General features: G+C 71.9%; 47 protein-coding genes (2 of these 47 cut by a window edge). 17 read left to right on the forward strand and 30 right to left on the reverse strand.

Translation table 11 applies throughout. From position 1 onward, the window contains the following. The 8 genes from ACIRJR_RS00450 to ACIRJR_RS00485 all read right to left on the reverse strand — a co-directional run. Positions 1 to 2255: the 5' portion of a hypothetical protein gene (locus ACIRJR_RS00450; RefSeq protein ID WP_403771538.1), read on the reverse strand. Its footprint begins 547 nt before the window's first position; the window shows 2255 of its 2802 coding nt (coding positions 1-2255); its start codon is at positions 2253 to 2255; its stop codon lies off the left edge, out of view. After that, positions 2252 to 3364, reverse strand: coding sequence for an AAA family ATPase (locus ACIRJR_RS00455; protein ID WP_403771541.1), 1113 nt, complete (start codon positions 3362 to 3364; stop codon positions 2252 to 2254). Before ACIRJR_RS00455 ends, ACIRJR_RS00450 begins: the two co-directional genes overlap by 4 nt. 88 nt (positions 3365 to 3452) lie before the next feature. Then, complete coding sequence (locus ACIRJR_RS00460) at positions 3453 to 4892, reverse strand: VWA domain-containing protein (protein ID WP_403771544.1); 1440 nt, start codon at positions 4890 to 4892, stop codon at positions 3453 to 3455. Beyond that, positions 4889 to 6280: a hypothetical protein gene (locus ACIRJR_RS00465; RefSeq protein ID WP_403771547.1), complete on the reverse strand. Its 1392-nt coding sequence runs from the start codon at positions 6278 to 6280 to the stop codon at positions 4889 to 4891. Before ACIRJR_RS00465 ends, ACIRJR_RS00460 begins: the two co-directional genes overlap by 4 nt. Beyond that, on the reverse strand, positions 6280 to 6783 hold the full coding sequence (locus ACIRJR_RS00470; RefSeq protein WP_403771550.1) for a hypothetical protein: 504 nt from the start codon (positions 6781 to 6783) through the stop codon (positions 6280 to 6282). The genes ACIRJR_RS00465 and ACIRJR_RS00470 overlap by 1 nt, the downstream gene beginning before the upstream one ends. 91 nt (positions 6784 to 6874) lie before the next feature. Next, complete coding sequence (locus tag ACIRJR_RS00475) at positions 6875 to 7555, reverse strand: alpha-ketoglutarate-dependent dioxygenase AlkB family protein (protein WP_403771553.1); 681 nt, start codon at positions 7553 to 7555, stop codon at positions 6875 to 6877. Between the two features lie 121 nt (positions 7556 to 7676). Next, positions 7677 to 8186 (reverse strand): methylated-DNA--[protein]-cysteine S-methyltransferase, encoded by a 510-nt coding sequence (locus ACIRJR_RS00480; RefSeq protein WP_403771556.1) that lies wholly within the window; start codon positions 8184 to 8186, stop codon positions 7677 to 7679. 79 nt (positions 8187 to 8265) lie between these two features. Continuing rightward, positions 8266 to 9756 (reverse strand): AlkA N-terminal domain-containing protein, encoded by a 1491-nt coding sequence (locus ACIRJR_RS00485; protein WP_403771559.1) that lies wholly within the window; start codon positions 9754 to 9756, stop codon positions 8266 to 8268. Positions 9757 to 10212: 456 nt separating this feature from the next. On the opposite strand from ACIRJR_RS00485, the gene ACIRJR_RS00490 reads away from it, so the two are divergent. Beyond that, positions 10213 to 11685, forward strand: coding sequence for a catalase (locus ACIRJR_RS00490; protein WP_403773727.1), 1473 nt, complete (start codon positions 10213 to 10215; stop codon positions 11683 to 11685). Positions 11686 to 11812: 127 nt separating this feature from the next. On the opposite strand, the gene ACIRJR_RS00495 is transcribed toward ACIRJR_RS00490, so the two are convergent. Next, a complete protein-coding gene (locus tag ACIRJR_RS00495; protein WP_403771562.1) occupies positions 11813 to 12190 on the reverse strand; it encodes an ankyrin repeat domain-containing protein in 378 nt (125 codons plus the stop codon). Between the two features lie 200 nt (positions 12191 to 12390). Here ACIRJR_RS00495 and ACIRJR_RS00500 point away from each other — a divergent pair, with 200 nt between their 5' ends. Continuing rightward, positions 12391 to 13941: a sugar transferase gene (locus ACIRJR_RS00500; RefSeq protein WP_403771566.1), complete on the forward strand. Its 1551-nt coding sequence runs from the start codon at positions 12391 to 12393 to the stop codon at positions 13939 to 13941. A 72-nt stretch (positions 13942 to 14013) separates the two neighbouring features. Here the strand turns inward: ACIRJR_RS00500 and ACIRJR_RS00505 are convergent, their stop codons facing one another. Continuing rightward, entirely contained in the window at positions 14014 to 14997 is a 984-nt protein-coding gene (locus ACIRJR_RS00505; protein WP_403771568.1) for a GDP-L-fucose synthase family protein, read from the reverse strand. A gap of 114 nt (positions 14998 to 15111) precedes the next feature. Here ACIRJR_RS00505 and gmd point away from each other — a divergent pair, with 114 nt between their 5' ends. The 5 genes from gmd to ACIRJR_RS00530 are packed head-to-tail and all read left to right on the forward strand — an operon-like array spanning position 15112 to position 22685. Further along, complete coding sequence (gmd, locus tag ACIRJR_RS00510; protein ID WP_403771571.1) at positions 15112 to 16125, forward strand: GDP-mannose 4,6-dehydratase; 1014 nt, start codon at positions 15112 to 15114, stop codon at positions 16123 to 16125. Continuing rightward, entirely contained in the window at positions 16122 to 18902 is a 2781-nt protein-coding gene (locus tag ACIRJR_RS00515) for a LamG-like jellyroll fold domain-containing protein (RefSeq protein ID WP_403771574.1), read from the forward strand. Before gmd ends, ACIRJR_RS00515 begins: the two co-directional genes overlap by 4 nt. Further along, on the forward strand, positions 18899 to 21154 hold the full coding sequence (locus ACIRJR_RS00520; protein WP_403771577.1) for a LamG-like jellyroll fold domain-containing protein: 2256 nt from the start codon (positions 18899 to 18901) through the stop codon (positions 21152 to 21154). The genes ACIRJR_RS00515 and ACIRJR_RS00520 overlap by 4 nt, the downstream gene beginning before the upstream one ends. After that, entirely contained in the window at positions 21151 to 21861 is a 711-nt protein-coding gene (locus ACIRJR_RS00525; RefSeq protein WP_403771579.1) for a hypothetical protein, read from the forward strand. Before ACIRJR_RS00520 ends, ACIRJR_RS00525 begins: the two co-directional genes overlap by 4 nt. Then, positions 21858 to 22685 (forward strand): glycosyltransferase family 2 protein, encoded by an 828-nt coding sequence (locus tag ACIRJR_RS00530; protein ID WP_403771582.1) that lies wholly within the window; start codon positions 21858 to 21860, stop codon positions 22683 to 22685. Before ACIRJR_RS00525 ends, ACIRJR_RS00530 begins: the two co-directional genes overlap by 4 nt. A 4-nt stretch (positions 22686 to 22689) precedes the next feature. Here ACIRJR_RS00530 and ACIRJR_RS00535 read toward each other — a convergent pair whose 3' ends face one another. Continuing rightward, positions 22690 to 23850, reverse strand: a complete 1161-nt coding sequence (locus ACIRJR_RS00535) for a glycosyltransferase (RefSeq protein WP_403771585.1) — start codon at positions 23848 to 23850, stop codon at positions 22690 to 22692. Between the two features lie 109 nt (positions 23851 to 23959). On the opposite strand from ACIRJR_RS00535, the gene ACIRJR_RS00540 reads away from it, so the two are divergent. Next, a complete protein-coding gene (locus ACIRJR_RS00540) occupies positions 23960 to 25501 on the forward strand; it encodes a hypothetical protein (RefSeq protein ID WP_403771588.1) in 1542 nt (513 codons plus the stop codon). Here ACIRJR_RS00540 and ACIRJR_RS00545 read toward each other — a convergent pair. The 3 genes from ACIRJR_RS00545 to ACIRJR_RS00555 are packed head-to-tail and all read right to left on the reverse strand — an operon-like array spanning position 25470 to position 29703. Then, a complete protein-coding gene (locus tag ACIRJR_RS00545; RefSeq protein ID WP_403771591.1) occupies positions 25470 to 26714 on the reverse strand; it encodes a hypothetical protein in 1245 nt (414 codons plus the stop codon). The two genes, ACIRJR_RS00540 and ACIRJR_RS00545, sit on opposite strands and share 32 nt — an antisense overlap. Further along, positions 26711 to 28399, reverse strand: coding sequence for a lipopolysaccharide biosynthesis protein (locus ACIRJR_RS00550; RefSeq protein WP_403771594.1), 1689 nt, complete (start codon positions 28397 to 28399; stop codon positions 26711 to 26713). Before ACIRJR_RS00550 ends, ACIRJR_RS00545 begins: the two co-directional genes overlap by 4 nt. Then, a complete protein-coding gene (locus ACIRJR_RS00555) occupies positions 28396 to 29703 on the reverse strand; it encodes a glycosyltransferase (RefSeq protein WP_403771597.1) in 1308 nt (435 codons plus the stop codon). The genes ACIRJR_RS00550 and ACIRJR_RS00555 overlap by 4 nt, the downstream gene beginning before the upstream one ends. Before the next feature lie 118 nt (positions 29704 to 29821). Here ACIRJR_RS00555 and ACIRJR_RS00560 point away from each other — a divergent pair, with 118 nt between their 5' ends. Next, entirely contained in the window at positions 29822 to 30271 is a 450-nt protein-coding gene (locus ACIRJR_RS00560; RefSeq protein ID WP_403771601.1) for an adenylyltransferase/cytidyltransferase family protein, read from the forward strand. On the opposite strand, the gene ACIRJR_RS00565 is transcribed toward ACIRJR_RS00560, so the two are convergent. From ACIRJR_RS00565 to ACIRJR_RS00595, 7 genes are all read right to left on the reverse strand, one after another. Further along, on the reverse strand, positions 30240 to 30971 hold the full coding sequence (locus ACIRJR_RS00565) for a CDP-alcohol phosphatidyltransferase family protein (protein ID WP_403771604.1): 732 nt from the start codon (positions 30969 to 30971) through the stop codon (positions 30240 to 30242). The two genes, ACIRJR_RS00560 and ACIRJR_RS00565, sit on opposite strands and share 32 nt — an antisense overlap. 76 nt (positions 30972 to 31047) lie before the next feature. After that, positions 31048 to 31470 carry a monovalent cation/H(+) antiporter subunit G gene (mnhG, locus tag ACIRJR_RS00570; RefSeq protein ID WP_403771607.1) on the reverse strand — a complete coding sequence of 141 codons (423 nt, stop codon included), beginning with the start codon at positions 31468 to 31470 and terminating at the stop codon, positions 31048 to 31050. Then, positions 31467 to 31790 carry a monovalent cation/H+ antiporter complex subunit F gene (locus ACIRJR_RS00575; RefSeq protein WP_403771610.1) on the reverse strand — a complete coding sequence of 108 codons (324 nt, stop codon included), beginning with the start codon at positions 31788 to 31790 and terminating at the stop codon, positions 31467 to 31469. Before ACIRJR_RS00575 ends, mnhG begins: the two co-directional genes overlap by 4 nt. Beyond that, entirely contained in the window at positions 31787 to 32413 is a 627-nt protein-coding gene (locus tag ACIRJR_RS00580; RefSeq protein WP_403771613.1) for a Na+/H+ antiporter subunit E, read from the reverse strand. Before ACIRJR_RS00580 ends, ACIRJR_RS00575 begins: the two co-directional genes overlap by 4 nt. Continuing rightward, on the reverse strand, positions 32410 to 34065 hold the full coding sequence (locus tag ACIRJR_RS00585) for a Na+/H+ antiporter subunit D (RefSeq protein ID WP_403771616.1): 1656 nt from the start codon (positions 34063 to 34065) through the stop codon (positions 32410 to 32412). Before ACIRJR_RS00585 ends, ACIRJR_RS00580 begins: the two co-directional genes overlap by 4 nt. Next, positions 34062 to 34745 (reverse strand): Na(+)/H(+) antiporter subunit C, encoded by a 684-nt coding sequence (locus tag ACIRJR_RS00590; RefSeq protein ID WP_403771619.1) that lies wholly within the window; start codon positions 34743 to 34745, stop codon positions 34062 to 34064. Before ACIRJR_RS00590 ends, ACIRJR_RS00585 begins: the two co-directional genes overlap by 4 nt. Beyond that, positions 34742 to 37645 carry a Na+/H+ antiporter subunit A gene (locus tag ACIRJR_RS00595; RefSeq protein ID WP_403771622.1) on the reverse strand — a complete coding sequence of 968 codons (2904 nt, stop codon included), beginning with the start codon at positions 37643 to 37645 and terminating at the stop codon, positions 34742 to 34744. Before ACIRJR_RS00595 ends, ACIRJR_RS00590 begins: the two co-directional genes overlap by 4 nt. A 752-nt stretch (positions 37646 to 38397) precedes the next feature. Between ACIRJR_RS00595 and ACIRJR_RS00600 the strand changes: the two genes are divergently transcribed. From ACIRJR_RS00600 to ACIRJR_RS00630, 7 genes are all read left to right on the forward strand, one after another. Then, complete coding sequence (locus ACIRJR_RS00600; protein WP_403771625.1) at positions 38398 to 41259, forward strand: nitrate- and nitrite sensing domain-containing protein; 2862 nt, start codon at positions 38398 to 38400, stop codon at positions 41257 to 41259. After that, positions 41256 to 41693, forward strand: a complete 438-nt coding sequence (locus ACIRJR_RS00605; protein ID WP_403771628.1) for a roadblock/LC7 domain-containing protein — start codon at positions 41256 to 41258, stop codon at positions 41691 to 41693. Before ACIRJR_RS00600 ends, ACIRJR_RS00605 begins: the two co-directional genes overlap by 4 nt. Continuing rightward, a complete protein-coding gene (locus ACIRJR_RS00610; RefSeq protein ID WP_403771631.1) occupies positions 41690 to 42094 on the forward strand; it encodes a DUF742 domain-containing protein in 405 nt (134 codons plus the stop codon). Before ACIRJR_RS00605 ends, ACIRJR_RS00610 begins: the two co-directional genes overlap by 4 nt. Before the next feature lie 6 nt (positions 42095 to 42100). Beyond that, complete coding sequence (locus ACIRJR_RS00615) at positions 42101 to 42670, forward strand: GTP-binding protein (RefSeq protein WP_403771633.1); 570 nt, start codon at positions 42101 to 42103, stop codon at positions 42668 to 42670. Positions 42671 to 42717: 47 nt separating this feature from the next. Beyond that, entirely contained in the window at positions 42718 to 43851 is a 1134-nt protein-coding gene (locus ACIRJR_RS00620) for an FAD-dependent monooxygenase (RefSeq protein ID WP_403771636.1), read from the forward strand. A gap of 144 nt (positions 43852 to 43995) precedes the next feature. Continuing rightward, positions 43996 to 44817 (forward strand): GNAT family N-acetyltransferase, encoded by an 822-nt coding sequence (locus ACIRJR_RS00625; protein WP_403771638.1) that lies wholly within the window; start codon positions 43996 to 43998, stop codon positions 44815 to 44817. Between the two features lie 421 nt (positions 44818 to 45238). Then, a complete protein-coding gene (locus ACIRJR_RS00630) occupies positions 45239 to 45697 on the forward strand; it encodes an ATP-binding protein (protein ID WP_403771641.1) in 459 nt (152 codons plus the stop codon). On the opposite strand, the gene ACIRJR_RS00635 is transcribed toward ACIRJR_RS00630, so the two are convergent. The 3 genes from ACIRJR_RS00635 to ACIRJR_RS00645 all read right to left on the reverse strand — a co-directional run bounded on the left by ACIRJR_RS00635 (position 45645) and on the right by ACIRJR_RS00645 (position 49686). After that, entirely contained in the window at positions 45645 to 47123 is a 1479-nt protein-coding gene (locus tag ACIRJR_RS00635; protein WP_403771644.1) for an amino acid permease, read from the reverse strand. The two genes, ACIRJR_RS00630 and ACIRJR_RS00635, sit on opposite strands and share 53 nt — an antisense overlap. A gap of 174 nt (positions 47124 to 47297) precedes the next feature. Further along, positions 47298 to 48314 (reverse strand): ornithine carbamoyltransferase, encoded by a 1017-nt coding sequence (argF, locus tag ACIRJR_RS00640; protein WP_403771647.1) that lies wholly within the window; start codon positions 48312 to 48314, stop codon positions 47298 to 47300. Between the two features lie 139 nt (positions 48315 to 48453). Beyond that, the gene (locus tag ACIRJR_RS00645; protein WP_403771650.1) at positions 48454 to 49686 is read right to left on the reverse strand and encodes an arginine deiminase; all 1233 of its coding nucleotides are present in this window, start codon (positions 49684 to 49686) and stop codon (positions 48454 to 48456) included. A gap of 312 nt (positions 49687 to 49998) precedes the next feature. Here ACIRJR_RS00645 and ACIRJR_RS00650 point away from each other — a divergent pair, with 312 nt between their 5' ends. After that, complete coding sequence (locus tag ACIRJR_RS00650) at positions 49999 to 50337, forward strand: nuclear transport factor 2 family protein (RefSeq protein WP_403771653.1); 339 nt, start codon at positions 49999 to 50001, stop codon at positions 50335 to 50337. 153 nt (positions 50338 to 50490) lie between these two features. On the opposite strand, the gene ACIRJR_RS00655 is transcribed toward ACIRJR_RS00650, so the two are convergent. The 6 genes from ACIRJR_RS00655 to ACIRJR_RS00680 all read right to left on the reverse strand — a co-directional run. After that, positions 50491 to 53034, reverse strand: a complete 2544-nt coding sequence (locus ACIRJR_RS00655) for a polynucleotide kinase-phosphatase (protein ID WP_403771656.1) — start codon at positions 53032 to 53034, stop codon at positions 50491 to 50493. Further along, positions 53031 to 54506, reverse strand: a complete 1476-nt coding sequence (locus ACIRJR_RS00660; protein ID WP_403771659.1) for a 3' terminal RNA ribose 2'-O-methyltransferase Hen1 — start codon at positions 54504 to 54506, stop codon at positions 53031 to 53033. The genes ACIRJR_RS00655 and ACIRJR_RS00660 overlap by 4 nt, the downstream gene beginning before the upstream one ends. A gap of 43 nt (positions 54507 to 54549) precedes the next feature. Beyond that, entirely contained in the window at positions 54550 to 55485 is a 936-nt protein-coding gene (gene mmuM / locus ACIRJR_RS00665) for a homocysteine S-methyltransferase (RefSeq protein WP_403771662.1), read from the reverse strand. 127 nt (positions 55486 to 55612) lie between these two features. Then, on the reverse strand, positions 55613 to 56536 hold the full coding sequence (locus ACIRJR_RS00670; RefSeq protein ID WP_403771665.1) for an LLM class F420-dependent oxidoreductase: 924 nt from the start codon (positions 56534 to 56536) through the stop codon (positions 55613 to 55615). Positions 56537 to 56629: 93 nt separating this feature from the next. After that, entirely contained in the window at positions 56630 to 57172 is a 543-nt protein-coding gene (locus ACIRJR_RS00675; RefSeq protein WP_403771668.1) for a DUF6099 family protein, read from the reverse strand. A 135-nt stretch (positions 57173 to 57307) separates the two neighbouring features. Then, positions 57308 to 57457: the final stretch of a nucleotide pyrophosphohydrolase gene (locus ACIRJR_RS00680; RefSeq protein WP_403771671.1), read on the reverse strand. It continues 210 nt past the right edge of the window; only the last 150 of its 360 coding nucleotides appear in the window; the start codon falls outside the window, past its right edge; its stop codon occupies positions 57308 to 57310.

A 57457-nucleotide genomic window follows, 5' to 3' on the forward strand; every position in this document is an offset into this window, starting at 1 on the left:
TGCACCCGGGCCGCCCACAGCAGCGCCGTCCTGGACGGCTCCTGCGGGTGCGACTGCGCGAGGGCCAGATCCATCTGGGCCCGGTCGCAGCCGAGCGAGAGGGCCAGGCTCTCCATGCTGAAGAGGAACCCCAGCATCGCCGCGACCTGACGGACGGTCGCGTCCTCGTCGGTGAACGCCGTCGGCAGGAGCGTGCAGTAGTGCGCGTACCCCGTCTTGGCGAAGGACTCGATCCACGTGGGGAGCACCGGCCGGCTGATCCGGTAGTACGCCAGGAGCCGGCGCACCCTGCGCAGCACCTCCGGCGCACCGTCGACGCTCCGCTCGGTGGCCAGCACCTCCAGCGCGCGGGTGCCGAGCTCGTCGGCGAGGCGGCCACCGCGCAGATGCAGCACGGCGTCCTCGACGGCGGCCAGGATCTGCGCCGTGGTCGCGTTCGGGGCGTAGGCCGCGCGGCGCAGGCGCTGCTCGAGCACCTGCTCGATGCTGACGCCCTCGTAGCCGAGCTCGATCAGCGCCCGCTGATGGGTGCCCAGCGCGAGGTCCCAGGACTCCTGGACCGACTGCTTGCCGAGCTCCCGTTCGCCCATGATCGGCCGCGCCGCCCCGTGGGGCATGAGGTGGCGCAGCATCCACAGCACGTCGGAGCACTGCCGCAGTTCGGGGTGGGAGGTCATGTCCAGCAGGGCGCGCTGCACCCCGCGCTGCTGGAGCTTGAGGCCCAGCGGGGCGAGGCGGTCGTGCACGTCGCGGGCCAGGGGCGGCAGCGCGTCGTAGCCGACCTGGCCGATCCGGTCGCCGCCCATCAGGATCTCCACCAGGCGGCGTACGTCGCGCCTCCCCGGCACGGTCTCCTTCTCGATGCAGGTGACCGCCGCGTCCTGGAAGTCGTACGGCGTGGGCCTGGCCCGGTCCCGCATGCCGGCCAGCAGGATCGACGTCTCGAAGACGGCGATGGCGTCGGCGGTGGAGGCGAGGTAGCCGTTGCGCCGGGCGGAGCGCACGATCTCCACCGACCAGCCGAGGAGTTCCGCCTCGTCCAGCCGGTCGAGGGCGGGCGGACTCTGCAGGAAGCCTGAGAGCTTGTCGGAGGCGGCTTCCGGTGCCACGGGGGCGGCGGGCGCGGCGGCCTTCCGGGGCTTCGCCGCCTTCTTGGCACCCGCCTGGCCCGCGAGCCGGTAGGGCTGCACCCGGGTGCGCCTGAGGTTCTTCGCCCACTGCGTGGCGGCGATCGACACGGACCCGGCCGCGAGGCCGAACTGCGCCTCGATCGACGTGTGGCTGGACGGGATCAGGCCGTGCTGCCAGGTGCTCTCGCTCGGCGGGCTGATCTCGAAGGTGTCGCTGCCGTGGACGCCGAACTCCTCGACCCGGCTGGCCGCGTGGAACGCGCCGCAGACGTAGAGGCAGTCCTCGGGATCCGTGCCCGTCGCGGCGAGGTGTTCGCGCATCCGGGTCCACATGTGGCGCTCGCGGTCCTCGTCCACCCGGACCCGGCCCGTGTCCCCGGGCGCCAGCCGGCGGAAGAGGCTGCCGATCAGGAGCATGACCTGGCGGTAGGTGTCGTGGTCGCTGTCGCCGAGCGGCAGCTCGACGTACTGGTGCCACCACTCCGACCAGTGCCGCACACGGCCGTGGTGCAGGAGGTGCTCCTCCAGCTCGGCGAACCGGGGCCGCAGATCACCGATCTCCACCCCTACGGCGTCGCCGTGCAGTGCCGCCTCCTCCTCCTCGGCGGGCGGTGCGTCCGGGCCCGCGGGCTCCGTCGCACCGGCCTGCCACTGGAACACGTGGTCCGAGGACCGGTCGACGAGGACGAGCTCGACGCCCGGGGTGTCGAGTGCGTAGGCGATGGCCTGGTACTCGGCGGACGCCTCGGTGATCGGAGCGACCACCGAGAGCGGCGCCCACTCCGCGGGGAAGCCCTTGACCTCGCTCGCGAACGCCTGGACGGCCACCGGAAGACGGCAGTTCCTCAGCTCGGACAGGAGAGGCGCCATGTCCTCGCACAGCTCCAGGTAGACGACCTTCGGCTGCTTCTCCCGCAGCCTGCGCGCCATGGCGACCGCCGATGCGGGCGAGTGGTGGCAGACGGGGAAGATCTCCAGCGGCTCGCGTACGGCGCGGTCGACGTCGTCGACGATGCCGAGGAGGATGCCCCGCAGCGCGTCCGGGCCGTCCGCGAACTCGGCTGCCGCTTCCTGCAGTTGTCCTCGGAGGGCCTTGAAGGGCGCCTCCTCGCTCAAGGTGCTCATGACAGGGTGGCGATCGCGTCGCGGCCGCCCTCCAGGAACTCCGGCCAGGAGCCGCCCTGTTCCTTGCTGCGCGGCTCGACGATGCCGTGCAGGTACTTGTTGAGGATGGCCAGGTCCTCGGGTTCACGCCGCGCGAGCGATCCGACGAGCGAGGAGGCGAGGGTTCGGGCTGTCAGCTCACGTTCTCCGAAGAAGTTGCTGTGCAGGATCGCGTCCTCCAGAACACCGATCTGTTCGGCGCTGGACAGCGCGGACTCCAGCTTCTCGTCGTCGCTGCCGGCCGCCGCGGAGGAGGCCCGCAGGTCGGCGAAGCTCTGCAGCAGGACGTCGAGGAGGGTGGGCGGCACGTCCAGCTCGATCTGGTGACGGCGCAGCAGCTCCTCGGTGCGGAAGCGGACGATCTCCGCCTCGCTCTTCTTGTTCGTCACCACCGGGATGCGGACGAAGTTGAAGCGGCGCTTGAGCGCGGAGGACAGGTCGTTGACGCCTCGGTCGCGGCTGTTGGCCGTGGCGATGACGGAGAAGCCCGGCTTGGCGAAGACGATGTTGTCGCTGTCCATCTCGGGTACGGAGATGTACTTCTCGGAGAGGATCGAGATCAGCGCGTCCTGGACGTCGCTGGTGGAGCGGGTGAGCTCCTCGAAGCGGCCGATCGCACCGGTCTCCATCGCGGTCATGATCGGTGAGGGGATCATCGACTCCCGCGACTGGCCCTTGGAGATCACCATGGACACGTTCCACGAGTACTTGATGTGGTCCTCGGTGGTGCCGGCCGTGCCCTGCACCACGAGCGTGGAGTTGCGGGAGACGGCGGCCGAGAGGAGCTCGGCCAGCCAGCTCTTGCCCGTGCCCGGGTCGCCGATGAGCAGCAGACCGCGGTCGGAGGCCAGGGTGACGATGGACCGCTCGACGAAGCTGCGGTCGCCGTACCACTTCTGGGAGATCTCCCGGTCGAGGCCGTCGGAGCGCTCGGACCCCAGGATGAACAGGCGGACCATCTTGGGCGAGAGCCGCCAGGAGAAGGGCTTGGGGCCGTCGTCGACCGACTCGAGCCAGTCGAGCTCCTCCGCGTACTTGATCTCGGCGGGGGCGCGCAGCAGGTCGGACATGGGGGTGCCTTTCGACGTGTGTGGGAGTGCTGTGGTGTGACGCGCGTGGCGGGCGCCGGTCCCGGGGACTCCGGCCGGCCCGCTCGCGTCACGTGAGGAAGGTCTTGAGCTCGTGGACGAGCTTGCGGATGTGGCCCGAGAGGACCGGTGTCCCCTGGTCCTTGAAGCGCTCCCTGAACCAGGGGTTGACGCTGGCGCGGCCCGAGCTGGTCACCGAACCGACGGGGATGAACTTCGCTCCGGAGCGGTGGATGGCGGCCATGCTTTCGAACAGCGGCTCGGCCTGCCACTCGTAGAAGTCGGAGATCCACACCACGACGGTGTCGCGGGGCGCGGCGATCTTCGGCTGGGCCAGTGCCATGGCGACCGTGCCGTCGGTGCCGCCGCCGAGATTCGTCCGCAGCAGGGTCTCGAAGGGGTCGTGCACCCAGGCGGTGAGGTCGAGCGCCTGGGTGTCGTACGCGATGAGGTGGACGTCCACCTTGGGCAGGCCGGCGAAGATCGAGGCCAGGATGGTGCAGTTGACCATGGAGTCCACCATCGAGCCCGACTGGTCGACGACCACGATCAGCCGCTGGGGCGTCGTCTTGCGCGCGGTGTGGCGGTAGAAGAGGCGGTCGACGTAGAGCCGCTCCTCCTCGGGGCTCCAGTTGGTGAGGTTCTTCCAGATCGTGCGGTCCAGGTCGAGGTTGCGGAACACCCGCTTGGGCGGGACCGAACGGTCCAGGGCACCGACGGTCGACTTCTCCACCTGCGTCCGCAGCACCTCGGCGACCTCGTCGACGAAGCGCCGGATCAGGGCCTTGGCGTTGGCCAGGGCGACACCGGAGAGGTTGTCCTTGTCGCGCAGCAGCTGCTCGATCAGGGACATGCTCGGCGTCAGCTGACCGGCGAGGTGCGGGTCGGCGAGGACTTCGCGCAGCCGCATCCGCTTGACGAGCCCGGCCTCGATGGAGCCCAGTGCCGGACCGATCTCCGGGATGAGCCGGCCGAGATCGGGGGTCCGGCCACCGCCGCCCGTGCCGGTCGGGGCGGCGCCGGTACCTCCGGCGCGCCCGCCGCGCAACTCGCCCGGCTTGCAGCCGAGGGCGCGCTCCAGCCAGCCCGCGTCGGACTGCCAGCGGGAGAGCTGGCCCGCGGAGACCGTGCCGGGGGGCGAGTGGAAGACGTTCAGCAGGACCTTCGACACGAGCGCGGCGCGCCGCACCTCGGCGGCCCGGTCGCGGACGTCGTCGGGGCCGTCCGTTTCCGTCTCCGTGTCCGCTCCCTCGTCCGCGCCCGGCACCATCAGACCGTCGAACTCGGCGGCCAGCCCGGGATGGCGCTGCACCACGGAGTCGACGGAGGTCCCCGGGTCCAGCAGCGCGGGCGGGAGCCCGATGTCCTCGACGACGGCGAGGCTCGCCGACTCCAGGGCCGCCTGCTCCTCGGGGTCGAAGAGCTGGGCGAGCAGGCGCCAGTACATGACCTGCCGGCGGTTGTCGTGCGCGCTCTCCCCGGTCACCCCGGGGTTCGGCTGTCCGGTCATTTCCGCAGCAGCCTTCCCGCGCGCTCGCCCAGCACCTTCGCGGCGTCGGTGGCGGCCTTCTCCGCCCTGACCCCGGCCTTGTCGGTCGTACCTCCGGCCCACGCCCCCGCGTGCACCGGAGTCACCTTCTTGCGCACCGTGGTCTCGACGGCGAGCGGCTGCACGGCGAACTCGCCGTCGTCCCAGCGGACCAGGGCGACGCAGGCACCGGACCTGGCGACGGCCTCGGGGGTGAGCGGACCGGCCGCCGGGATGCGGTCGGTGTCGACGGCCAGCTCGGCGCCGGCGACGGTGAAGCTCACGAGGCCCTCGTCGTCGGCCCGGGGGGTGTAGCCCTCCAGGAAGACGGGGACGGCGATGCGCGCGGGATGCCGGTCCAGGGGGGCCGTGACCGGGGCCGTCGCGGTGGGGAGGGCCACGCGGGCCGTGGCGAACGCCTCGGCCGGTTCTCCGGGCCGGGCATGGGCGTCGTCCCAGATCAAGTCGCCCTCCGCGGTGAGGGGCATTCCGGTCAGCACCATCGACCGGCCCTCACCGGCGGCGGCGAGGAGCGACATGTGCGGACGCAGCAGCTGCCAGATCCCGGCTCCGACGACGGTGTCGGGCTTCGGCGCCGAGACGCTGGCGCGCACGAGTCGGGACGCGGATCCGTCCGCGGGTTCGAAGACGGCGTGCACCTGCGCCTGAGCGGCGGTCGCGTGCTCCTGTACGTCGATGCCGAGGGGCAGCAGTCGCCCGTCGGCGGTCCCGACGACGGGTGCCGCGGCAGCGCCGGGCACCGTGAGCAGCATTCCGCGCGACCAGAGGTCGGCCCAGCGGCGTACCGGGAAGCGCTCCATGGACGAGCCGGGGCAGGACGCGGCGAGTTCGGCGGCGAAGCCGTCGAGGAGGGAGGCGAGACGGCGCAGGGAGGGGTCGGGCAGCATCGCCGAGACGACCTCGGCGGCCCCGGACACCACCTCGTGGTCGAGGCCCTGCCATCCGCAGCGCGCCAGGTCGGAGAGCCAGGCGCGGGCGGCCGTCAGCAGATTCTCCGCCGGCCGTGCGCCGGCCGCCGGCTCGGGCCGCTCGCCTCGCGGCCGGCCTGCGGCCTCCTCGACGCGCGTCAGCAGTGCGTCGTGGACGGAGCCGAGCAGCGCGGTCCGGGCGGCTGCGAGGGCCACGAAGTGGTCCTCGCCCGCTCCTCCAGCCGCCGCCTTCTCGGCCGCCTCGGCGACCCTGGCGGCCAGGGGCGTCCCCAGGACCGCGTCGGCGAGCCGCGCCGGGCCCGCGGCCTCGGAGGGCTGGGGGCGGAGGAGGCCGGGGACGAGGGACCGGTCGAAGGCGTCGACGGCCTCCAGGGCTTCCTCCAGACCCTCGACGGGTCCGGTGAGCAGGTCGGCACGCATCAGGCCACCGCCCTGGTCGGCGGGAAGAAATGCATCTCGGGCAACGGCACGGTGGCCGGGGCGTGTTCGAGATAGGCGAGGTGACGCAGGAACCGGCTGAAGACGGAGGCGGCGGCCTTCGTCGCGTCGGCCTGCGGGCGGGTGCTCCGCATGGCCGACGCGAGCACCGGCCCGTCGACGTCGCCGCCCGGGACCTCGATCTTCAGATAGCGGACGACGCGCTCGGCTCCGTACTGGAGGACCGCCTCGTTGACGAGGGCACCGATGTGGTTGCAGAACGACCCGCGCGCACCGCCACAGGGACGGTTGTTGTTGGTGCTGCAGGCGAACGCGAAGCTTGCCGTCGCGACGGATGAGACATAGACCCGCCCGATGTCCGAGCCGCTGGACACCACGCCTTGCAGGCGTCCGTCCGCCAGCTCGACGAACGGAACCTTGGCGAGCTTGCGCGGCCGCGCGGGTGGTATCACCCGCGCCGTGCTCGACCTCTCCCAATCCGACAACGCGCCATCTCCAATGCACAGCTGAGGGGGTGTATCCACCGGGCCGGCGGAACACGACTGAACCTACTGGGAGGCACTGACAACGCCTCCGTCACGGCCGGGAGGCGGCCGGGCCCCCGGTGAGCCCGGTGACCCGCATCGTGATGTTCAGCCGCCCTGAGTCCAGCCCGGTGGCCGGGTCTCCGGTGCCCTCGTGGACCCTGGGCACCCCGTGGTAGGCGAAGCGCGACGGACCGCCGAGGACGAACAGGTCGCCCGAGGCGAGCTCGATGTCGGTGTAGGGCCGGGTGCGGGTCTCGGTGTTGCCGACGCGGAAGAGGCAGGTGTCGCCGATGGACAGGGAGACGACCGGGGCGGAGGACCTCTCGTCCTTGTCCTGGTGCATGCCCATCCGGGCCTGCCCGTCGTAGAAGTTGATCAGCGCGGTGTCCGGGGTGTACTCCTCGGCGTCCGCCTCGTCCCCGTACGCCGCCAGGAGCGCCCGGCGGCCCAGCCGGACCATCCAGTCCGGGAATTCGGCGACGCGTCGGCCGTTCACGTCGTCCGCCGTGCGGGTGTACCGGTACGGCTGCCAGTGCCAGCCGATACAGACCGTCCGTACGGACATGACGCCGCCTCGCGGCAGCCGGGTGTGCCGGATCGGGACGGGCCCGGTGGCCCAGGCCCGGCACTCCGTGACCAGTTCGCGCTGCTGGGCGGGGGTGAGCCAGCCCGGTACGTGCCAGGCGCCGGGGGCGACCTCCATGACGGGGCGCGGGATCAGGGCGCTCATGCCCGTCCCGCCACAGGCCGGGCCGGGTGGGGGAAGTGGGTCATCGGTTCACCTTCCTCGGGACCGGGCGGCGTCGTGCCGCTGTTCCCGGAGGGCGTCCGCGCTCCTCGGGGCGCCGTCGTCAGGCCGCCCGGTGGTGGTTCTCCAGGTCCAGGAGCTGGCGCTTTCGGTCGAGGCCGCCCGCGTAGCCGGTGAGGGCACCGCTCGCGCCGATCACGCGGTGGCAGGGTCGTACGACCAGCAGCGGGTTGGCTCCGATGGCGGTGCCGACCGCGCGCACCGCGGCGCGCGGCGCGCCGATCCGCGCGGCGATCTCCCCGTAGCTCAGGGTCGTGCCGTACGGGATGTCTTCCAGGGCCCTCCACACGCGCCGCTGGAAGTCGGTGCCCCGCCCGGCGGCGTACTCGATGCCGAAACCGTCCCGGCCCCCCTCGAAGTACGCGCGCAGTTCGCCGGCGATGGCGGTGAACGCCTCCGCGTCCCGCGCCCAGCCGTCCTGGACCGTCGCGCCGCCCTTCTGGCCCGGCACCGAGAGGGAGGCGAGGGCGGTGCCGCCCGTGGCTGTGGCCGACTCCTCGCCCACCAGCAGCAGCTCGCCGAGCGGGCTGTCGATCGTGGTGTAGAGCGTCATGGTCGCGGTCCTTCCGGTTCTCTTGCCTGTACGTCAACTGTGCGGCGTCCGTCGCGACGCGGCCGGCGGGATTCGGACGTCATGCCGCGACGGCGCGGCGCCGCCGGTCCGCGGCCGCGTTCCAGAAGTGGTGCATGGCGTACGTGCGCCAGGGGCGCCAGGCCACGGCGTCCTCCGGGCCCACGCCCGTGTGCCGCATTCCGGCCCGGACGGCCACGTCGTCCTCCAGCAGCACGTCGGGGTCGCCGAGTGCCCGCATCCGGATGTAGCCGGCCGTCCAGGGCCCGACACCCCGCAGGCTCAGGAGCTCCTTCTCGGCCTGGTCCCGGTCGGCACCCGGGTCGAGCCCGATCCGCCCGTCGGCCAGGGCGGCGGCGACGGAGCGCAGGGTGTCGCGCCGCGCGGCGGGGACGCCCAGCTCCTCGAGGCCGGCCCCGGCCAGGTCACCGGGGTCGGGGAAGGTGCGGGTCAGGGTGGAGCTGGGCACCTGGAGGGGCGCGCCGTGGGCTTGCACCAGCGCGCTGCCCAGCCGGCGCCCCGCGGCCACGGAGACCTGCCGGCCGAGGACGGCCCGGACGGCCAGTTCGTGGACGTCGGCGGCTCCCGGGGCGCGCAGCCCCGGCGTCCGGGCGACGAGCCGGGTCAGCGCGGGTACGGCGCCGAGGCGCTCGGCGACGGCGTGGGGGTCGGCGTCCAGGTCGAAGAGGCGGCGCATCCGCTGGGTGGCGGTCGTCAGGTCGCGCAGATCGCCCAGGTGCAGCCGGCACTCCAGCCAGCCGTCGCCGGTCCGCTCGCGGACCTCGGCGATGCCGGTGCCGTGCGGCAGGCGCAGGGTGCGCCGGTAGGTGCGGTCGCCGTGCTCTCCGGTCATCTCCTCGATGCCGGTGAGGGCACGGGCCGCGAGGTGGTCGAAGATCCGGTCCGCGGCGTACGGTCCCCGGTGGGCGAGCCTCAGCGGCACTCCCCCGGTCCCGTCCGCCGTGCCGACGGAACCGAAGCGGGAGGACCGTCCGGGCGGTGCGCCACGCAGCTCGCCGGGGGTGAGGGCGTAGATCTCCCGGACCGTGTCGTTGAACTGCCGCACGCTGGCGAAGCCCGAGGCGAAGGCGATCTCGGCGGCCTGCAGGGTCGTGGTCTGCAGCAGGACGCGTGCGGTGTGGGCGCGCTGGGCCCGGGCGAGGGCGATGGGTCCGGCGCCGACCTCCGCGTTCAGCTGGCGCTGCACCTGACGGGCGCTGTAGCCGAGGCGTGCGGCGAGCCCGCCGACGCCTTCCCGGTCGACGACTCCGTCGCCGATCAGCCGCATCGCCCGGCCGACCAGGTCGGCGCGGGCGTTCCAGTCCGCGGAGCCGGGCACGGCGTCCGGGCGGCAGCGCCGGCAGGCGCGGAACCCCCGGCCCTGGGCGGCGGCCGCGGTGGGGAAGAACGTCACGTTCCGCCGCTTGGGCGTGGTGGCCGGACAGCTGGGGCGGCAGTAGATCCCGGTCGTGGACACGGCGAAGAAGAACTCGCCGTCGAACCGGGCGTCGCGGCTGCTCACCGCTTCGTATCTGCTGTCGTCGCTGGTCATGCCTCAAGGATGCGGCATCACGGGCACCCGAGCTGGCGGGAATCGGACATGAAGGTCGGTGGTGCGACAGGATTCAGCTCTTCCATAAGTCCATTATTGGAATCATTCCAGAAAGGTGGTTGACTGCGTGGATGATCGAAGCCGAGACCAGGACGCCGCTCCTCACCGGGGCGTCGTCACGGGTGCCCCGACGCCGGGTCACCGCGTTCCCGGCCGTCCACGGGCCCCGCACGCCGACGCCCGTACCCGCCTCATCCCGGGTACGCACACGCATCGGCGCGGTCTCGGCCCGAGCCGTCCACGACGTGCTCACGACGCTCGCCGGTGCCGGACCGGCACGGCGGATCGACCTGCCGAATTCACCGGCACGGCACGCGGGGCGGCCCCCGGCCGCCGGGCGCGCCCCTCAGGAGCCGCAGCCGGTGCACGGAATTCTTCACACGGAGGAGCAGGAAAATTTCTGACAACACGAAGCCGCTGACCACTGCCGCCGGCGCACCCGTCGCGAACAACGAGAACGCCGTCACCGCCGGTCCGCGCGGCCCGATGCTGCTCCAGGACGTCTGGTTCCTGGAGAAGCTGGCCCACTTCAGCCGCGAGGTCATCCCGGAGCGGCGTATGCACGCCAAGGGGTCGGGCGCCTTCGGCACCTTCAAGGTCACGCAGGACATCACCCGCTACTCCAGGGCCGCGCTCTTCTCCGAGGTCGGCAAGGAGACCGAGCTCTTCGCCCGGTTCTCGACCGTCGCCGGTGAGCGCGGGGCGGCGGACGCGGAGCGCGACATCCGCGGTTTCGCCCTCCGCTTCTACACGGAGGAGGGCAACTGGGACGTCGTCGGCAACAACACTCCCGTCTTCTTCCACCGCGACCCCCACCACTTCCCCGACCTGAACCGCGCCGTGAAGCGCGACCCGCGCACCAACCTGCGCTCGGCGGAGAACAACTGGGACTTCTGGACCAGCCTCCCCGAGGCCCTGCACCAGATCACCATCGTGATGTCGGACCGCGGCATCCCCGACGGCTACCGCCACATGCACGGGTTCGGGTCGCACACCTACTCGTTCATCAACGAGAGCAACGAGCGCTTCTGGGTGAAGTTCCACTTCCGTACCCGGCAGGGCATCAAGAACCTGACCGACGCCGAGGCCGCGGCGGTCGTCGCCGACGACCGCGAGTCCTCGCAGGCGGACCTGTTCGACGCCATCGAGCGCGGCGACCACCCGAAGTGGACCTTCTACATCCAGGTGATGCCGGAGGCGGACGCGGCGACGTACCGCTACCACCCCTTCGACCTGACGAAGGTCTGGTCGAAGAAGGACTACCCGCTCATCGAGGTCGGCGAGTTCGAGCTCAACCGCAACCCGGAGAACTACTTCGCCGACGTGGAGCAGGCCGCCTTCACCCCGGCGAACCTCGTCCCCGGCGTGGGCGCATCGCCCGACCGCATGCTGCAGGGCCGGCTCTTCTCGTACGGTGACGCCGCCCGCTACCGCGTCGGTGTCAACCACCACCAGATCCCGGTGAACCAGCCCCGCGGCGCGAAGAACGTCAACACCTACCACCGCGACGGCCAGCTGCGCGTGGACGGCAACCAGGGCGCGGTCCCCGGCTACACCCCGAACAGCTACGGCCGCTGGGCCGAGCAGCCTCAGTTCGCCGAGCCCGGACTGGCGCTCGACGGTGCCGCCGCCGACCGGTTCGACTACCGCGAGGACGACGACAACTACTTCGAGCAGCCGGGCAACCTGTTCCGGGCGATGACCCCGGACGAGCAGGACGCCCTGTTCGGCAACACCGCCCGGGCCATCGACGGCGCCTCGAAGGCCGTCGCCGAGCGTCACATAGGCCACTGCACACAGGCCGACCCGGCCTACGGCGAGGGTGTGCGCAAGGCCATCGAGGCACTGCAGGCGTCCAAGCAGAGCTGACCGGCCGCCGTACGCGAGGGGCCCCGGGCGACGCGCCGTCGCCCGGGGCCCCTCGTGCCGTCGCCACCAGGACCGTTCGTCCGGGACGGACCGGGCGTGCGAACCCGGCCCCGCGCGGCGACAGGATCTAGCCCAGCAGAGCCGTCCTCCCGAACATCTCGGCCGTGGCCCGCGCGCTGGGGGTCCCCGCGTCGAGGTCTGCGCCCGCCTCGACCAGCGCTCCCACGATCGCGTCCTCGCCCTTGAACAGGGCCCCCGCCACCGGCGACTGGTCCCGGGCGTTGCGCAGATCGACGTCGGCGCCGCGGCCGATGAGCGCGCGCACGGTCGCCGTGTGCCCGTGGTACGCGGCGAGCATGAGCGCCGTGTTGCCCCCGGCGTCCTGGACGTCGACCGGCAGGCCGTGCTCGAAGAACTCCAGGAGCTCTTCCGTGCGCCCCTGCCTGGCCAGATCCGTCACGATCACGACGAGCTGGTCGGTCTGTTCCTCGGAAAGCGGTTCCATACCCCTACCTTAGGCGCGTCCCCCGGAACCGCCCGGAGAGGGCGACCCGGATCACAGCATCCACGGTGTCTGAACTTCACGAGAACTCCAGCGAAATGGCACGTGTGTGGATATCGTGCACGAGCGAGGGCGCATCCGTCAGTCCATGGGATCGGCGGATGCGCCCCGTTTGTGGGGATGCGACTGTGGCTGGGGGGTTCATGGGGCATGTCGAAATACCTGAATCGGATATATCCGGGCCCGTCGGGCTCGCGGGGGCACTACGACCGCGTACCGCCGGGTCCGGGAACCGCACGGTGGCTCCGGAGCACGTCTGGAGAGCCCCGTCGACCGTCGAGCGCGACCACGTGGAGAGACCGCGGGCGAGGAAATCGCCCGTTCCGCGTGTGCCCTTCCTCGTCCTGACCGATCTGCTGGGCCTGGGAGTTCCCGCCTGGTTCGTGCTGCGGGCCGGTGAGCAGCCTGACCCGCTGACCGCCGCGGTGTCCGCGGCTCTGATGTGGGCCGGGGTGCGCGCGGCGCGCGGCCGGTACGCGTACCGGCTGCCGGGGGAGGCTGCCGGGGCGCCCCACGTGCCCTTCGGTGACTGGCTGGCGCTCATCGGGGTGCTGGCCGTGCTCCTGGCCCTGACGGGCGGGGGCCTCGACCCGGCGACCGCCGTCGCGGCACTGGTGCCCGGTCTGGCTCTGGCGGTAGTGGCCGGGGCCGCGTTCCGGTGGCGCTCGGCCGGGGGGCCGCGAGGAGGACGCCGGGTCCTGGTGGTCGGCTGCGCGGCCGGCCTGGACCGGGCGGTGAATCTGCTCAACTCCCGTAAGGACCACCCGTACACGGCGGTGGCGGTGGTCCCCGTGGGGCCGGCGGCGCCGGACTGCGGGACGCCGGTGCCTGGGCGGCTGGCGCCCGAACCCGCCGACGACGACGTGTCCACGGTGCTCGGCGGGGCGTTCGCCCATGACGCGGATCTCGTGCTCGTCGCACCCGGACCGCAGCTCGACGACGACCGGCTCCGCCGGCTGGCCTGGGGGCTGCACGACGGTGGACTGGCGCTCTGCGTGCTCTCCGACCTCTCGGGGGTCTCCGCCGCCCGGGTGCGGCCGGCCTCCGCGGCCGGGCTCACGCTGCTGCACGTCACACCGCCGTTGAGGCGCGGTCCGCAGGCCGCGCTCAAGACGGTGGTGGACCGGGCAGGCGCCGCACTCGGGCTCCTGGTGCTCGCGCCGCTGTTCTTCGGGGTGGCCCTGGCCGTACGGCTCTCGTCACCCGGCCCCGTGTTCCACCGCCAGACCCGCCACGGGCGGCACAACAGGCCGTTCACCATGTGGAAGTTCCGCACGATGGTGGCCGACGCGGAGGCGCGCAGGGAGCAGCTCTCGACGGCGAACGAGAGCGAGGGGCCGATGTTCAAGATGCGCCGCGACCCGCGGGTGACCCGGATCGGTCACGCCTTGCGCCGTACGTCCGTGGACGAGCTCCCGCAGCTCCTCAACGTACTACGGGGTGACATGTCCCTGGTGGGTCCGCGTCCACCGCTCCCGGAGGAGGTGTCGCACTACGACGAGCGGGAGCTGCGGCGGCTGGCCGTCCGGCCCGGCCTGACCGGCCTGTGGCAGGTCAGCGGGCGGTCGGACCTGTCCTGGCAGGAGACGGTGTCGCTGGACCTCTGGTACGTCGACAACTGGTCGGTGACCACGGACATGGGGCTTCTCGCCCGTACGGTGCGCGCCGTCACCGACGGCCGCGGGGCGTACTGAGACGTGGTGGGGGGACACGGGGGAGGTCGCGTGCACGGGTTCAGGGCGTGCCGCGGCCGCCCGGCCGGCCGGTCAGCCCAGGGGGGCCTGCCGGCCGAGCCACCAGGCGTAGGTGCGGGCGATCCCGTCCCGCAGGGGGATCTGCGGTTTGAAGCCGAGGGAGGAGAGCCGGGACACGTCCAGGAGCTTGCGCGGGGTGCCGTCCGGCTTCGACGTGTCCCAGACGATGCGTCCCTGATACTCCGTCACGCTCTTTACGGTCTCAGCGAGTTCGCGGATCGTGAGGTCCTCGCCGCAGCCGACGTTGACCGGCGCGTCGCCGTCGTAGCCCTCCAGCAGCCGCACACAGGCGGCGGCGAGGTCGTCGACGTGGAGGAACTCGCGGCGGGGGCTGCCCGAGCCCCACAGGGTCACCTCGTCCGCGCCGTCCCGCTTCGCCTCGTGGAAGCGGCGGATCAGGGCGGGGAGCACGTGCGAGGTCTCCAGGTCGAAGTTGTCCCCGGGGCCGTAGAGGTTGGTGGGCATGGCGCTGATGTACGAGGCGCCGTACTGCCGGCGGTAGGACTGGACCTGCACGATCCCGGCGATCTTGGCCAGCGCGTAGGCCTCGTTGGTCGGTTCGAGCGGGCCGGTGAGCAGCGCGTCCTCGGGGATGGGCTGGGGGGCGTGCTTGGGGTAGATGCAGGACGAGCCGAGGAAGAGCAGCCGCTGGATCCCTGCGGCGTGGGAACCCGCGATCACGGCGAGCTGGATGCGGAGGTTGTCCTCCAGGAACTGCACCGGGCTGGTGCTGTTCGCCATGATCCCGCCCACCTTGGCCGCGGCCAGCACGACCGCGTCCGGGCGGGTGTCACGCAGGAACGCCTCGGTCGGCGCGGCCTCGCGCAGATCGAGCTCGTCCCGGCCTCGGGTGATCACCTCGTGGCCGTCGGCCGTGAGGCGGCGCACCAGCGCCGAGCCGACGAGGCCGCGGTGGCCCGCGACGAATATGCGGGCGCCGGGGCGCAGCAGGGGGCGGACGGATTCCTGGGGTGGGCCGGGGAGATCAGTCGTCATGGCTCGGATTCTGCCAGCAGCACGGCCCCCGGGTGACCTTTCGCCGCATTCCGCTCAGATCAAGCTATTTCGATGAACCAATCGCCCCAAGGGCGACCACAGAAGGGGGGAGTCATGGCAAAAACCGCACTCATCACCGGCGTGACCGGACAGGACGGCTCGTACCTGTCGGAGCTGCTGCTCGAGAAGGGGTACACGGTCCACGGACTGATACGCCGCTCGTCGAGCTTCAACACCGAGCGCATCGACCACATCTACCAGGGGCCCGAGGAAGCGAATCGTTCCTTCGTGCTCCATCACGCCGACCTCTCGGACGGCGTCGCGCTGGTGAACCTGCTGCGCGACATCCAGCCCGACGAGGTCTACAACCTCGGCGCCCAGTCGCACGTCCGGGTGTCCTTCGACGCCCCGCTGTACACCGGTGACGTCACCGGGCTCGGAACCGTGCGGCTGCTGGAGGCGGTGCGGGCCAGCGGGATCGAGACCCGGGTCTACCAGGCGTCGTCGTCCGAGATGTTCGGCGCCAGCCCGCCCCCGCAGAACGAGAAGACCCCGTTCCACCCGCGCAGCCCCTACAGCGTGGCCAAGGTCTACGCCTACTGGGCGACGGTCAACTACCGTGAGGCGTACGGGATGTTCGCCACGAACGGCATCCTCTTCAACCACGAGTCCCCGCGCCGCGGCGAGACCTTCGTGACCCGCAAGATCACCCGCGGGGTGGCGAGGATCAAGGCGGGCCTTCAGGACCGGCTGCACCTGGGCAACCTCGACGCCGTACGCGACTGGGGGTACGCCCCCGAGTACGTGGAGGCGATGTGGCGGATGCTCCAGTGCGACACCCCCGACGACTACGTGGTGGCCACCGGCGAGGGGGTCAGTGTCCGCCAGTTCCTGGAGTACGCCTTCGAGCACGCGGGCCTCGACTGGGCGGAGCACGTCCGCTACGACCCGAAGTACGAGCGTCCCAGCGAGGTCGACGCGCTGATCGGTGACGCGTCCAAGGCGGAGACGCTCCTGGGCTGGAAGCCGGAGGTGAAGTCGCGCGAGCTGGCCCGGATCATGGTGGACGCGGACATCCGGCTGCTGAGCGACCAGCTCACGGGGTCCGCGGTCCGGGTGGACCGGTGAGCGGGCCCGGACGTCTCAGACGGACCCGGGCCGGAGCTCTCACGTCGGTGCTGGCACTCGCCGCGGGCCTGCTCGGTACCGCGTCGGCCACCGCTCCCCCGGCTGCCGCGCTCACCCCTCCGGTCGGCTTCACCGCCGACGCCCTGTCCACGTACCAGACCAACGGCATCGTCTGGGCCCTGGCCGAGGCGAACGGGGTGGTGTACGCGGGCGGCACCTTCTCGGGGATCAGGCCGGCCGGCTCCCCCGCCGGGAGCAACACCACGGCCGCTGTGAACTTCGCGGCGTTCGACGCGGCCACCGGTGCGCCGGCCGGCTGTTCGCTCTCCTTCACCCGCGGCAGCGGCACGGCGACGGTCCGGGCACTCGCCGTCTCGCCCGACAGGTCCACGCTGTACGTGGGTGGTTACTTCAGCGCGGTCAACGGCACGGCAGTCAGCGGCCTGGCCGCGATCGACACGGCCACCTGCCGGCCGCGCGCCGGCTTCGCGCCGCGGTTCGGGGCGACGGTACGCGCGCTCGACGTCGCCGCGAACGGCACCGTCTACGCCGGCGGCGACTTCCTGACGGTCAACGGTTCGTCCCGGCGCTTCTTCGGCGCGGTCACCGAATCCGGCGCGCTGACCGGCTGGAATCCGGACGCGGACGAGCCGGGACGCGCCCTGAAGGTCACACCGGACGGGGACAGCGTCCTGATCGGCGGTGACTTCTTCACCGTCGGCGGCGCCGCCTCGCACGCACTCGCGGTGACCAGCGCCTCCACCGGCGCCGTCACCCGCGCCTACGGGGCCGGCTTCATCCCGTCGTCCGCCGTCATCAAGGACATCGTCACCGACGCGGCGTCCGACGGCTGGTACGCGGCGGGCGAGGGGTCCGGCGGAGCCTCCTTCGACGGCCGGCTCGCCATGGAGCTCGACGGCTTCGAGCAGCGCTGGCGGGACACCTGCCAGGGTGCGACACAAGCACTCCGCGTCCACCGGGGGGTCCTCTACGCGGGCAGCCATGTGCACGACTGCTCGTCCATGGGCGGCTTCCCCAACCAGGCCCGCAAGCACCTGACCGCGCAGTCGGTCGACGACCCGGATCTGCTGGGCTGGCTCCCGGACACCAATGACGGCATCGGCGAGCCGGTCGGGCCGCGCGCGCTGACCGTGTCCTCGCGGGGCGGCCGGGACTTCCTCTGGGTGGGCGGCGAGTTCACCACGGTCAACGGGGTCGGCCAGCAGGCGCTGACCCGGTTCGCGAACACCCCGGACACCGGGGCGCCCGCCGCGCCCGCGGTGAGTGTGTCCTCGCCGCGCGCGGGTGAGGTCAGGGTCAGCTGGCGGAGCAGCCTGGACCTGGACGACAGCCTGCTGACGTACCGGGTCTACCGCGACGGCGGATCGGCACCGGTGTACACCACGACGGGCTCCTCGCTGTTCTTCAGCAGGCCCCAGCTGACCTTCACCGACCGGAACGTGGTGGCCGGCCGCTCGTACGGCTACCGGGTCACGGCGAGCGACGGCACCAACACCAGCGGGCTCTCCGCCACCGCGGCGGTGACCGCGGCGTCCTCCGCCTCCCCCTATCAGGAGGCGGTGCTGGCGGACGGGGCCGACCTGTACTGGCGCTACGACGAGGGATCGGGCGCCTTCGCCGCGGACGCCTCGGAGAGCGGCAACGGCGGGGTGTACATGAACGCCCCGGCCTACCGCGCCACACCGTCCGCGGTGGCCGGTTCCGCCGCGCTCTCCCTGAACGGCACGAACGAGTACGTCTACAGCGACCGGCTGCACCACTACTCGTCGCCGGCGCCGTACTCCGTCGAGACGTGGTTCCGCACCACGTCGACGAGCGGCGGGCGGATCGTCGGCCACGGCAACAACATCGGTACCGAGCGCGGCCACACGAGCGGCGTCTCCGACAAGATGATGTACCTGACGAACGACGGCCGGCTGGCCTTCGGGGTGCAGAGCGGCAGCACCCGGCCCACGATCACCTCGGCCGGCTCCTACAACGACGGCGACTGGCACCACGCCGTCGCCACCCAGGGACCGTCCGGCATGGTGCTGTACGTCGACGGGGTGGCGGTCGGCACGAACGCGGCGACCGGGAACCGCTCGTACAACGGGTTCTGGCGGGTGGGCGGCGACGCCATGAACAGCGCCTGGCCGAACCGACCCACGAGCGAGTACTTCGCCGGGCAGGTCGACGAGACCGCGGTCTACCCGTCGGCACTGACCGCCGCGCAGGTGGCCGGACACCACGAACTGGCCGGCACCCCGCCGGGGCCGGGCGGCAGCACCGTCACCGTCACCCCGGACGAGGACGCGTACGTCAACGGCGTGGCGGCGAACACGAACTACGACGACAACCAGCTCGCCTCGCGCGGAACCACGGCCTACATCGGCTATCTGCGTTTCACCCTGCCGTCCGCTCCGGCCGGCCAGGTGCTCAGGAGCGCGCGGCTCACCTTCCGTACCTCGTCGGACTCGACGGCGGGGTCGGCCGAGAGCCACGGCATCGTGCCGGTCACCGGCACATGGACCGAATCGGCGGTCACCTACAACACCCGGCCGACGCTCTCCACGTCCGTGCTGGGGACCATCAGCGGCGCGACCTCGGTCTCCACCGGCTATGCGGCGGAACTGAACGCGTCCGCACTGGGCGGGGCCCTCGGCTCCACCACCTCACTCGCCCTGACCGGCAGCGGGACGGACAGTCTCCGCATCTGGTCGAGCGAGGCAACGGCGGCCTACCGGCCGCAGCTCGTCCTCACGTTCGGAGATGAATGATGAACGCAAGCACGGGGCGGAGACCCGGGGGAAGCGGCCGCCTGCGGGCCGCCTCCGCCGCACTCTGCCTGTTCGCCGGCGCCCTGACCGCGACAGCGGCCGGGGCCTCCCCGGCGGCTGCGCTGACGCCTCCGGTGTCGCTCACGGCCGACGACCTCACCACCTGGCAGACCAACGGCATCGTCTGGTCGATGGCCGCGACGGACGGAGTCGTCTACGCCGGCGGGACCTTCTCCACCGTCCGGCCCCCGGACGCGGCGGCGGGGACCTCGGAGGAGCCCGCGGTCAACTTCGCGGCGTTCGACGCGGCGACGGGCGCGCCGACGGGGTGCAGCCTGTCGTTCACGCTCTCCTCGGGGACGGCGACCGTACGGGCGCTCGCACTCTCCCCGGACGGGGAGACCCTGTACGCGGGAGGCCAGTTCGGCGCGGTCAACGGGGTAGGTGTCAGCAACATCGTGGCCGTCGACACCGCCACCTGCACACCGCGCCAGGACTTCAAGATCTCCGTGTCGGCGACGGTGCGGGCCCTGGACGTGACCGCGGACACCGTCTACCTCGGCGGTGACTTCACCAGTGTGGGCGGACAGACGAGGAACAGCTTCGCCGCCGTCACCACGGGTGCGGACCTGCTGCCGTGGACGGCGAACGCCGACGAGGTGGCGCGGGCCGTCCAGGTGACCCCCGACGGTCAGCACGTGGCGCTCGGCGGTGACTTCTTCACCGTCAACGGCACCACCTCGCACGCCCTGGCCGTGGTGGACGCCACCTCGGGCGCGCTCACCACCAGCTACCCGGGCTTCATCCCGAACACGTCGACGGTGCAGGACCTGACCACGGACGCCACCGGGCTCTACACCGCCAACGAGGGCACCGGCGGCGGGGTGTTCGACGGTCGCATCGCCATCGATCTCGACGACTACCAGCAGCGCTGGCGGGACACCTGTCTGGGAGCCACCCAGGCCGTCCTGGTGCACTCGGGCGTGCTGTACAGCGGCAGTCACGCCCATGACTGCGCCAGCATGGGCGGTTTCGCTGACCAGCCGCGCAGGCACCTGCTCGCGCAGTCCGTCGACGATCCGACGCTGCTGCCCTGGTTCCCGGACACGAACGACGGCATCGGTGAGCCGGTCGGGCCCAGGGTGATGGCACAGACGGACAAGGGCGGGCGCCACTACCTCTGGGTCGGCGGGGAGTTCACCACCGTCAACGGCGGCGGACAGCAGGGCCTGACCCGCTTCGCCGACGGGCCCGACACCGGGGCCCCCTGGGTTCCCAACGTGAGCCTGTCCACGGTCACCCCGGGGCAGATCGAGGTCGACCTGCAGACCAGTTTCGACACCGACGACGGTGAGCTGACCTACCGGATCTACAAGGACGGTGCGACCACACCCGTCCACACCACCACCGGCTACTCGCTGTTCTGGGACCGTCCGCAGCTGAAGTGGACGGACACCGACGTGGCGGCGGGCGAGACGCATTCGTACCGCGTCACGGCGAGCGACGGCACCAACACCAGCGCCAAGTCCCCCGCGCAGTCCGCGACCGTGGCCGCGTCCACGCAGGCCTACCCGGCGCGGGTGCTGGCCGACGGCGCCTCGCTGTACTGGCGTTACGACGAAGGCACCTCGACCTTCGCGGCGGACACCACGGACGGGCTGAACAGCGGCTTCCTGCGCAACGCGCCCGCCTACCGGCAGACGCCGGCGGCGATCGCGGGCGACTCGACCGCCATCGGCTTCGACGGAGCGAGCGAATACGCCTACAGCAACAAGCGCCACACGCAGCCCACCCGTTTCTCCGTGGAGACCTGGATCAAGACCACCACCACGAGAGGTGGCAAGGTCATCGGGTTCGGCAACCTGAGCATGCAGAACAGCACCCGCTACGACAAGCAGGTCTACATGGCCAACAACGGGCGGCTCGTCTTCGGCATCTACAGCGGCGGCTACCGCACCGTGACCACGACCGGGGCCTACAACGACGGGAACTGGCACCATGTCGTCGCCACCCAGGGCACCGGCGGCATGGCGCTGTACGTCGACGGGCAGCTGCGCGCGTCGAACTTCCTCTACACCGGCAACGAGAACTACCCCGGCTACTGGCGGGTCGGCGGCGACAACCTGGCCAGCTGGCCGAACCGTCCGACCAGCAACTTCTTCGCCGGTCAGATCGACGAGACCGCCGTGTACCCGACCGCGCTGAGCGCTTCCACGGTCAGCGCGCACTACGCCCTGAGGACGGCTGAATGAGATATCCGTTCCTGGCCGGTGCCGCCGTCGCCCTGGCGACGGCGGTGCTGGCCGGCTGCGGCTCGTCCGGCGGGTCCGGCGGGTCCGGAGACGGAGGCAAGGGAACCACCGCGGGCGGCAAGCCGTCCGCCGTCTCCTCCCCCACGCCCTCCGTGGCCGGCCCGGCGGCCCGCTCACGGACACCGCAGCCCCAGAAGTCCAGCGCCGCACCGAAGGCACCTGCCGGGGACATCACCCCGGCCACGGGCTCCTTCACGAAGAAGCAGAAGGAGTACCTGACCGACCGCGTGCCGAAGGGGATGGATCCGGCCGCGGTGCTCCAGACGGGGCAGGAGACCTGCGACAGGCTCCGCTACCTGGTCAAGGCGGACCGGGACATCGCCGTCGGCGCGATCGTCTCCGGTGAGATCGCGGACGCGGAGCCGGCCGTGGCCCACCTCTGTCCCCGGAACCAGGACCTCGTCGACGAGGCCGCGCTCGGCTACGCCGACGGCACGTACGAGTCCGCGAAGATCCGGCCGGGCAGGTACACGGCCGTCTCGCCCACCAAGGCCTGCAGCTGGCAGGTGACCGGGGCGAAGGGCAAGGGGCTGGTCTCCGGCTCCTCGGACACCGGCAAGCGGGTGGAGGTCACCCTCCCGGAATCCGCGCGCACCTTCACCTCCACAGGCTGCTACGCCTGGCTGCCCCAAGGAGACAACGGATGAGCAAGCTGCCGATCGCCGTGGCGATACCGACGAAGAACGAGGGCCTGAACATCGCCGAAGCGGTGAAGTCGGTCCTGGGCCACTTCGAGGCGGTCGTCGTGGTGGACTCCCACAGCACCGACGACACGGCGAAGATCGCCGAGGAGTGCGGGGCCGAAGTCGTCACGTACACCTGGGACGGCGGGCACCCGCGCAAGAAGCAGTGGTGCCTGGAGAACGTCCGCACGGATCTGGACTGGATCCTGCTGCTCGACGGTGACGAGCGGCTGAGCCCCGGGCTGCTGGCGGAGCTGCGCCGGATCTTCTCCGACCCCGGGCGCCCGAAGCCCGCGGCGTACGACATACCGCTGGGCTACTGGTTCTCGGGGAAGCGGCTGCGACACGGATACACCATCCGCAAGCGGTCGCTGACCGACCGGACCAGGTGCCACTACCCGGAGGTCGGCGATCTCGCGGCACCCGGCATCGGGGAGGTCGAGGGGCACTACCAGCCGGTCGCGGCGACGGCCGAGGCCCTGAGCAACCCCATCGAGCACCAGGACCTGGATCCGGTCACCGCCTGGTTCGAGCGGCACAACCGGTACTCGGACTGGGAGGCGTGGCTGGAGCACCACCCCGATGTCAAGGAGCAGGTGCGGAAGGTGAAGTCCCGTCAGGGGCAGCTCTTCCACAAGGCACCGTTCAAGCCCCTGGTCTCCTTCGCCTACATGTACGTCTACCGGCGGGGCTTCCTGGACGGGCGCGCCGGACTGGACTTCGCGCTGGCCATGAGCTTCTACCGTTGGCAGATCGCACTCAAGTCACGTGAGTCCCCCACTGGTTGATACCTCACGCCCTCCGGCGGACCACGTCCTCGTAGGTCTGCCGGAGGGTCCGGGTGACCGCCTCTATGGTGAACTGCTCGTTGACCAGGTTCCACGCGGCCTTCCCCGCGCGGTCGTTGGCCTCCGGCTCCAGCAGTTCCAGGACGGCGTCGGCGACCTTGCGGGCGTTGGCGGCGTCCTCGCCGACCCTGCTGTCGATCACCCGGCCCGAGCCCGCCTCCGCCACATCGGGAGCCTGCCCGCAGGTGCGGGTGATGACGACCGGGGTGCCGACCGACATCGCCTCCAGCACCGAGACCGGGAACGGCTCCTCGATCGCCGGCAGCACGTACACATCCGCCTCACGGTCGGCGGCCAGGACGTCGTCGTGCTCCAGCGGGCCCACATGGTCGAGGGAGTCGGCCACCCCCAGCTTCCGCGCCAGCGCGAGGGTGCCGGACAGTGCGCCGGTGTCCGGGCCGGCCAGCACGAAGCGGGCGTCCGGGTGGCGGGCGAGGACGTGCGGCATCGCCGAGACGAAGTCCTCCGGCCGCTTGCGCTCCTGGATCCGGGCGAGGAACAGCACGGTGGGCGGGCGGCCGGGCTCGCGGGCGGGCTTGCGCTCCTGCGGGCGGACACCGTTGACCAGCCGTACGGTGCGGGTGAGCGGCACGGGGGCGGCGACGGCGTTCACGTCGACCCGCTCCATCTCGGTGAGGTGAAGGACGGCGTCCGCCTCGCGCAGGACCTTGCGGACCCCGAGGACGTCGGTGAGCTGGGCGACCTTCTTCTCGGTGGGGTCGATCATGCCGTGGGTCTGGACGACCAGAGGTGTGCGGGTCGCGAGCGCGAGGAGCGCCGCGGGCAGGGTGACCAGGTCCCGCATCAGATGGACGTGCACGAGGTCGGCGCCGCGCATCATGCGGCGTGCGGTGCGCAGCAGCGCGGCGGAGGTGATGCCGCTGACCTCGAAAATCGGGAGCAGGTGCCGCGCCTGGAACAGGTGGACGGGAACGCCTCCCACATGGCTGGGCAGTTCACCGCCGGGGAAGCCGTCGCCGAGGGCCATGACGCGTGCGTCGTCGCCGTTCGCCCGCTGGACCTCGGAGAGGTTGAACGCCACCCGCGTCGGACCGCCGAAGGCATGGTCCGGAGTGTGGAGTGTGACGACATGCAGGATTTTCACCAGAGTTCCCCTCAACTGCGGCCAATACTTCACAGACTAGTCATCGCGCCCACCCAAGTGGGCTGATTCGTTAGAGTGTTCAGCGGTTCACTGATCCCGGGGGGGGCGCATGACGTCGGTGCACACATCGGCGCAGGAAGAGGCCGCCCGCTCGGTCGCGCCTCCCGGGTGGCCGCGGGGCCGGAGCGGAGTCCCGGAGCCTTCCGAGCAGCCGATCGCCTGGTCGATGCTGTCGCGGGCCCTGTCCGTGCCGCTCATCCTCGGCCTGGTGTGCTTCCTGCCCGCGGTGATCGCCGCCCAGCCCGGCAGCGGTGTCCGGGACACCGCGTACTGGCTCCAGTTGGTGCTGACCTGCTATGCGGGGGCCCGGCTGGCGACGATGATCCTCTCCACCCGGCGACGGCTGCTCCAGGGCGTCTTCTGGATGTTCGTGTACATCGCGATGGGCGTGGCGCCGTTCGCCCAGGTGGTGATCGGGCAGACGCCGACGCCGATGGTGGGGCCGCGCCAGGACCTGGTCACGGCCATCGCGATGGTCCTCGTGGGGTGTGCCGCCTTCGACCTGGGGGCACTGCTGGCCTCGCGGCGCCCGCTGCGGCGCCGTGCGCCCTCCACGCGGAGCCCGGGCGCAGGACCGGCCGTGGCGCATCCGCTGCGGCTGCGGCTGCTGGTGCTGCTGGCGTTCGCGGCGAGCGCGTACTACGTGCTGAAGCTGGGCGGGCCCTCGGTCTTCTTCTCCAGTCGGCAGGAGATCAACGAGACCGTCGCGGCGAGCGGGGTGGTCTCGGAGGGGTCCAACGTCGGATCGGCGTTCGTCAAGGGCTTCGGCCAGGTCCCGGCACTGCTGGCCCTGCTCTTCTACACCCGCCGTCTGGCAACCTCCTACCGGGCCCGGCGCACCCCGTCGACGGTGCTGGTGTGGGTGGCGCTGGTGGCGCTGAACCTCGTGGTGAACAACCCGATCTCCAACGCCCGTTACTGGTTCCTGACGGTGCTGATGGCCTTCGTGTTCACCGCCTTCCCGAGCAGTGCGGCGATCTACCGCGTCGTGCTGGCGACGGGGGTGGTGGGGGCACTGGTGGTGTTCCCGTACGCCGACAAGTTCCGGTACGACGACGCGGGGCAGCGGCCCGCGCAGTCCGCATCGGTCTTCGAGCCGCTGGTGACCAAGGACTACGACCAGATGGTGATGTTCGCCAACAGCATCTCGTGGGTCGACACCCGGGGCCACACCTACGGCCGTCAGCTGACGGGCTCCGCGCTGTTCTTCGTGCCGCGCGCGGTGTGGAGCGGGAAGCCGGAGGACACCGGGGTCCGGGTCGGGCAGTGGATGGGGCTGCGGATGACCAACCTCTCGGCCCCGCTGTGGACCGAGTTCTGGGTCGACTTCGGCGCGTCCGGGGTGATCGGCGGGCTCGCGCTGATCGGTTACGCGGTCGCGCGCACCGACCGCAGGTACGCGCTGGCCGTCACCCGGGCGGGACCCGGCCCCGGGAGTGTGCTGGCCATCGCCGCTCCGCTGATCGCCGGATACACCTTCATCCTGCTGCGCGGCCCGCTCCTGCAGGCGGCGGGGAAGCTGGCCATCGCCGCGCTGTGTCTGCTGCTGGTCAGTACGTTCAAGGAGCGGAGGGCAGCGCGTCGGCGGTGACGGCCTCGTCCGGCGCCGGCTTCCGGCGCCGGATCCGGGCCACCCGGATCCAGGTGGCGGCGGCCTTGCAGAGCGAGCCGAGGCACAGCCCCCAGGCGGCTCCCGGGACGCCTCCGAGGACGTAGCCCCCCGCCATGAACGCCACGGCGGTGAGCGAGAAGACCACCTGGATGCTCAGGGTCGTACGCGGGTCGAGCATGCGCAGGGCGAGCAGCCCGCAGGTGCCCACGGCCATCGCCGCGTACTGGCTGCCGGTCGCCGGGAGGAGGGCGGCGGCCGTCGGCCAGGTGTCGCCGAGGAGTTCGCGCCCCGCCCGCTCGGGGAGCAGGGCCAGCGCGGTGGCCCAGAGGGCGGCGGTGGCGGCGAGTACGGAGGCGAGTCCCGCGGTGGCGCGTACGCGTCGCCGTTCGTCACCGATGCGGCCGAGCAGCGGCGGGCCGAACGACGTGGCGGAGGTGAACAGCACGTTGAGCGGCCCGAACAGGGTCGTCGCCCCGCGCAGCGCGCCGACCAGCAGCGGGTTGCCCACGGCTCCGAGGCCGAGGACGGAGAGCTGGCCGGTGGCGTTGCCGACGCCGAACTCGACGACGAAGCGCTTCCCGAGGTGACCGCGCCCGAGCATCGGGCGCAGCCGCGTCGCGGTCCCGGCGGTCCGGCGGTGCAGCAGCACGGCGGACAGCAGGAGGGCCGGCAGGGCGGACAGCCCCCAGGCCGCGACCAGCCGGGCGGGGGTGGCCCCGTACTCCTGGGCGGAGAGGGCGCCGAGCACGCAGGCCAGCCTGACCAGGTCGGAGCTCAGGGCGAGGTGGGGGCTCTGGAGGGCGGAGAAGGCGTAGCGCAGGGCGTCCTGCCCCAGCACCACCGGCAGGACGAGGCCGAGCACCGTCAGAGCACGCGCGGTGTCCCCCGGGACGAGCAGGCAGACGGCGGCCAGCAGCGCGCCGAGCACCGCCGAGGCGGCCACGGTGAACACGACGGCCGCGCGACAGGCTTCCCGGGTCCCGTCGCCGTCGCCGCGCCGCAGGACCAGGGGCTGTCCGCCGTACGCGCCGGAGACGCCCAGCAGCACCGTGAAGACGAGGTAGACCGCCGAGAAGCGGGCGAAGTCGGCCACGGTGGAGAGCCTGGCGGCGGCCACGAGCACCAGGATGTTGGTGAGCGCGGCCACGCCCTGGTCCGCGACCGAGCAGAGGATCGCGGTGCGGGCTCTCACCTGCGGGCCGCCGGCAGGGTGAAGGAGCGGAGCCCCATGGTCTCGGCGGGGTCACCGGTGACCTCCGGCGCGTCCGCGTCGACGGCCGGTCCGCCCGGCCCTCCTCCGGTGTGGCGCCGGGCGGACCTGGGCCGGCGTTCCGCACGGCGGAGCCGGCTGCGGCCGGTGTGGAGCAGGGCTCCGAGCACCGCGCCCCCGGAGGCCCCGATGATCTCGCGGATGCGCTCCAGGTCGCTGCGGTGCACCTCGCGGGGGTCGCAGACGATCATGACGCCCTCGACCCGGTCGACGAGGGCGACGGCGTCGGCGTAGGAGAGCACCGGCGGTGCGAGGACGATGACCACGGCGCCGGGGCGGTCGGCCTCGGCGACGATCCGTCCGACGGACGCGGAGGTCAGGGCGCGGGGGACGTTGTCCGCAGGGGTTCCCGCCACCAGGGCGAATGCTCCGGAGCCGGGCACGTCCACGTTGGAGCGGCCGCCGGCCGGCCAGCTGCGGTCGCCCTCCTCGGCGGCCCAGCGGGGCGGCCGTACCTCGTGGGCGGCCGGTCCCAGGTCACGGGCGAGCGAGGGGGTGCGCAGGTCGGCCTCGACGAGCAGGACGTCGCGGCCCATCTCGGCGAAGGCGGCGGCCAGGTTGACCGCCGCGGCGGCCGCCGCGGCGTTGTCCCCGCGAGGCGCGGTGACCAGGAGCCGGCGCCGCTCCGCGAAGGACGGGTCGTAGGCGAGCCGGAAGGCGACCGCGCGGTACTCCTCGGCGAGCCGCGAGCCGCTCCGCCCGATCGCGAGGAGGGTTCCCACGGCGGCGCGTTCCCTGGGCAGGGTGCCGAGCAGCGGGGCCCCGAGGGAGCGCACGAGCTCGCGCGGGGAGCGTACGGCGGGGTCGAAGACGAGCCGCACCCAGGACAGCAGCAGTCCGAGGGCGAGACCCACGACGGCGCCGAGCCCCAGGAGCAGCGGCAGACCGGCCCCGGCGGGCTCGGTGGGGGCGACGGGCTTCTTGTTGAGGTAGCCGGGGGTGGTGTCGAGCGCCTTGAGTTCGGAGATCTTCCGGCTCAGCTCGGAGATGGAGACGATGATGTTGGCGCGGGCGCTGCTGACGTCGTCGGCGGCGTCGACCCCGGTCCGCTCCTCCAGCAGGTCGCGCTTCTCCTCCAGCGGTTCGAGCTGGGCGCGGTAGCCGTTCGCCATGTTGTCGATGCTCTCCTCCGTGCGCGCCTTGCGGTGCGCCAGGTAGGCGTTGGCAAGGGCTTCGGCCCGGGTGCGGGCCTGCTCGGGGGTGGCCCCGGTGTAGGAGAAGCGGAGGGTGAGCGTGTTGGGCGGGTTGGTGACCTGGAGGCCGGTGAGGAGCTTCCGGGCCGTCACGTCGTCGCCCTTCTTGAGCAGGGTGCCGGCGGCCAGTTCGCCCACGGTGTCGCTGACCGCGGTCTGCCGCTCCGAGCCGATGTTGATGCCCTTGTCGGCGGAGGCGCCGGTGGCGAAGGGATCGGCGGTCGCGGAGCGCACCTGCACCTCGCCGCTGGCGGTGTAGGTGTCGTCGCCGCTCAGGGCGAGGAACCCGCCGCCGAGCAGGCCCACCGCGACACCCGCGGCGAGCAGGGCCCGGTAGCGCAGGAGCTGGCGGAACTGGTCGCGCAGCAGCGCCGGTTCGTCGTGGTCGTCCACGGGCCGGATCGGATGTGTCATCGGCGTGCTCCCCCTTGTGTGTCCCCGGCCCGCGCGTCCCCGTCCCGCGCTGTTCCGGCTCGTGCGTCCCCGAGTACCTCGGCGAGCAGGGCGTCGAAGCGGGCGAGGCCCGCCTCCCTGCTCAGGTGCTGTGCCACGTACCGGGGGCCATGGGCCCCCAACGCCTGGGCAGCCACGGGATCGGCGGCCAGCGCGCGTACGGCGGTGGTGAGCGCGGCCGGATCCTCGGGGGCCACCAGGACTCCCGCGCCCGAGCGGCGTACCTCGTCGGCGGTGCCGCCCTCGCCGGCCACGGAGGCGACCACGGGACGTCCGGAGACGAAGTACGAGGTGAGCTTGGACGGCACGCTCATGTCGAGTACGGAGGCCCGCTGGGTGACCGCGAGCACGTCGGCGGCGGCGAGCACATCGGTGAAGTCGTCCGGGTCCGCGGGCGGGAGGAAGTCGAGGTTGGGCAGACCGGCGGCCAGGTCGCGCAGTCCGTCGCGCTGGTTGCCGTCGCCCATCAGGACGACCCTGATGTCCGGGGCCATCCGCGCCAGGTCCACCAGGACGTCGAGTCCCTGCTTGAGCCCCATGTTCCCGGAGTGGAGCAGCACGGTGGTGGACTCGGGCCAGCCGAGCCGCGCCCGGGTGGCGGCGCGCTCGGCTGAAGGGCCGTCCACATGGGTCCAGTTCGGGACCACGCGGATGCGGCCGGGATCCACGCCCAGGGCGGTGACGCCGTCCACGAAGGTCTCGTGGATGACACCGACGAGGGCCGCGCCGCGCAGTGCGTACCGCTCGGCCTTCGCGGCGACGGCCGCCGCTCTTCCTCCGCCGCGGATGCCGCTCTGCGCGGCGGCGGCGCCCATCAGGTCCTGGACGACGGGTATGTGCGGGACTCGGTGGCGGCGCGCCAGCCGGGCGGCGATCACACCGCCGGCGAGGCTCGGCATCTGGGAGATCACCGCGTCGGGGCGTCCGGGGGGCGGGGCGAGCATCCCGTGGATCAGCACGGACGCCTCGAAAGCGCCTCTGCGCAACGCGGTCTGACGGGGCGGCACATAGTGGCGCCGCCGGTGCACGCGTACCCCTTCGCGGCTCTCCAGTCTCCGCCAGGCCCCCCGGTACTGCTCGTCCACCCGCCAGGCGGGGTAGTGCGGCATGCCGGTCAGGACCTCGGTCCTGGCCCCCGACGCCGCCCAGTGCTCGGCGAGCTGTGTGGCGTACGGCCCTATGCCCGTCAGCTCGGGGGCGTAGTTGGTGGAGACCACGAGAAGTCTGCGGTTCTCGAACGGCTTCTGATGCTCAGCAGCGGACAACGGATGATCGCCTTCCCCCCGGAACAGCCTCTTTCCTGAGCTTATCCGTTCACGGGATGCACAAGTGTTCTTCACAGTAAGGTCGTTGAACCAGTTCCACCGTGGGGGGAGAGAACGGATGGTGCAGCACCGAGTCGGTTACGCGCCGGGGGTGTACGACCTGTTCCACGTCGGCCACCTGAACATCCTGCGGCACGCCCGCAGTCAGTGCGACTACCTGGTGGCCGGGGTCGTCTCCGACGAGATGGCCGCGCTGGCCAAGGGCCACAAGCCGGTGATCCCGCTGCCCGAGCGGCTGGAGATCGTGCGCAGCGTGCGCTATGTGGACGCGGCGTTCGTGGAGACCGTCCCGGACAAGGTCGAGACCTGGCAGCAGGTCCGCTTCGACGTCATCTTCAAGGGTGACGACTGGCGGGGCACGGAGAAGGGCGAGCGTCTGGAGCGGGACTTCGCCGAGGTCGGCGTGGAGGTCGTCTACTTCCCGTACACGGTGCACACGTCCAGCACCCAGTTGCGCCGGGCGCTGGACGTGCTCGTCACCCGGCCCGGAGCGCTCTCAGCTCCCTGAACCACTTGGCGAGGAACGCCACGAGGAACAGGGCGTGCACGGCGGCGAGGACGGCGTACCCGGCCCGGAAGGCTCCGGGTGCGCCGGACAGCAGGAAGACCAGACAGAAGACCCCGTAGTCCGCGGGCAGCAGCCCGACGGCGCGGACCCGGGACACCGGGGGCGCCGGACCCGCGGCCACCGGCGCGGCGCCTGCCGCCGCCTTGCCGAGCTGTTCCCGCAGCAGCCCCGCGCAGAAGGTGAGCACGGCGGCGAACAGGAAGCCCAGCGGCAGCAGGAGCCAGCCCTCCGCGGCCGGTCCGCCGAAGCGGTAGAAGGAGATCAGGACGGCGCTGTGGACGAGGACCAGCTTCGCGCAGTCCACGACATGGTCGAGCCACTCCCCGTCCGGCCCGCCCCGCCCGGTGAGCCGGGCGAGCTGCCCGTCGGCCGAGTCGAACGCGAATCCGACGGCCAGACCCGCGTACACGAGCACCCCCAGCGACCAGGACGGCTCCACGAGCGCCACGGCGGCGATGGACACGTAAGTGAACAGCGCGCTTGTCAGAGTGACTTGATTGGGTGACAGCCCGGCCCGGTACGCGCCCGCGGCCAGCAGGCGGCCGGCCGGCCGGTTCACGTACCTGGAGTAGAGCGACACACCCTTGGACGACTTCTGTGCACCGCGCAGTTCACGCAGCACCGTACCCGTGCCCGACATACGCCCCCCAGCGCCCGGTGGTTCCCGGCCGCATCATCGCAGACCGGGCGTGTCCACGGGACGGATACGCGGCACTTCACCGGCCGGCCCCGGGAGATCCGTCCTCCCCGGCGCCCGGATCCGGCCGCGGCCCCGTCCCCTCCCCCGGTTCCGGCTCGGTCAGCTGCGCGTCCAGGTCGTCGAAGAGCAGCTCGCCGCGCTCGATCTGCCCCGTGCGGTAGGCCGACCTCGCCACCAGGTGGGCGGCCACCGGTCCGGTCATCAGCTGGAAGAAGCCGATCAGGCCCAGCGTCGCCAGGTCCATGCCGCCGCGCAGCCTCAGCCCGACCCCCGCCAGCACCAGCAGCAGGCCGAGGGTCTGCGGCTTGGTCGCCGCGTGGCTGCGCGAGAGGACGTCGGGCAGCTTCAGCATGCCGACCACCCCGAGCAGGCAGATCGCCGCGCCGACGAACACGAGAACCGCCCCGGCCGTGTCCGTGACCTGCAGAAGGACGTTCACCGCTGCCCCTCCTTCCCTTCGGACCTCCGGCGCGGCAACGGCTTGTCGCGTACGGCGATGAAGCGGGCGATGCCGACCGACCCGGTGAATCCGAGGAAGGCGAGCACCAGCATGATCGGAAAGTAGAACGAGTCCCGGGCGAAGCCGGACTTGGCGCCCAGGCCCGCGATGATCACGGCGGCGCAGACGTCGAGGGCGATGGCCCGGTCCAGCATCGAGGGCCCCCGGCTGATCCGGACCAGCAGCAGCGCACCCGCGACGACGATCATCACGACGGCGGCGGTCATCAGCACCCGGTCGACGGTCTCGGGGCCGCTCATGACGCCTCCTCCCCGCCGGCGGGCGCGTCCGGCGGCGGCTCGGCCACCCGCGCGATCTCGTCCCGTGTGCCGAACGCCCGTACCGTCAGCTCCTCCAGCTTCCACACCGAGTTCCGGGCCGCCTCCAGTTCCTCCGGGCGGTCCGCGTCCAGGACGTGCAGGAAGAGCGTGGCCGTGGCCCTGCGCACCTCCACGACGGAGCCACCCGGCACGTTGGACACGGTGACCGCGGTCGCGGCGAGCATCAGGTCGCCGCGGCAGCGCAGGGGGACGCCGATGACTGCGGCCCGGTGCGGACGGTCGGCGAAGATCTGCCGGGTGACCTTCACCCCCGAGGTGTACATGTCGTAGAGCAGGTAGCCGGCGAGCCGGATGATGCCCCAGGGGTGCAGCCGCAGCCCCAGATCGACCTGCGGCAACGGGAACGCCAGGCAGACGGCGACCGCGACGGCGACGCCGGTGACGACGTTGGCCCAGCTCAGGGTGGACCACAGCAGGACCCAGATCAGGGTGAGCCAGGCGATCAGCGGCAGGTCGAGCACCCGGCGCCGGCGGCCGGCGAACTCGACGCTGAACGGGGGCAGGTCGGGATTGCGGTGCGACAGCGTGATCAGGCGCCTCACGGGCCGAGCACCTCCTCCACATAGGGCCGGCGCGCGATGAGCTCGGCCGCCGAACGGTCGGTGAAGGCCGTCAGAGGCCCGGCGAGGACCGTGAAGGCCAGCCCGAGCACGACGGCGGCCGCGGTGGCGGCGGTCATGGCCGGGGGCGGGCGGACCGAGGTGATGACGGTCCGCCCCTGCAGGGTGGCGGCCACGGTCTGTCCGGCGGGCCGGCCGGCCCGAACCACTCCTTCGTCGCCCGTTCCCGGGACGTTGTCGGGTCCGGCGTCGGCGTCGTCGTCGTCACTGTCGTCGGCGGACTCCAGGACCGTGCCGTAGGCCGCCTGGCCCGGTGGCGCGGTACGCCAGAAGGCCAGGTTCCAGACCTTGGCCATCACGTACAGGGTGAGCAGGCTCGTCACGGTCGCCCCGGCGACGAGGACCCAGGCCCACGCGCTGCCGTCCGCGACGCCGGCCCGCATGAGGCCGAGCTTGCCGATGAAACCGGAGAGCGGCGGGATCCCGGCGAAGTTCATCGCGGGGACGAAGAACAGCACCGCGAGCAGCGGAGCGGATCTGGCCAGTCCGCCGAGCCGGGTGAGCTCGTTGGTGCCGCCCCGGCGTTCGATGAGTCCCGCGACGAGGAAGAGCGTCGTCTGGACGGTGATGTGGTGGGCGACGTAGAAGATCGCGCCGCCGTACGCGTCACGTGTGGCCAGGCCGATCCCGAAGACCATGTAGCCGATGTGGCTGATGAGAGTGAACGAGAACAGCCGCTTCAGGTCCGTCTGGGCGACCGCTCCGAGGATGCCGACGATCATCGAGGCGAGGGCGAGGGCCATCAGCAGGTCGCCGAGCCGGTTCCCGGGGAAGAGGAGGGTCTCCACCCGCAGCATGCAGTAGATGCCGACCTTGGTCAGCAGGCCGGCGAAGACGGCGGTGACGGGGGCGGGTGCGGTCGGGTAGGAGTCGGGCAGCCAGGCCGCGAGGGGGAAGACGGCGGCCTTGACGGCGAAGACGGTGAGCAGCAACCCCTGGATCAGGGTCTGTACGCCGAGGGGGAGTTCGGGCAGGCGCAGGGCGAGCTGGGCGAAGTTGGCCGTTCCGGCCGCGGCGTAGGTCATGGCGATCGCGGTCAGGAACAGCATCGAGGAGAACAGCGAGATGATCACGTACGTGGAACCGGCGCGGATCCGGGGGCCGGTCCCGCCGAGCGTGAGCAGGACGAAGCTGGCGACCAGCATGATCTCGAAGCCGACGTAGAGGTTGACGAGGTCGCCCGCGATGAAGGTGAGGGAGACCCCGGCGACGAGGATGAGGTAGGCGGGGTGGAAGACGGCGACGGGCGTCTCCTTGTCCCGGTCGGCCATGCCCTGGCCGAGCGAGTAGACCAGGACGCAGAGGGTGACGGCCGAGGAGACGGTCAGCATCAGCCCGGAGAGCCGGTCGGCGACCAGCGTGATACCGAGCGGCGGTGCGAAGTCCCCGAGGTGGACGGAGAGGGGGCCCTGCCGGTCGGCGGCGATCATCAGCGTCACCGAGAGACCGAGGACGGCCGTGAGGACGGCGACGCTGATGAAGCGCTGGAAGCGTGCGAGCCGGGTACCGAAGGCGAGGCTCAGCCCGGTGGCGCAGAGCGGCAGCAGGACGGGCAGCGGGACGAGTGCGTTCATCCGGCGGCTCCACGGTCGGGGCCCGGAGCCCGGGGGCCTTCCGGAGCGGCGGGGCCGGACGGCGCGCTGCCTTCCGGAGTGGCGCCCGAAGGCCCCTGGCCGGTGCTGTCGGGGGGATGGTTCACGTAGTCCTCCGGATCGGCGCCCAGCACGTCGTGCCACAGGTCACCACTGGCGTCCCGCCCCCGCGCCTGCAGGGCGCGGTCGGCGCGCAGACGGCCGCGCAGCCGGCGGTGCTCCTGGCGGTAGCGCGCGCGCTCCTTCCGCGAACGTCCGGACTCCGCCCGGTACTCCTCGCGGAGTTCGGCCCGCTGCCCCAGCACCTCGGCGCGCAGGAAGATGCGGCGGTCCTCCAGGTCGTCGTGGACCTCGTCCGTGCCGGTCAGCTGGTAGCTGCGGTAGGCCATGGCGAGCAGGAACGCGGTGGTGGCGAGGGTGATGACGATGGCGGTGAGGGCGATGGCCTGGGGCAGCGGGTCGGTGATGCGGCGCAGCGGGGCGCCGTAGAGCAGGGGCGCGGCGCCTGCCGAGCCCGTTGACGAGAGGACCAGCAGATTGATCCCGTTGCCCGCGATCACAGCGCCGAGCAGGATGCGGGTGAGCGGCCGCGTGAGCATGAGCATGCCGCCGACCGCGCAGAGGACCACCGCCGTGGCGAGGAGCGAGACGCTCATGATCATCGGTTCGGCCCCCCGGTCCCGGTGTCCGCCGCGGGGGCCAGGGCGCCCGCCGCCCTCTCGATCTGCCGGTCGACCTTGGCGCCCAGTGCCCGGACGATGTCCAGGACCACGCCCAGGACCAGCAGGTAGACACCGAAGTCGAAGACGACCGAGGTGCTCAGGTGGTAGTCACCGAACACGGGCAGGTGTCCGTAATAGGTCCAGGCGTGCAGCACCGTGCCCTCCGCGAGCCCGCCCAGGGCGACGCCGGTGGACACGAACAGGCCGAGGCCCGTGAAGAGGCCGGGCTGCAGCGGCGCGGCCGCGGCGAGTTCGAACCGACCGCCCGCCAGGTACCGGGTGATGAGGGCGAGTCCCGCCACGAGTCCCGCCACGAAGCCGCCGCCCGGCATGTTCTCCGCGCAGAACAACAGGTACAGGGAGAGCACCAGGATGGGGTGGAAGAGCAGTCGGCCCACCACCTCGAACACGACGGACCGGTGTTCCGGCGCGAGGGTGGATCCGGCCGCCAGCCAGCTGCGTTCGGGGGCGGTGTCGTCACCCTGCGGAAGGCCGCTCAGCCGTCGGCCCGAGAGCGTCCACGCGGTCTCCCCCCGCAGCTCGTCCCTGTTCATGGCGGTCTCGCTGCGCCGGTGCAGGTAGATGAGGCTGGTCACCCCGACGGCGGCCGCCGCCAGGACGGCGGACTCACCCATCGTGTCCCAGGCGCGCAGGTCGACCAGGATGGTGGCCACCACGTCCTTGAGCCCGTGATGGGCGACCTCCTCGACCATCGCGGCACCGGCGGGCTCGGCGGTACGCGCGGCGCCGGCCACCCACACCGACACGCCGACCGTCGCGGCGGCGCCCAGGGCCACCGGGATGCGCATGGACCGCCGCCAGGTGCCGATCGACTCCTCGAACCGCACCGGCATGCGGCGCAGGACCAGCACGAACACGATCATCGACACGGTCTCGACGCAGAACTGGGTGAGCGCCAGGTCGGGAGCGCCCTGGACGACGAAGAGCAGGGCCGTCCCGTACCCGGTCATGCCCGCCAGGACGACGGCCTTCATGCGCCGGCTGACGGTCAGGCAGGAGAGGGCTGCCGCGCAGGTCAGCACGGCGACAGCGCCCTGGAGCGGGGCGTCCCACACCCGGGGGGCGACCGCTCCGTCCCAGGGCCGGTCGGTGAACAGGACCGCCAGCTGTCCTACCAGCATGACCAGCAGGGTGATGGCGAGGTAGACGCTGAGTGAGCCCCGCTGGACGAAGCCGGTGACCTGGAGGGCGACGCGTTCCAGGCCGAGCAACAGGTGCCCGAAGACGCTGTCCGCGGTCGGCCAGGCGACGCGCCGGGAGATCCGGGTGACCGTCGCACGTCCCGCGAAGAGCGCGGCACCGCCCGCCCAGGCGAGGGCGGAGAGCAGCAGGACCGTCCCGAAGCCGTGCCAGAGCGCGAGGTGATAGGGATGGGCCGGCATCGGGAACGCATCGGCGTAGGCGGCGAACAGGCGGTCCGTCCACCCGACGCCGGGGCCGAGCACCAGACCGGCGAGGGAGAGCACCGCGGGCGGGGCCAGCAGACCGGCGCCGACGCGGTGGACAGGGGTGTCCGGCTCACCGCGCTTGCGGGCGAACGCCCCCCACAGGAAGCGCAGTGTGTAGGCCACGGTCAGCACCGAGCCGACGACGAGGACGGCCAGTGCCCAGCGGTCCGCCGTATCGCCGCGCAGCAGCGCGTCGAAGGCCGCCTCCTTCGCCGCGAATCCGAGGAGCGGAGGCACGGCGGCCATCGACGCGGCGGAGAGCACCGCGACCGTGCAGAGGAGCGGCGCGGTGCGGCCGAGGCCGGAGAGCCTGCGCAGATCACGCGTGCCCGTCGCGTGGTCCACGATGCCGATGACCAGGAACAGCGCGGCCTTGAACAGCGCGTGCCCGAGGATCATCACGGCGGCGGCGAGTGCGGTGTCCCGGGTTCCCGCTCCGGCGAGCACGGTGAGGAAGCCGAGCTGGCTGACGGTGCCGTAGGCGAGCACGAGCTTCAGGTCGTTCAGCCGCAGAGCGCGCCAGCCCCCGAGAATCATGGTCGCTCCCCCCAGCACCAGGAGGACGGGCCGCCACACGGGAACGTCGGCGAAGGCGGGAGCGAGCCGGGCGACGAGGTAGACCCCGGCCTTCACCATGGCCGCGGCGTGCAGGTACGCGCTGACGGGAGTTGGCGCGGCCATGGCGTTCGGGAGCCAGAGGCTGAACGGCCAGATCGCCGACTTGGACAGTGCGCCGCACAGCACCAGGACGACGGCCACCGACACGGCGAGGGTGGTCTCCGGCGGGTCGGCGACGATCGCCGAGATCCGGTACGTTCCCGCCGCCTGACCGAGGATCAGGAAGCCGACCAGCATGGCGAGGCCGCCCAGGGTGGTGACCGTCAGGGCCTGGAGGGCGGAGCGGCGGTTCTGTTTGCGTTCGCTGGTGTGGCCGATCAGCAGATAGGAGAAGACCGTGGTCAGCTCCCAGAACACGTACAGGGTGATCAGGTCGTCCGCGAGGACGAGGGCCAGCATGGCGCCGGCGAAGGCCAGCAGATTCCCGGCGAAGGGCGCCAGTTGGGGTGACCTGTCGGTGAAGTAGGACGCGCAGTACAGCAGTACGAGCATGCCCACCCCGGCGGCGAGCAGCACCATCAGCTCGGCCAGTGCGTCCAGGCGCAGGGCGAACCACACGTCGTACGTGCCGATCCACTCCCAGGACCAGGTGACCGCCCTTCCGGAGGCCGCGCCCTCCCACCGGGTGGCCGCCCATGCCGTGGCGGCCGCCGGAGGCAGGGCGAGTACGACGAAGGCGAGCCTGCCGAGCCGCCGCACCAGCGGGCCCGCGCAGGCCGCGAGGACGAAATGGCTGACGATGAGCGCGATCACGAGGGAAGGTCCGGAACAAAGGCCACCGAATACAGATATATCCCCTGGCCCCGTTCACCCGCCCGGCGCGCCGCGCGGCACGCCTCCCACTGGTTCCGGTCCGCCTCGGCGAGGGCCGGCTCTCGTCCCGCTGTCGTCACAGAACGGCGCCTGCCCTGTTCACCGGTGATCACACGGCATGAGGTGCGGCCCTTCCCGGACGGCCGCCCCTGGCCCTCCCTCCCGCGGGAGCACCCGGTCCGCGTTCAGTGGCAGGTGGACCGGCTCGTCCGGGACCTCGCCGGGCATGCCCCGGGCGCCCTCGGCGGCGCGCGGCCGGGAGTGGGCCTCACCGGACACCGTGAGGCCGTCCCCCTCGGGCGACCTGTTCACGCCGTACCGCCCCGCGGCGCCCGGACCCTCGCACGCCGGGCTCGTGCCATGCCGCTTCCTGCCGCGTGGAGGAGATGTGCCGCTCACCGCTGTCGCCTCCCCGGCGCCGCGAGACGTAGCCGTACACCCTCAGGCTCGCTCCGGAGCGCGCACACCGCTACCTGGGCACGAGGGACATCACCGACACTTCGGCGGACATACGTGCGGGTTCCGTGGGCGCGCCGTGTTGCACATGTGAGGCCACTTTCTCTTCTTTTTTGCACTGTGACTAATATCCATGTGTCTAAGTTCTCAACGTATTTGACCAGTCACCGACTGGCATCGACGTCAAGGAGAATCCCCTGCGCACGCGCGCGTCACGGCGGACCGGCTCGGCACCCATGTCGTTGCGGACGGCCCTTCTCGTACTGGCGATCGTCCCCGGAGTCGCACTGGCAGCCCTGTGGGCCGTCACCAGTGGCCAGACACTCCTGGACTTCCAACGCCAGGCAGCCCAGGGACTCTTGGCCGAACAAGCGGGCCAACCGTCCAACATCGTGTACTACAACCTGCAGGAGGAGCGCCGGCTCAGTGCGGAGGCGCTGGCCCGCCCCGGCGGCTCCGGCAAGGCGCTGAAGCAGCAGCGCGCACTCACCGACGAGGCGATCACGACCTTCCAGTCCCTCTCGGACGTGAGCGCGGACGACGCGCCCGAAGAGGTACGGGACGCCGTCGGCCGGGCCCGGGAGGCCATCAGCCAACTGCCCGCCCAGCGGACCCTGGTCGACGAGGGCGACAGTGATCAGCAGGCGGTCGTCTACGGCTACTACACCGATCTGATCGCCGTGGACCTCGAGCTGTTCTCGGCTCTCAGCCATGTCGACAACGGTGAGGTGACCACACTGGGACAGCCTCTTGTGGACCTCTTCTGGGCCAAGGAGATGATCTCCCGCTCGGACGCGATCCTCGCCCGCGGCTGGCCCACGGGCAAGCTCAGCACGGAAGACCTCCAGGAGGTCAGGAACGCGGTCTCCGGACAGTCCTTCCAGGCCGGGACCAAGGTGGTCCCCTTCCTCCCCGAGGACGAGCAGGCCCAGTGGCAGGAACTGACCGAGAGTTCCGCCTGGGCGGCGAAGACGGAGATCGAGAAGCAGATCCTGCGTCCGGCTTCGGCCGACCGGTCCGGCTTCGTCGAGCTGAAGGCCGAGGAGAAGTCCTGGCGCAAGGCCATGGACGGTGTCACCCCGCAACTGGTCGATCTGCTGGAGAAGCGCACCGGCGCGGTCATGGTGACGGGCAAGGACACCGTCATGTCCCTGCTCCTCAAGATGATCCTCACCTCGGTGATCGGCCTGCTCGCCGTCGTCGCGGTCGTCTGGACCACCTGGCGCCTCACCAGGAACCTGCGCCGGCGCATCTCGGGACTCCAGGAACGCGCGGAGGAGCTCGAAAGGGCCCTGCCGGACGTGGTCGAACGGCTGGCGCAGGGGGAGAAGATCGACGTCGAGGCCGAGGCCCGCGCGATCGACACCCCGGCCGAGGGCGGCGACGAGCTCACCAGGCTCGGCGGCGCGCTCAACCAGGCACGCACCAGCGCGCTGCAGGCGGCGGTCAGGCAGGCCGACCAGCACCGCGGCTTCGAGCGCCTGCTGCAGCGCATCGCGCGCCGTACGCAGCAGCTGATCGGCCAGCAGCTCAAGAAGCTGGACGAGCTGGAGCGCAAGCACGAGGACCCCGAGGTGCTCGACGGCCTCTTCGACCTCGACCACCTGACGGCACGACTGCGCCGCTACGAGGAGAACCTGGTGATCCTCGCGGGCGGTTCGCCGCACCGGCGCTGGCGCAAGCCCGTACCGCTGCTGGACGTCATGCGTTCCGCGCAGGGCGAGGTCCAGGACTACCGCCGGGTGGTGCTGGACCTCGACGGTGCCCCGTGGCTGGCCGAGCGGGCCGTCGGCCCGGTCTCCCACGTGCTGGCGGAACTCATCGAGAACGCGCTGACCTTCTCCCGGCCGCCGAGCCCGGTCGAGGTCCGCGCGGCGCAGGTAAGCCGCGGCCTGGCCATCGAGGTCGAGGACCGCGGCCTGGGCATGGACGAGGAACAGCTCGCCGCGGCCAACGAACTGATGAGCCGTCCGCCCCGCATGGACGTACTGGCCCACTCCGACGACATCAGGCTCGGCCTCTACGTGATCTCCCGCCTCGCGGACCAGCACGGGCTGCGGGTCGAGTTCCGGCCCTCCGCCTTCGGCGGCACCCGCGTGGTCGTCCTGGTCCCGGACGGGCTGACCGTCCCCGAGCCCGGCACCGGACCGGTCGGCGTACCGCCGGCGGTCCCCGCACCGGCGGCGGACCACTCCCCGCCCGCACCCGGGGCGCTGCCGATCCGGGTGCAGGGGCGGGCGATGGCCGGGGTCACGGCCATCGCCGACCACGCCGCCAGGACGCGGCCCGCCGCCGAGGAGCAGCCGGACCACAAGCAGCCGTACGCCGATGACAGCTTCCCGGTGCCCGGACAGCCCTACCCGCCGGACGGACAGCCCTACCCGGGCGACACCCCGTACCCCGACGCGGACGTCCCGTACGCCGACGCGGACGCCCCGTACCCCGACGCGGACGCCCCGTACCCCGACGCGGAGCAGCCGTACGCCTCGGCCGGCGCCGCATACCCGGGACCCGGGCAGTCGTACGCCGACGGCCCGTATCCGGGACCGGGACAGCCGTACGCGGAGACCGGCGGCGCGTATCCCGCGGCCGGTGGCCCGTACGCCGGGGCCGATCAGCCCTACGCCGGCCAGGAGCAGCCGTACATGACGGCCGCGGGCCAGTACCCCGTGCCCGGTCACGCGTACGCGGAGCCGGCCGAGGACGCGTACACGGCGCCCGGGCCGGACCTTCAGCAGCCCTACCCGGCGGGTGGCGGCACGACCCGCACGCACGCCTACGGTCCGCCTGGACAGGGCGTCCTTCCCGCGGGCCCGGCGGAGCTGCCGGCCCCCGCACCGGCGGGCGGCGAACCCCCGCTGCCCCGCCGCGTACGCCAGGCCAGCCTGGTGGACGAGCTCCGGGTGGACCCAGCCGCCCGAACGGCTCCGCCCAAACCCCCGAGCTGGGACGAGAACCCGCTGCTGCGCCCCGCCCCCCGGCGGGCCGGTGCGGCGATCGGGGCATTCCAGCGGCGCTCACGCGCGGCACGGGCGGCGGAGGAGCCGCCGGGCCCCGCTCCCGCCGCACCCTCCCCTACGAGAGAAGAACGGTCATGACACGCACTACGGCCACCCTCCAGGACCTGGACTGGCTGCTCGACGGTCTGGTGGACTCGGTCGCCGAGACACTGAACGCCGTACTCCTGTCCGACGACGGACTGGTGGTGAGCCACTCGCGCACCCTCGACCGCGCCGACGCCGAACGGCTCGCCGCGATATGCACCGGCCAGCAGAGCCTCGCCCGCGGGGTCGGCCAGATGTTCGACGGTGGTTCGGTCCACCAGGTGATCGTCGAACTCGCCGACATCTGGCTCTTCATCATCGCCGCCGGCCAGGGCACCCACCTCGCCGTCGTCGCCTCGCAGGAGGTCGACGCCGAGGTGATGTCGCTGGCCATGCACAACCTCGTCCAGCAGGTCGGCCAGAAGCTCACCGCGCCGGCGCGCGGCGACTTCGACGCATTCGGCACCGGGGACGGGCAGCGGGCGTGACTCCCCCCTGGGACGAGGAGACCGAGGAGGACGGCGCGGGCACGATGGTGCGCCCGTACACGATCACTCGTGGCAGGACCGCCCCGGAACGGGACGACTTCAGCCTCATCACCGTGCTCACCACCGCCGAACGGCCGGTGGACGATCACGGTGCGCCCCTGCGGGTGGGCCGGCTCCAGCCGGAGCACCGCATGATCCTGGACCGCTGCCGCCGGCCGGCCGCGGTCGCCGAGGTGTCGGCCGGCCTCGACCTCCCGGTCTCGGTGACCAAGATCCTGCTGGCGGATCTGGTCGCCCAGGGCCTGCTGCTCGCCCGTGCCCCGCTGACGGTGGCCCGGGCGTCCGGCGGGGCGAACATGGGCCTGCTCGCCGCCGTACGTGACGGACTCCGGAGACTCTGAACCGATATGACAAGCAGCCAGACGGCACCTTCCGCCGTCAAGATCCTCATAGCCGGTGGCTTCGGCGTCGGAAAGACCACCCTGGTGGGCGCCGTCAGCGAGGTGACACCCCTGCGCACCGAGGAGTACCTCACCCAGGCGAGCGTCGGCGTCGACAGCCTCGCCGGGGTCGGACAGAAGGACACCACCACGGTGGCACTGGACTTCGGCCGCATCACGGTCAGTCCGGAGCTGGTGGTGTACCTCTTCGGCACCCCCGGCCAGGAACGCTTCTGGTTCATGTGGAACGACCTGGTCAACGGCGCGCTCGGCGGCGTCGTGATCGCCGACACCCGCAGGCTCGAGACGAGTTTCGCCTCGATCGACTTCTTCGAGAGCCGGGACATCCCCTTCGTGGTGGCGATCAACTGCTTCCACGGGCACAACACCCGTACCACGGACGAGATCCGGGCCGCCCTCGACCTGGATCCGCACGTCCCGCTGCTCATCGGTGACGTCCGGGAGCGGCCCTTCGGCCGCGACGTACTGCTCGCCCTGGTCGACCACCTGATGAGCCTGCCCGCGGCCGTGGGCTGACCGCCTCCCCTTCCCCTTCCTTCTTTTCTCGCCTGGAGAGACCTGAGATGGCAACACCCCTGCGTGTACTGGTACATGGCGGTGGCATCGGCGGGCTCACCCTCGCCGTCGCGCTCGCCCGGAGCGGGCACACGGCCGAGGTCGTCGAGCTCCGTGACGAACTGGACGCGCTCGGCGTCGGCATCATCCAGCCGTCCAACGCCCTGCACGTCATGCGAGAGATCGGCGTGCTCGACGCATGCCTGACAGCCGGCTTCGAGTGGGAGGTGCTGACCATCTGCGACCCGGCCGGCACCGCGCTCGCCAAGATCCCGCAGCCGCGGATGGACGACATCCCGCCCGGCAACGGCATACCGCGCCCCGACCTGGCGAGGATCCTGGGCGACGCCACCACGGCCGCCGGAGTCCCGATCCGCTTCGGTACGACGATCAGCGAGCTGACCGACGACGGTTCCGGCGTCGACGTGACGCTGTCCGACGGCTCCTGTGCCCGCTGGGACCTCGTCGTCGGCTTCGACGGCATCGGGTCGCCGCTGCGGACCCGGCTGTACGGCGACCGCTTCACCCCCGAGTACACGGGCTTCGCCAACTGGCGGGTCACCGTGCCCCGTCTGCCGGAGGTCCAGGGCGTGGTGGTCAGCGTGGGCCGGACGTCCACGAAGGCCCTGCTCACCCCCATGACCGACAAGCTGATGTACCTGGCCGCCGTGACCGCCGAGGAGCCGGACTTCCGCCCGGACCCCGTGCGGGCCCACGAGCAGCTCGGCGAGCGTCTCGCCGCGTTCCAAGGGCCCGTCGCCGAGGCCCTCGCCTCGGTCACCGGCGCGGACGGCGTCGTGTACTCGCGCATCTCGCAGGTGACCGTCGACGCCCCCTGGCACGTCGGCCGGGTCGTCCTCGCCGGTGACGCCGCGCACGCGAGCACCCCGAACCTCGCGCAGGGCGCGGCGATGGCGGTGGAGGACGCGCTGGTCCTGGCGCGCTCGCTGGACGCGGAGGACGACGTCGCGGTCGCCCTCGGCGCGTGGGAGGAACGCCGCCGGTCGCGCGCGATGTTCGTGCAGAACCTCTCGCGCGCGCTCCTCAAGGAGGAGACGGGCAGCGCGACGACGCCCGAGGAGGACGAGCTGCTGAAGGTCGGCATGCCGGGCGCCGCCCACGTACTGGTCAAGCCGTACTGATCCCCGCCGCACACGGAGGGGTCGCCCCCTCCGTGTGCCGCCTCAGTCGTGGCCCGGTGGCGGGACCTGACCTGGTCCGGGAGCGCCCGTGATGCGTCCCTGATATCTGGATGACCGGGGCCGCACGACCCGACAGGATGAGGCATGACCTGGACCTTCACCGATGACGTGGACGCCTTCCTGGAGGCGGCCGGAGCGTTCCTGGCCGCCCGGCCCGCCGAGAACACCCTGCTGCTGACGGTCACCGCCACCCTGCGGGACAGCGGGCCGGGGGCCTACGGCCCGGAGCCGCCCGTGCTGGGCTGGTGGCGCGGGGCGGACGGGGAGGTGGCCGGGGCGCTGGTGCGCACACCGCCCTTCGTGCCGATCCTGGGCACGGCTGCCGCCGAGGCGGTCGAGGCGCTGGCCCACGCGCTGCCGCTGCCGGGCGTCAACGCCGACCGCGACACCGCCCGGGCCCTCGCCGCCCGCTGGCCCCGCCACCGGGTCGACGAGGAGCACCGGCTGTACAGGCTGGGTACGTTGGTGCCGCCCTCCCCCGCACCCGCCGGGGGCCCACGGGCGGCCACCACCGCCGACCGCACGGTGCTCGTCGAGTGGCTGAAGGCGTTCGGCCGGGAGACCGGCCAGTCGGGCGACCGGGCGGAACCGATCGTGGACGAGCGCACGGCCCACGGCGGCCTGACCCTCTGGGAGACCGACGGTGTCCCGGTGTCGATGGCGGGCGTCTCGCGGAGGATCGCGGGCATGGTCCGGGTGGCGAGCGTCTACACACCACCGGAGCACCGGGGCCGAGGCTACGCGGCAGCGGTGACGGCGGAGGCGAGCCGCGTGGCGCGGGAGGGCGGGGCCCGGGAGGTGCTGCTCTTCACGGACCTCGCGAATCCGACGAGCAACGGGGTCTACCGGCGCATCGGCTACGAGGCCGTCTCCGACCGCCTGCTGATCACGGCGGAGCCACGCTGAGCGCCTGACCCCCCGGAGGCGCCGGCGGCGCGGGGCCGGCTGGTCGCCGCGGACGTCATGAGGTGGAGGCGGCACGGCGAGGGCGGCCAGGAGCCGCGGTCCGGGGGCCAGGCCCTGCCGGGGTGAGGGAAGGTCTCCTCCAGCCGTCGGGCTGCTCCTGATGCGCTTCGAATCCATCGCTCATCTGTGAGTTCCGTCATGAGTGCACGACGGAGCGCGACCGCGTCACTGTGGCGAACGTCCCTTTTGCGCCGGTCGTCAGCCCCTATGTCTGCGGCGTCGCGCTTCGTATGGTTGAGCGCAGGAAGTCCTGGTACAGAAGCACGTACCTTCCGGTGACGGAGGACGCCGCCCCGGGCACAGCACCCCCGGGGCCGAAGTCCCCTTCCGGATACCTCGCTCCCGAACGGAAACGCCCGCCTTGCCGTCCGACGTCCCCGCACCGCCGCCCCGCTCGTGGCGCATCGCCCTGCCGCACTCGACGGCAGCCGTGCCGGTCGCCCGCGCCCTCGTCCGTACGGCGCTGGCGGACCTCGACGCGCCCGCGGACAGCGACACCGCCGAGCTGCTGACCGCCGAGCTGGTCGCCAACGCCGTGGAGCACACCGACGGCTCGGGACCCATCGAGCTGGTGGTCGAGCTCCTGGCGTCCGGCTGCCAGGTCGAGGTCCACGACCACGACCCGGGTCCGCCCGGCGACCTGTCCCGCCTGACGCCCGGCAGCGCGCCGGACCCGTGGCAGGAGCACGGGCGCGGGCTGCTCCTGATACGCGCCCTCAGCTCCGCCTGCGGCCACCGCCCCACCGAGCACGGCAAGGCGGTCTGGTTCACCCTCCGGTCGAGCCCGGCACCACCTGGTCCCGCGGCTCCCCGGGACTGACGAGCCGGGAGCGGCTGCGGCTGTATCCCGCGTACACCAGGGCGCCCACCGCCAGGAAGACGACGAACTGCACCCAGGTCGTCCAGCCCGTGCCGTACATCAGGTACAGGCAGAAGGCGATACCCAGGACCGGGCTGAAGGGATAGAGCGGCACCCGGAAGGAACGCCTCAGCTCGGGGTTCCGGCGGCGCAGCGCGATGACCGCGACGTTGACCACCGCCATGGTCGCGAGCGTGCCGATGGTCGTCAGGTTCACGACGACGTCGAGGGACGAGAACGCGGCCGGGACGGCGAAGACGACGGCCACGATCCACGTGTTGGCGACCGGGGTGCGGGTCTTCGGCGACACCCGCTCGAAGACCCGGGGGATGAGCCCGTCACGGGACATCGACATCAGGATCCGGGTCTGGCCGTACATCACCGCGAGGACGACGGACGCGATGGCGACGACCGCGCCGAAGGCGATGACGCCGCCCCCGACACCGGACCCGGTGACCGTGTCGACGACCAGCGAGAGCGCGGCCGGCTTGTCGCCCACGTCGTCCGCGCCCAGCGCGCCGATGGCGCCGAGGGCGACGGCGCAGTAGAGCAGCGTGACCACGCCGATGCAGATCATGATCGCGATCGGGATGTTGCGGCGGGGGTTCCTGACCTCCTCACCGGCGGTGGTGATGGCGTCGAACCCGATGTACGAGAAGAACGCCACCGACGCACCGGCGGTGACCCCGGCCATGCCCTGGGGGGCGAAGGGCGAGAGGTGCCCGTCCTCGAACGCGGTGAAGGCGATCGCGCAGAACGCGATGAGGATCCCGATCTTCAGCACCGCCATCGCGGCCGTGGCGCCCGCGCTCTCCCTGATGCCCCGCACCAGGAGCGTGGCCGCCATCATGACCACGACGACCGCCGGCAGGTTGATCACGCCGCCGTCGCCGGGTCCGGACGAGAGCGCGTCGGGCAGACTCCAGCCGATGAGGCTGTCCAGCAGTTCGTTGACGTACTGGCTCCAGCCGACCGCGACCGCGGAGACCGAGACGCCGTACTCCAGCAGCAGGCACCAGCCGACCAGGAACGCGACGCGTTCCCCGAGGGTGGCGTACGCGAAGGAGTAGGAGCTGCCGGAGACCGGGATGGCTCCGCCGAGCTCGGCGAAGGAGAAGGCGGTGAAGATGCAGGTGATCGCGGCGAGGACGAACGAGATCACCACGGCGGGGCCCGCCTCGGCGACGCTGTCCGACAGCCCGACGAAGATACCGGTGCCGACGATCGCCCCGACACCGAAGCAGACGAGCTGGAAGAGGCCCATGGTGCGCCGCAGCCCGTGGCCTTCCAGGTCGGCTCCGGACTCGGCGAGCAGCAGATCAGGGCTCTTGATGCGCGCCCCCGCCCTGCGGGCAGGGCTGTTCGGGGCGGGGGAGGCGGGACTCATGGGGGGACGGGTCTCTTCTCTGGTGGTGCGGGGACCGAGCCTGTGGGGTGGCTCTCACCTGGGCACGCACCCCGGACCGGGCACATGAAAGGGGTTCGGACGTGCGAGCCCGAACCCCACCAAGTAGCACCATCGTAGCCACTTGCACGCATGTTCACCCAATCGGGTGCATGTTCATACGCCCTCCGCGCCGCCTGCCAGCGTCGCGACCAGTACGGCCTTGATCGTGTGCATCCGGTTCTCCGCCTCGTCGAAGACGACCGAGTGGGGGGACTCGAAGACCTCGTCGGTGACCTCCAGCTCCGAGAGGCCGTGCCGGGCATGGATCTCCCTCCCCACCTTGGTACCGAGGTCGTGGAAGGCCGGGAGACAGTGCAGGAACCTGACGTCGTCGTTCCCCGTGGCGCGCAGGACGTCCATGGTCACGGCGTACGGCGCGAGGGCCGCGATCCGCTCGTCCCAGACCTCCTTGGGCTCCCCCATGGAGACCCAGACGTCCGTGACGACGAAGTCGGCACCGCGGACGCCTTCGCCGACGTCCTCGGTGAGGGTGATGCGCGCGCCGCTGGACCCGGCCAGCTCGTGGGCCCGGTCCACGATCTCCTGCGCCGGCCAGTAGGCGGCGGGCGCCACGAGCCGGACGTCCATGCCGAGCAGGGCTCCGGTGATCAGGTAGGAATTGCCCATGTTGAAGCGGGCGTCGCCCAGGTAGGCGAAGGTGATCTCCTCCAGGGGCTTCGGGCTGTGCTCGGTCATCGTGAGGACGTCGGCGAGCATCTGGGTGGGGTGCCAGTCGTCGGTGAGCCCGTTGAAGACGGGCACGCCCGCGTGCGCCGCCAGGTCCTCGACGGCCTGCTGGCTGTCACCCCGGTACTCGATGCCGTCGAACATCCGGCCGAGTACCCGGGCGGTGTCCTTCACCGACTCCTTGTGCCCCATCTGGGAACCGGAGGGGTCCAGGTACGTCGTGGACGCGCCCTGGTCGGCGGCGGCCACCTCGAACGCGCAGCGCGTCCGCGTCGAGGTCTTCTCGAAGATCAGCGCGATGTTCCTGCCGCGCAGCCGCAGCACCTCCGCGCCCGCCTTCTTGGCGGCCTTGAGCTCGGCGGACAGGGCGATCAGGCCGCGGAACTCCTCGGCCGTGAAGTCCAGCTCCTTGAGGAAGTGGCGGCCTGTGAGGTCTATGGCCATGGTGACTGCTCCTGGATCGGCTGAGGCATACGGGCGATGCCTGGAAGTCTATACGAGCCACCGTATTGCTATACAGAGCCTGCCCTCGCGCCTCCCTCCACCCGCGCCCTCCCCCTCGCGCCTCCTCCTCCGCCCTCCCCTACACGGGATCACGCACCACGGGACAGCTCATGCAGCGCGGACCGCCCCGGCCCCGGCCCAGTTCGCTGCCCCGGATCTCGATGACCTCGATGCCCTCCTTGCGCAGGTACGTGTTGGTGGTGGCGTTCCGCTCGTACGCGACGACGACCCCGGGCTCGACGGCCAGCACGTTGCAGCCGTCGTCCCACTGCTCCCGCTCGGCCGCGTGGACGTCCTGGGTCGCGGTCAGTACCCGGATCCCGTCCAGGCCGAGCGCGGCGGCGACGGCGCGGTGCATGTGCTCGGGCGGATGATCCGTGACCTTGAGCTCACGCGGGCCGGAGCCGGGCTCGATCGTGTAGGAGCGGAGCATCCCGAGTCCGGCGTACTTGGTGAAGGTGTCCCCGTCGATCATCGTCATGACCGTGTCGAGGTGCATGAACGCCCTCCGCTTGGGCATGTCGAGCGCCACGATCGTCCGCGCCGACCCCGCGTCGAAGAGCCCTCGTGCCAGCATCTCCACGGCCTGCGGGGTGGTGCGCTCGCTCATTCCGATCAGGACGGCGCCCCGGCCGATGACGAGGACGTCACCGCCCTCGATGGTGGACGGATAGTCGTCCTGGCCCTCCGACCAGTGGTGGAAGACGCCCGCGTCGGGGCCGGTGAACAGGGGATGGTGCCGGTAGATCGCCTCGAAGTGCACGGTCTCGCGCTGCCTGGCCGGCCACCGCATCGCGTTGATGGACACGCCGTCGTAGATCCAGGCGGAGGTGTCCCGGGTGAAGATGTGGTTCGGCAGGGGGCTGAGCAGGAAGTCGTCCAGATCCATGACGTGGAAGCGCACGGAGGTCGGCTCCGCGTGCCGCTCCAGGAATTCCCGCTTCGTCATCCCGCCGACCAGGGCCTCGGTCAGATCCGCGGCGGACATCCCCTCGAACGCCGCGCGCAGGTGCTCGGTCGCGAGCGGGCCGTACTCCTTCTCCGCGAACACCCGGTCGAGGACGAGCCGCCGGGCCACGGGGATGCCGAGGGACTCCCGGAGCAGGTCACCGAAGAGATGGACCTCCACCCCCCGGTCGCGCAGCACGTCGGCGAAGCCGTCGTGCTCCTCCCTGGCCCGGCGCACCCACAGCACGTCGTCGAAGAGGAGAGCGTCCTTGTTCCTGGGTGTGAGGCGCTTCAGCTCCAGATCGGGTCGGTGCAGGATGACGCGGCGCAGCCGCCCGGCCTCGGAATCGACATGGAATCCCATGCCCTCATCCTCACCGCGCGAGGCACCGTTCACCCCGCGAACCGCCACCGGATTCGGAGCGGGCCGGGGCGGCCTGCCTCCGCCTCGCGTGTCCACGTCCGTGTCCACCCGTGTCGACGCGTCCGTCGGTGGGCGAACGGGGGCAGTGGCTCACTCGTCCGCCCGCGTCGGCGTGCCGACCGGGCCACCCGGTGGGTCGGCCACCGAGACTGGCCTCGACACCACACCCACTCCGTCCGGCGGCCCCGGTCGGGCGCTCCCCCGGGACCGCCGCCGGCACGCGCCGCACTCCCCCGCGAAGGAGCCTTCCCCATGTCTGCCACTCCGCCGCCCCTGCCCCCGGTGGTCCGCGCGTTCGTGGACGCCGCGAACGCCCAGGACACGGCCGCCTGGCTGCGTACCTTCGCCCCGGACGGCGCGGTCGACGACTGGGGTCGCGTGTTCACCGGGTACGAGGCTCTGCGCGGCTGGAGCGACGCGGAGTTCATCGGTGCGCACGTCACCCTGGACGTCACCGAGGTGTCGGCGGGCCCGGACGAGGGGGACGTCACCGTCCTGGCGCAGGTCGGCGGTGACGGCTTCAACGGCCCCTCGCACTTCGCCTTCACCGTACGCGAGGGCCTGATCGCCCTGATGCGCATCACCGCCTGACCCCACCGGGGCCGCGCCGCGCCGTGCGGACGGTCCGCCGCGCCGTGCGGACGGTCCGCCGTGCCGTGCGGACGGTCCGCCGCGTCGTGCGGGCACGGCGGTGGGCCGGGCCGGGGCCCGGGCGGTTGAACCGCCCGCCCGGGGCCCGCGCCGCTACAGCCGGGGGTCGACCGGCTCGGACTCCAGCGCCAGCACCGCGAATACCGCCTCGTGGACCCGCCACAGCGGCTCCCCGTCGGCCAGCCGGTCGAGCGCCTCGAGACCGAGGGCGTACTCCCGCAGGGCCAGCGACCGCTTGTGACCGAGGAACCGGGAGCGCAGACGCTCCAGATTCTCCGGCCGCGTGTACTCGGGGCCGTAGATGATCCGCAGGTACTCCCGGCCGCGCACCTTGATGCCGGGCTGGACGAGCCTGCCCTTCCCGTCCCGGACCTGGGCGCCGAGCGGCTTGACGACCATGCCCTCGCCACCGCGGCCGGTCATCTCCAGCCACCAGTCGGTGCCGGAGCTGACCGAGTCCTCGTCGCCCGTGTCGACGACGAGCCGCCGGGTGACCTGGAGCAGTCCGGTCGGATCGTGCTCGACCAGGCGGTCCAGCCACGCCAGCTGCTCGTCGTGCGGAACGGACGCGAGGGAGCGTCCCTGCACCGCGAGGATCTGGAACGGCGCGAGCCGGACACCGTCGAGCCCTTCGGTGCTCCAGCAGTAGCGGCGGTAGGCCTCCGTGAAGGCGGTGGCGTCCTCGGCGCGTTCCCGCTGGCGCCCGGCGAGGGCACCGACGTCGATCCCGCGGGCGGCAGCCGCCGCCAGGGCGCCCTCCGCCACGGGCAGCACGGCACCGGCGGCCGCGCCCACCGCCGCGTACTGCGAGCGCAGCAGTCCCGCGGCCTTGAGGGACCAGGGCATCAGCTCGGCGTCGAGCAGCACCCAGTCGGTGTTCCACTCCTCCCAGAGTCCGGCGGCCGTGACCGCCGCGCGCAGCCGGCCGAGGACGACCTCGGTGAGTGCCGTGTCGTCCAGGAAGGGACGGCCGGTACGCGTGTGCAGTGCGCCTGTGGGGCCGTCCGTACCGAAGCGCTCCCGGGCGGTGCCGGCGTCGCGGCAGACCAGCGCCACGGCGCGCGAGCCCATGTGCTTCTCCTCGCAGACGACCTTGCTGACGCCGTCCGCCCTGTACTGCGCGAAGGCCTCGGCAGGATGCTCCAGGAAACCCTCCTCGTGGGAGGTGGCGGTCGGTGCCATGGTCGGCGGGAGGTAGGCCAGGAGCCTCGGGTCGACGGCGAAGCGGCTCATGACCTCGAGGGCCGCCGCCGCGTTCTCCTCACGCACCGCGACGCGGCCCATGTGCCGGGTCTCCACGATGCGGCGGCCCTGCACGTCGGCGAGGTCGAGCGGGCGGCCCTCCCGCCCCCCGGGGGCCTCGGTGGCCAGCGGCTTCACCGGCTCGTACCAGACCCGCTCGGCCGGCACGTCGACGATCTCCCGCTCGGGCCACCGCAGCGCCGTCATCTTCCCGCCGAAGACGGCCCCGGTGTCCAGGCAGAGGGTGTTGTTCACCCAGGAGGCCACGGGCACCGGGGTGTGCCCGTAGACCACCGCGGCACTGCCCCGGTACTCCTCGGCCCACGGATAGCGCACGGGCAGCCCGAACTCGTCGGTCTCCCCGGTCGTCTCCCCGTACAGGGCGTGCGAGCGGACCCGGCCCGAGGTGCGCCCGTGGTACTTCTCGGGCAGCCCCGCGTGGCAGACGACCAGCTTGCCCTCGTCGAGGACGTAGTGGCTGACCAGTCCGTCGATGAACTCGGCGACCTGCCTGCGGAACTCGGGGTGCTCCGCGTCCTCCCGCTCCAGCTGCTCCACGGTCTCGGCGAGACCGTGGCTGTGCTGCACCTTGCGCCCCTTGAGATAACGGCCGAGCTTGTTCTCGTGGTTGCCGGGGACGCACAGCGCGTTGCCCGACGCCACCATGGACATGACGCGGCGCAGCACACCGGGGCTGTCGGGGCCGCGGTCGACGAGGTCGCCGACGAAGACGGCGGTACGTCCCTCGGGGTGCGCGCCGTCCTTGTACCCCAGCTCTCCGAGCAGGGTGTCCAGCTCGGAACTGCATCCGTGGATGTCGCCGATGATGTCGAAGGGACCGGTGAGGTGCCGGAGGTCGTTGTAGCGGCGCTCCAGGACGACCTCGGCGGTGTCGGCCTCTTCCTCGGTGCGCAGGACGTGCACCTTCCGGAAGCCTTCGCGTTCCAGTCCGCGCAAGGAGCGGCGCAGTTCGCGGCGGTGGCGCTGCACGACGTGGCGGGGCATGCCGGCGCGGTCGGGGCGGGCGGCGTTGCGCGCCTGGCAGACCTCTTCCGGCAGGTCGAGCACGACGGCGATGGGCAGCACGTCGTACTCCCGGGCCAGCCTGACGAGCTGCTTGCGGCTCTCGGGCTGCACGTTGGTGGCGTCCACGACGGTGAGCCGGCCCGCGGCGAGGCGCTTGCCCGCGATGTAGTGGAGCACGTCGAAGGCGTCGCCGCTGGCGCTCTGGTCGTTCTCGTCGTCGGCGACCAGGCCTCGGCAGAAGTCCGAGGAGATGATCTCGGTGGGCTTGAAGTGCTTGCGGGCGAACGTGGACTTGCCCGAACCGCTGGCGCCGATGAGGACGACGAGGGACAGGTCGGTCACCGGCAGGGTGCGCGAGGTACTGGTCATGCGGCCTTCGCCTCCTTCGTCGTCTCCTGGGCCGTGGTCATCGTGAACACGGCCATCTGTGTGGGAGGCCCGACCTCGGGGTCCTCCGGCCCCACGGGTGCGAACGCCACGGTGTAGCCGTGGCGTCCGGCGACCCGTCCGGCCCACTCCCGGAACTCCTCCCGGGTCCACTCGAAGCGGTGGTCGCCGTGGCGCACGTGCCCGGCGGGGAGCGTCTCCCAGCGGACGTTGTACTCGACGTTGGGCGTCGTCACCAGCACGGTCCGCGGTCGCGCCGAGCCGAAGACCGTGTACTCCAGGGCGGGGAGCCGGTCCAGGTCGAGGTGCTCGATCACCTCGCTCAGCACGGCCGCGTCGTACCCCTTCAGCTGCTTGTCCGTGTAGGTGAGCGCGCCCTGCCGGAGGGTGACGCGCCCGGCCTGCCGCTCGCCCATCCGGTCCAGCTTCAGCCGGCGTGCGGCGACGGTCAGGGCGCGCACCGACACGTCGACCCCGACGATGTCCGTGAAGCGGGTGTCCTTGAGCAACGCCTGTACCAACTGGCCCTGGCCGCAGCCGAGGTCGAGCACCCGGCTCGCCCCGGCGGCGCGCAGCGCCTCCAGGATCGCCTCACGGCGCCGCTCGGCGAGCGGGACCGGCTTCTCCTCCGTGTCGGTGGTCTCGTCCACCGCGTTGTCGACGCTCTCGACCTCGAGGTCGTCGGACTCGGCCAGCCGGACCAGTTCGAGCCGCTCCGTCGCCTGCCGGGTGAGCCCCAGGCGTCGGGAGAGATACCGGCTGGTGATCAGCTTCTGCTCGGGGTGACCCGCCAGCCAGCCCTCGCCGGCCCGGAGGAGCTTGTCCACCTCGTCGGGTGCGACCCAGTAGTGCTTGGCGTCGTCGAGCACCGGAAGCAGCACGTACAGCTGGCGCAAGGCCTCCGCGAGCCGCAGTTCCCCTTCGAGCACGAGCCGTACGTAGCGCGAGTCGCCCCACTCCGGGAACCGCTCGTCCAGAGGTACGGGCACGGCCTCGATCCGTGTCCAGCCGAGCGGGCCGAAGAGCTTGCGCACCAGCTCCGCACCGCCGCGCGCGGGCAGCGCCGGGACCTCGATCCGCAGCGGCAACGCCTCCTGTGCCCGCTCGGGCAGTGCCCGGCACACCCCGTTCAGCGCGGACTTGAACACCGTCGTCATCGCGACCGACAGCAGCGACGACGCCGCGTACGGCCGGTCGTTGACGTACTGCGCGAGCGCCGCGTCGGGGGCTCCGCCCCGCCCCTTGCCCTTGCCACGCCTGACCAGCGCCACCGGATCGACCTCCAGCAGGAGCGCGGCGGTACAGCGCTGCGCGGACGCCTCGGGGTAGAAGACGTGCGCGGTGCCATGAGACGTGGAGAACGTCTGCGCCTTGTCGGGATGCTTGTGCAGCAGGTAGCCGAGGTCGGTCGCGGGACGGTCCGGGATGCCGGTCGTACTGATAGTCAGGAACACGTGTCCGAGTATGGTGCGGCAGCCCGTCTCCCACCAGGCTTTTTCATGCCGCCGGCGACTCCAGCCGGTCCCCCAGCGCGGCGATGTCCGACGGACCGACCCGGCAGCATCCGCCGACCAGCCGGGCGCCGGCCCGCTGCCAGTCCCGGACCCGGCCCGGTTCGAAGGTTCCCCTCCCGGTCCAGTCACGGCCGTCGGCGTCCCATGTCTCCCCACTGTTGGGGTAGACGACGACGGGCTTGCCGGTGGCCGCGGCGGCCACCTCCACCGCCCGGTCCGCGTCGGCGGGGTCACAGCAGTTGACCCCGACGGCGACCACCTGCTCGATGCCCGCGACGAGCCCGAACGCCTCCGCCAGAGGCTGCCCGGCCCTGGTGCGGTCGCCCGCGACGCTGTAGGAGAGCCACACCGGGACCCGGAGGTCCTGCACCACTCCCAGCAGCGCCTCGGCCTCGACGGTGTCCGGCACCGTCTCCAGCGCCAGCACATCGGGGCCCGCCGCGGCGAGCGCCTCCGCCCGGGGCCGGTGGAAGCGCGCCAGCTCCCGGACGGTCAGGCCGTACCGGCCCCGGTACTCGCTGCCGTCGGCGAGCATCGCCCCGTAGGGTCCCACCGAGGCGGCGACCCAGAACTCCCGCCCCGCCACCGCGCCCGCCCTGCGCGCCGAGTCCACGCTGCCGGCCATCAGCTCCGCCGCGCGGGCCCTGCCGATCCCGCGCCGTGCGAAGCCTTCGAAGGTCGCCTGATAGCTGGCGGTGATGAGCACCTGCGCACCCGCCCGCGCATAGGCCGTGTGCGCGGCCTCGATCTGCTGGGGCGCGTCCGCCAGCAGCCGGGCCGACCACAGGGCGTCGGACAGATCGCAGCCCTGGGCCTCCAGCTGGTTGGAGAGCCCTCCGTCCAGCAGGACGGTCCCCTCGGCGAGCGCTTCGCCGAGCGTACGGCCGGGCGGGACGTCCGGTGTCCGGGCGGTGTGCACGGGTGCTCCTCGCTTCCTGATGGTTCCGACGGTCCCGCACGGCCCGCGGCGTCCTGCCCGCCGATTCCCGTGCGCGGTTCCTGACGCCCCACGGCCCGCGTGGGATCCGGCCGGCCGCTCCCCCGTCTCAGCCCAGTTGCGACTGGACCTGCGACGAGATCAGTTCCAGATGCTCCAGGTCGTGCAGGTCCAGCACCTGGAGATAGATCCGTGACGAGCCGATGGCGGCGTACCGGCCGATCTTGTCGACCACCTCGGCGGGCGAGCCCGCCAGACCGTTCGCCTTGAGATCCTCGACATCCCGTCCGATGGCGGAGGCGCGGCGCGCGACCTCCGCCTCGCTCCTGCCGACGCACACCACCAGGGCGTTGGAGTACACCAGGTCGTCAGGGGCGCGGCCCACCGACACGGCCGCGTCCCTGACCCGGCCGAACTGCTTCTCGCTGTCCTCGATCGACGCGAAGGGGATGTTGAACTCGTCCGCGTACCGAGCGGCCAGCCGAGGCGTGCGGACCGCGCCGTGACCGCCGATCAGGACCGGCACCTTCGCCTGGGCGGGCTTCGGCAGCGCCGGCGAGTCGGTGAGCTGGTAGTAGGTCCCGTCGTAGCTGAAGGTCTTGCCGGGCTCGGTCTCCCACAGCCCCGTGACGATCGCCAGCTGCTCCTCCAGCCGGCCGAACTTCTCCTTCGGGAACGGAATGCCGTACGCCTTGTGCTCCTCCTCGAACCAGCCCGCGCCCAGACCCAGCTCGACCCGGCCACCGGACATCTGGTCGACCTGGGCGACCTGGATGGCCAGCACGCCCGGCAGCCGGAACGTCCCCGCGGTCATCAGTGTGCCGAGGCGGATGCGCTTGGTCTCCCGGGCCAGCCCGGCGAGGGTGATCCACGCGTCCGTCGGGCCGGGCAGACCGTCCCCCGAACCCATGCGCAGGTAGTGGTCCGACCGGTAGAAGGCGTCGAAGCCAAGGTCCTCGGTGGCCTTGGCGACGGTCAGCAGGGTGTCGTAGTCCGCCCCTTGCTGGGGCTCGGTGAAGATTCGAAGATCCATGCCTCCATCCTGCACCTTCGCACCCGCCGCGCCCCGTCTCCCCTGCCCTGTCCCTCGGCTGCCTGCCCGCCGCGGGCGCGCGGGCGCGCTGACTCACGGCTGGCCGGCGACGTAGCCGGCAGGTCCCGTGATCACGCCGTGCGGGCCGTCACGCTCCCGGTCCGGCTCCTGCTCCCGCTCCCGCTCCCGGTCGCGCTCCTGTTCCGCGAGCCGTCTGAGCATGCCGTGGACCCGGTCCACGGACTCGTCGACGGCGTCTATCGCCTCGATGCACTGCCAGTAGAGCCCCTCCTCCTCCGTGCCGCAGGCGACACCCACCAGCGCGATTCCCGCCTCGCCGAGCAAGAGGGCCAGCGCCGCCAACACCCTTGGCACATGGACCACTTCGGTGAGCTGGGCGGCCCGCACCCCACCGGCAGGAACCATCGGGTGGTCGAGCACCGCACTGCCCAGGGCGCAGGTCTCGCTGAGCCCGCGCGCCTCTGTCCGTAACTCCGCCGGCCCGCACCTCGCCAGGTGCCCGCCGACCGCCCGGGCGAGCGCCTGGGCCTGCCAGGCCTCCGCCATGACGGCCGGCACCCCCCGGCTCCCCGCCAGTGCGCCCCGCCCCGCCGCGATCAGTCGCTCCGCTTCCACGTGATTCCCCCGTCGCCGAGACCGCCCGTACAGAAACCCGCTCATCTCTTCATTACCCACAGTGAGCTGTGTGGCACACGAAAGCCAGAGGAAATCGGAAATCTGTGGACAGGAAGTGGATTGTGGATAAGTTGATCACTCCGAAGAGTGACGGTCTGTCGGCTCGGCCCCGCTCGGCACCGGAAAGCGCGTCTCGTTCCGGTCGATCTTGGCCGCCAGCGCCGCCAGCGCGTCGATGCCCAGCACCTCGCAGAACTGCAGCAGATAGGCCAGGACGTCCGCGAC

Source organism: Streptomyces sp. NPDC102402 (assembly GCF_044765765.1).
GTDB lineage: Bacteria > Actinomycetota > Actinomycetes > Streptomycetales > Streptomycetaceae > Streptomyces.

What these genes read in the sequence shown, in the direction of transcription:
- ACIRJR_RS00455 (WP_403771541.1), bottom strand. Translation starts at nt 3,364, where the DNA reads ATGTCCGACCTGCTGCGCGCCCCCGCCGAGATCAAGTACGCGGAGGAG.
- ACIRJR_RS00460 (WP_403771544.1), bottom strand. Translation starts at nt 4,892, where the DNA reads ATGACCGGACAGCCGAACCCCGGGGTGACCGGGGAGAGCGCGCACGAC.
- ACIRJR_RS00465 (WP_403771547.1), bottom strand. Translation starts at nt 6,280, where the DNA reads ATGCGTGCCGACCTGCTCACCGGACCCGTCGAGGGTCTGGAGGAAGCC.
- ACIRJR_RS00475 (WP_403771553.1), bottom strand. Translation starts at nt 7,555, where the DNA reads ATGAGCGCCCTGATCCCGCGCCCCGTCATGGAGGTCGCCCCCGGCGCC.
- ACIRJR_RS00480 (WP_403771556.1), bottom strand. Translation starts at nt 8,186, where the DNA reads ATGACGCTCTACACCACGATCGACAGCCCGCTCGGCGAGCTGCTGCTG.
- ACIRJR_RS00485 (WP_403771559.1), bottom strand. Translation starts at nt 9,756, where the DNA reads ATGACCAGCGACGACAGCAGATACGAAGCGGTGAGCAGCCGCGACGCC.
- ACIRJR_RS00495 (WP_403771562.1), bottom strand. Translation starts at nt 12,190, where the DNA reads ATGGAACCGCTTTCCGAGGAACAGACCGACCAGCTCGTCGTGATCGTG.
- ACIRJR_RS00500 (WP_403771566.1), top strand. Translation starts at nt 12,391, where the DNA reads ATGGGGCATGTCGAAATACCTGAATCGGATATATCCGGGCCCGTCGGG.
- ACIRJR_RS00505 (WP_403771568.1), bottom strand. Translation starts at nt 14,997, where the DNA reads ATGACGACTGATCTCCCCGGCCCACCCCAGGAATCCGTCCGCCCCCTG.
- gmd (WP_403771571.1), top strand. Translation starts at nt 15,112, where the DNA reads ATGGCAAAAACCGCACTCATCACCGGCGTGACCGGACAGGACGGCTCG.
- ACIRJR_RS00520 (WP_403771577.1), top strand. Translation starts at nt 18,899, where the DNA reads ATGATGAACGCAAGCACGGGGCGGAGACCCGGGGGAAGCGGCCGCCTG.
- ACIRJR_RS00525 (WP_403771579.1), top strand. Translation starts at nt 21,151, where the DNA reads ATGAGATATCCGTTCCTGGCCGGTGCCGCCGTCGCCCTGGCGACGGCG.
- ACIRJR_RS00530 (WP_403771582.1), top strand. Translation starts at nt 21,858, where the DNA reads ATGAGCAAGCTGCCGATCGCCGTGGCGATACCGACGAAGAACGAGGGC.
- ACIRJR_RS00540 (WP_403771588.1), top strand. Translation starts at nt 23,960, where the DNA reads ATGACGTCGGTGCACACATCGGCGCAGGAAGAGGCCGCCCGCTCGGTC.
- ACIRJR_RS00550 (WP_403771594.1), bottom strand. Translation starts at nt 28,399, where the DNA reads ATGACACATCCGATCCGGCCCGTGGACGACCACGACGAACCGGCGCTG.
- ACIRJR_RS00560 (WP_403771601.1), top strand. Translation starts at nt 29,822, where the DNA reads ATGGTGCAGCACCGAGTCGGTTACGCGCCGGGGGTGTACGACCTGTTC.
- ACIRJR_RS00565 (WP_403771604.1), bottom strand. Translation starts at nt 30,971, where the DNA reads ATGTCGGGCACGGGTACGGTGCTGCGTGAACTGCGCGGTGCACAGAAG.
- ACIRJR_RS00575 (WP_403771610.1), bottom strand. Translation starts at nt 31,790, where the DNA reads ATGAGCGGCCCCGAGACCGTCGACCGGGTGCTGATGACCGCCGCCGTC.
- ACIRJR_RS00585 (WP_403771616.1), bottom strand. Translation starts at nt 34,065, where the DNA reads ATGAACGCACTCGTCCCGCTGCCCGTCCTGCTGCCGCTCTGCGCCACC.
- ACIRJR_RS00590 (WP_403771619.1), bottom strand. Translation starts at nt 34,745, where the DNA reads ATGATCATGAGCGTCTCGCTCCTCGCCACGGCGGTGGTCCTCTGCGCG.
- ACIRJR_RS00600 (WP_403771625.1), top strand. Translation starts at nt 38,398, where the DNA reads ATGTCGTTGCGGACGGCCCTTCTCGTACTGGCGATCGTCCCCGGAGTC.
- ACIRJR_RS00605 (WP_403771628.1), top strand. Translation starts at nt 41,256, where the DNA reads ATGACACGCACTACGGCCACCCTCCAGGACCTGGACTGGCTGCTCGAC.
- ACIRJR_RS00615 (WP_403771633.1), top strand. Translation starts at nt 42,101, where the DNA reads ATGACAAGCAGCCAGACGGCACCTTCCGCCGTCAAGATCCTCATAGCC.
- ACIRJR_RS00620 (WP_403771636.1), top strand. Translation starts at nt 42,718, where the DNA reads ATGGCAACACCCCTGCGTGTACTGGTACATGGCGGTGGCATCGGCGGG.
- ACIRJR_RS00625 (WP_403771638.1), top strand. Translation starts at nt 43,996, where the DNA reads ATGACCTGGACCTTCACCGATGACGTGGACGCCTTCCTGGAGGCGGCC.
- ACIRJR_RS00635 (WP_403771644.1), bottom strand. Translation starts at nt 47,123, where the DNA reads ATGAGTCCCGCCTCCCCCGCCCCGAACAGCCCTGCCCGCAGGGCGGGG.
- argF (WP_403771647.1), bottom strand. Translation starts at nt 48,314, where the DNA reads ATGGCCATAGACCTCACAGGCCGCCACTTCCTCAAGGAGCTGGACTTC.
- ACIRJR_RS00645 (WP_403771650.1), bottom strand. Translation starts at nt 49,686, where the DNA reads ATGGGATTCCATGTCGATTCCGAGGCCGGGCGGCTGCGCCGCGTCATC.
- ACIRJR_RS00650 (WP_403771653.1), top strand. Translation starts at nt 49,999, where the DNA reads ATGTCTGCCACTCCGCCGCCCCTGCCCCCGGTGGTCCGCGCGTTCGTG.
- ACIRJR_RS00655 (WP_403771656.1), bottom strand. Translation starts at nt 53,034, where the DNA reads ATGACCAGTACCTCGCGCACCCTGCCGGTGACCGACCTGTCCCTCGTC.
- ACIRJR_RS00670 (WP_403771665.1), bottom strand. Translation starts at nt 56,536, where the DNA reads ATGGATCTTCGAATCTTCACCGAGCCCCAGCAAGGGGCGGACTACGAC.